We start from the raw sequence: 57,671 nt of genomic DNA, 5'->3' as shown, positions 1-57,671 counted from the left end.
TAAGGTCGCACAGAAGGAACACGCGCAGATTGTTTCCGTGCTGCAGAGCATCGAATTGTTGGCGCCGGGTCTTTACGGCATGGTGATCCATGAGCGGAAGTCCGGCGATGGCGTCGAGTACGAGGTCAAATTCCGCGAGCATTCTCTCGAAGAGATCGCGCAAAGGCTCAACCGCTTCGAGCGCGCCGACGAGAGGCCGTTCGAGGCCGTTGCTGCCGTCTCCGAATTCAACCAGCGCGCCTATGAACTGTTCGCCCAGCCGTACGTGCAAGCCATGTCGAACGAAACGACGGCACGCATGCTGCGAGAGTTCCATCCGCTAAGGATGCAGAACTGGGCGTTTTCCGATCTGAATCCCTGGATGGGCTGGCTAGGTGCGGCTGCCAATGCGATCAAGTCTAACCGGCAGGCGCTGGACGATGACCATCCGCTGCGCCAGCGAGAGCAGGCAGGCGCGGAAGTGCTCAGCGCCGGCCTCGACGCCTATCGTGCCGTGCGCGATGCGATGACGGAAGCCGCCTTCTTCAACGTGTACGCGAACATGTTGTCGGTCTTGCCGCAGGACAAGACGTCGCATGCCGGCCGGCCGGCGGTTACTGAGCCGCGCGAACTGCCGGAGGTCAAGGCGGCGTTAGCTTCGATCCGGGATGGCGGCTACGCGGAAGCCATCGCCCGGGTGGCCTGCCTGCTTAAGCGTCAGGGCGAGCCATTGCCGCTGTCCAGGCTCGAGCTACGCAAAGAGCTGGTGACGGACTACGCGGAACTGCTGCCGGAACTGCCCCCGGAGGCATGGCGCCAGGTTCGTGGCCAGCAGGAACTCATCACACTGTATGCGCCGGAACAGGCACTCGAGACGCTGCCGGTCCTGCTGCATGACCAGAACGATCGCTCCCACCTTCTAACACTGGCCGAGAAGCTCAGGGACGACGAGCGGCTGCTTGGCAGCACGCCGACGTCCGAGCAAGCCGCGATGCTGCTGCGTATCCGTGCAGCCCTGTCGGTCAAGCCTGATCGGCCGCGCCGTGGAGCGGTGCCACCGGTGGGACCCTCGTCCTAGCGCCACGTGCCGCCGTCGATGGAAATCCACAGCAACCTGCAGGAGAAAGTCCGTGAATGCCATGCATGAGAAGTATCAGCGCCTGATCGGCTACTGCAAGTCCCTTCCCCCCACGCCCACGGCAGTCGTCCATCCGTGCGACCAGAGTTCGCTGGAGGGCGCGGTGGAGGCCGCGCGACTGGGCCTGATTGCGCCGCTCCTGGTTGGGCCCCGCGGTCGTATCCAGGAGATCGCTCAGGCCAATGATATTGATATCAGCCAGTATCCCATCATCGATGCCGAGCACAGCCATGCCGCTGCCGCCGCCGCCGTGCGGCTGGTTCGCGAAGGCAAGGCTGAGGCCTTGATGAAGGGAAGCCTGCACACCGATGAACTGATGGGGGCGGTGGTCAGGGGGGAAAGCGGCTTGCGCACGGCGCGGCGGATCAGCCATTGCTTCGTCATGGATGTCCCCGGTCACGAGGACGCGCTCATCATTACCGACGCCGCGGTCAACATCGCGCCGACGCTGGAAGACAAGGCGGATATCCTCCAGAACGCCATTGATCTGGCGCATGCACTCCAGGTCAAGGAGGTGCGGGTCGCCATCCTCTCGGCCATGGAAACGGTCAATCCGAAGATACCGTCCACCGTGGAGGCTGCGGCGCTGTGCAAGATGGTTGACCGGCACCAGATTACTGGCGCGGTGGTCGATGGCCCGCTTGCGCTGGACAACGCTATCAACCTCGATGCCGCACGCATCAAGAAGATCGACTCTCCCGTCGCCGGTCGGGCGAACGTGCTGTTGGTACCAGACCTTGATGCCGGCAATATGCTGGCCAAGAGCCTGACGTTCCTGGCCGGTGCCGACGCTGCCGGGATCGTGCTGGGGGCACGGGTGCCCATTATCCTGACCAGTCGCGCGGATGCTGTCATGACGCGCCTGGCGTCATGTGCGGTGGCGGTGCTGGTGGCCAAGGCGCGCCGGGAATCCGGGCAGATACAGGGATGATGACATGGCAGACGTAATACTTGTCCTGAACGCCGGTTCTTCGAGCCTGAAGTACTGCGCCTACGATGCCAAGGGCGACGCACTCGAACTGATCCTGCGCGGGAGTATCGACGGGCTCTATACGTCGCCGAGCTTTCGGGCGGCGGATGCCTCGGGCACCAGCGTGGAAACCCGGCAGTGGGGCGATGGGACCAACCTTGGGCATGGCGGTGCCGTTGCCTTTCTGGCGGACTTTTTGAGGAGCCATGGAGAAGGCCATACGCTGGTGGGCGTTGGACATCGCGTGGTGCATGGCGGCCTACGCTTTTCCCGGCCGGAAAGGGTAAGCGAACCACTCCTGGCGGAGCTGGATGCGCTTTGCCCCCTGGCCCCACTGCATCAGCCGCACAACCTCAAGCCAATCCGGATTCTCGCCGAACGGCGGCCGGAGCTGCCGCAAGTGGCCTGCTTCGACACCGCCTTCCACCGGGCGCAGCCTGAAATCGCCCAAGCCTTTGCGCTACCGGCGTCGATGACGGAACGCGGCATCCGCCGCTATGGCTTCCACGGGCTTTCCTACGAGTACATTGCCAGCGTCATGCCTGGGACCGACGCAAGGGCAGCGGCCGGCCGCACCGTGGTGGCCCACCTTGGCAATGGCAGCAGCATGTGCGCACTGGTGGCCGGCCGCAGCGTTGCCAGCACCATGGGGTTCACCGCGGTCGACGGATTGCCGATGGGTACGCGCTGCGGCAGCCTCGATCCGGGAGTGATCCTGTACCTGATCAACCAGCTTGGCATGAGCGCGGCCGACATCGAGGACTTGATCTATCGGCAATCCGGCCTGCTCGGCGTCTCCGGCGTCTCGAGTGATATGCGGGTGCTGCTGGCCAGCGACGATCCCCGCGCGCGCCTTGCCGTTGAACTTTTCATCTATCGGATCGGGCGCGAGCTTGGCTCGCTAGCCGCAGCAGCGCAGGGTCTCGACGCGCTTGTCTTCACCGCGGGGATTGGCGAGCACGCTGCCTTGATCCGCGAGCGGGTGTGCCGCCAGGCAGCGTGGCTCGGGATCGATGTCGATGCGGCGGCGAATGGCAGCGGTGCGAGGCGCATCAGCGCAGAATCGAGCCGGGTGGCGGTATGGGTGATCCCGACGGATGAGGAACTGATGATTGCGCGGCACACCAAGGCATTCATCGGCACGGCGGCTGAATGAGCGCCGATGAGCCGCGGCTGAATTCAATTTCTGGGGAGAAGTCGGATGACCGTCCAGACCATGCAACCGATCCTGGCCAACGTCAAGGCGCTGGTATGCGGGATCGCGAATGAGCATTCCATCGCCTATGGTTGTGCCAAGGCGTTTCATGAGCTGGGCGCCGAGGTTGCGATCACCTATGCCAACGAAAAGACCCGGCAGTATGTAGAGCCGGTGGCGCAGGAACTTCAGGCACCCATCTTCCTGCCGCTCGATGTTTCCAACGAGGCCGAGATGGCGGCGCTGTTCAAGCAGATCGAGGACAAGTGGGGAAAGCTCGATATCCTGCTGCACTCGGTGGCCTGGGCGCCGAAGGACGACCTGCAGGGAGGGCTGCTGAACTGCTCCGCGGAAGGGTTTGCCAAGGCCATGGACGTCTCCTGCCATTCCTTCGTCCGGATGGCCCGCCTTGCTGCCCCGCTGATGCGGGACAGTGGAACCATGTTCACGATGAGCTATTACGGGGCCAACAAGGTCGTGCCAAACTATAACGTCATGGGACCGGTGAAAGCGGCACTGGAAGCGGTTTCGCGCTACCTGGCTTACGAACTGGGGTCTCAAGGAATTCGCGTTCATGCGATATCGCCGGGTCCGCTCAAGACGCGGGCTGCATCAGGCCTGAAGGACTTCGACCTGATGCTTGCCGACGCGGCGCAGCGCGCACCGCTCGGCGAGTTGGTCGACATCATGGATGTTGGGTATACCTGCGCCTTCCTTGCCACCCCCTATGCCCGCCGGTTGTCGGGCGAGACGCTTTACGTCGATGGTGGTGTGAACATAATGGGGTAGGCTCCCGCGGTGGATTTGCGCGGCACGGAACCTGTTCGTCGCACGCGCCATACAATGCGCCGCGTTCGTCAGGATAGCGCGATTGCTACGCTGCCTGCTCCTGCGTCCAGGGAGCGACGGCAACCATAGGCATCAATGTAGAAGCCAAGACTACGGGAGCCACCATGACCAACATTCGGGCAATTGTGTCGATAATGAGTGTATGCGGTACGCTGGGCCTGAACTGCATGGCACACGCGCAGCGCCAGGACGGTGCGGCTGCTGCAGCCGATGCTGTCAGCGAGGCTGTGCAGGAAGGACATAGTCCTTATCATCCCTCCCGCGTGCCGGTAGCTTCCGGCAATATCAATTCGGCGGAGTGCCAGGAGTTATTGGAGCAATTCAACGCGAGATCCAGCCGAGCGTACCAGCCCGCCTCCGGACGACCGATCACAACGAGCCAGGGGCGAGTCGTACCTGGTCTGGAAAAAGACCGTGCGCGCGACGATCTTATCGATACGTTCAGGGCAAAGTGCACACATTAGAGTACTGTGTGCCATAGACGGGTGCTCGGTAGCGTCCGCGGATCCCGGCGCCAGCAACGCTGGTTGATAGCCTGACGCGCTTGGGTAATGCCAACCATACCGGCGTGCCCGTGCACTGACTGCGTAGGCGCCGGATCCGCTTTGCCTACAGGCTATCTGCCAGCATGCCTTTCAGTCAAGCGCGGGGATCGGAGTTGGCGTTTGTGGCAGTGGGCGAGCGCTGCTACGGTCGTCCCGCCGGCGCATGTATTGGCGATGGATAAGTGGGGGCGAGGCCATGAACGCAGTCCAAACTGCAGGTCGGCTCAGCGCAGCGGAAGGCTGGTATCAACGCTTTACGACTCGCGCCACCAGGTCTCTCATTGCTTTTCTCTTCGCCGCGGCACCCGGATTGGCGCAAGCCGCCCTACCCGGTTCGCCCGGTCCATCCGATAGCGATGACTGGCGATTTGCTATTGCGCCGTACCTCTGGCTGCCTAACGTCAGCGGAGATTTTCGCTTTTCCGGATCGTCATCGACCGGCGGCGGCAATCTCGACATTGGCACGCGGCCGGATAGCTATCCACCAGCAGAACCACGACGCGTCCGTTTGGCCCCTTCAGGGTGACGGTTCTGGCGTCGGTGTCTGCCGTAGTTGGCGGAAAAGGAGGGTGCGTTCCCACTGACCGAGACCGGTGGGAAAGCCGGGGCAGCCCTACAGAGTGCGGATAAGGACATACTGATCCGATTATCCGAGAGATGACAAGGAGGGCTGGCTTCCCCCCATTCCGAAGCGCATCGAATTATCCATGCGGTTGCGCCGCCATTTGGCGTATGCCATGGCAGCCATACCGGCTTTCCGACTATTCTAATTAGCGGTAGAAGCCGATTTCCAGACAGCCAGGTTTTGCGACTCGCTCATGACAGCGAGGCATGCATGGGCGGATCCGGAGGATCCATGACACGATTGCCGACGCCTGCATTGCTCATATTTGCGTTGTTGCTGCTGGGCGGCTGCGCCAGCCGGCCGGTCAACCCGCCGATTGCCCACGCGGACCCCAATGCCGGCTATCGTTTTGTTACGCGCCCGCAGTACTCGACGGACAACGAGAACCTGGTGATCCTGGCTTTCTCGGGCGGTGGAACACGCGCTGCCGCATTCTCCTACGGCGTCCTTGAATTCTTGCGCAATACCGAAGTCGTCGGACCGACAGGCAAGAAGTCTCGCTTGCTGGACCATGTCGGGGTCATCACCGGCGTGTCGGGCGGAAGCTTTACGGCGCTCGCCTATGGCCTATACGGCGAAAAGCTGTTCGATGATTACGAACGACGCTTCCTCAAGCGCGACGTGCAGGGCACGATTACATGGCGCACGCTCAATCCGGCCTACTGGCCTGCCCTTTGGTCGAGCGGATGGGGCCGCTCGGAGCTGGCTGCAGACCTGTACGACGAGATCTTGTTCGATGGCGCGACGTTCGGCGACCTCCATCGTGGAAATGGTCCGTTGATCATCGCGTCGGCCACGGACATCTCCACTGGGGCCCGCCTGCCCTTTACGCAGGCCACCTTCGACGTGCTCTGCTCGGATTTGAATGCGATTCGGCTTTCCCGTGCCGCTGCCGCATCTTCGGCAGTACCGGTGGTGCTTACGCCCATCACACTCAACAACTACGGTGGCACCTGCGGCTACGAACCACCCGCCTGGATCAAGCCATTTGTCGATGCCAGGGACCCGCCCCGGCCGGCTGCACGTGCAACTCGTCATTTGCGAGAAGAGGCTGAGTTCGGCGACAGCATCAACCGGCCCTACCTCCATTTCGTGGATGGCGGTGTTTCAGACAACCTGGGCATGCGCAGCGTGCTGGATTCCTTGGAACTCATGGAAGCTCTGCATTTGGTCGGCCAGCCATCGCCGCTCGACCATATCCGTAGGATCGTGGTCTTTGTCGTCAATTCACTATCAACACCCAAGACGGCATGGGACAAATCGGAATCGCCACCGGGCACGCTGGCTATCCTGGTGAAAGCCTCTGGCGTTCCGATCGACCATTATTCCTACGAGGCGACAGAGCTGTTGAAGGACAGCCAGTCGCGGTGGCAAGCCATGCGCGAGGTCCGGAATTCCTCCGCGTTTGCAAAAAACAAGGATGCTGCGATAGCCACAGCGTTACGCACGCCAGACGCGACAATCTATGCCATCGATGTGTCGTTCGCCCAGTTGACGGACCAGACGGAGCTGGCGTACCTGAACGAACTGCCCACGTCGTTCTCCATCACGGCCGACGCTGTCGATCGGCTGCGCGCCGCCGCTGGGAAGATCATCCTCTCATCGCCCGATTTCCAACGGCTGCTGCAGGACGTCGGTGCCAGAATCGTAGCTGACCCGACGCCGGCGCAGAAGACGCCGGCAATTCCGCGAGGGAGGTAGCGCACTGGAAACATGCCCTCATTTGCTGTTTCGGCCGTGGCTCACGTTGCTGCCTCGATTGGCCAAATCGCGGGTGGAGGCACATCGCTTTATTCAAGCATTAAAGGAGGCATGAGAATGACGCGTCAATCGTTGTACATACTTGCATTGACTATTGGGCTACTCGCCGATGTCAACGCACAGCAAGCGGTGTACCCCGCAAAGGGGCAGTCACCGCAAAAGCAAAAGAGCGACGAGACCGCCTGCTATTCGTGGGCGGTCCAGCAAAGCGGATTCGATCCGGCCAAGGCGCCGCAGGCGGCCCCGCCACCGACTACGGCAACCGGAACGACCCCAGGCGCGGGGGCGCGGGGCGCGGCGCGAGGGGCGGTCGTGGGTGGAATCATGGGGGATGCTGGGGCCGGCGCAGCCGCTGGTGCGGTTGCCGGACGTGGGCAAAGCCGCAGGCAAAATGCCGCTACTGCGCAGCAAGGTCAGGCCGCGTCGCAGCAGCAGCAACAGGCCTTCGCCAATGCTCGCGCCGCCTGCCTTGAGGGACGCGGGTACACCGTCAAATGAAGTCGGAGGTGCAGGCACGCCATTCCCCTGCAGGCACTGTGGTGTCCCGGAGCTCATTATTGAGGTCATCCAGCGCAGTGCCTGCATCCGCGGACCGCCATTGCAGCGGGCCCCCGCCATCACTCGCATCCTTCTTGGCGTCGTCCGCCCCGTGCCTATACTGACATCGTCCTCGACCGTTCGCTGCATCGCCGAACATGATGGCGGTGGCGAAGGTTAATGCCAACGCGCCGCCCGCTCAGGCATGCACACTCGATTGGCCCGGCTGGGCATACGATGCCAACAGGGAACCTGCAATGGAGACGATGATGGATAAAGACGATCACCCGAAGCCGTTCTACAGATCCCTCTACTTCCAGGTCATCACCGCCATTGTCATCGGCGTCATTCTCGGCCATTTCTGGCCGCAGACCGGCGAGGCGATGAAGCCGTTGGGTGATGGCTTCATCAAGCTGATCAAGATGATCATCGCGCCGATCATCTTCTGCACGGTCGTGGTCGGCATTGCCGGCATGGAGGACATGAAAAAGGTCGGCAAGACCGGCGGGCTGGCGCTGCTGTACTTTGAGGTCGTGAGCAGCATTGCACTGTTGGTCGGCCTGTTTATCATCAACATCGTCAAGCCCGGCGCGGGCATGAACGTCGACGTATCCACCCTCGACACGAAGGGCATCGCCGCCTACACCGAGCCCGGCAAGATGCAAGGCACGGTCGATTTCCTGCTGCACGTGATCCCGAACACGGTGGTGGATGCCTTTGCCAAGGGTGAGATCCTCCAGGTGCTGCTGTTCGCGGTGATGTTCGGTTTCGCGCTGCACAGGTTCGGCGGTCGCGGCACGCTGGTGTTCGACTTTATCGAGAAGTTCTCGCATGTGCTGTTCACCATCGTCGGCTACATAATGAAAGTTGCGCCAATTGGCGCCTTCGGCGCGATGGCTTTCACCATCGGCAAGTACGGCGTGGCCTCGCTGCTGCAGCTTGGGCAGCTAATGGCGACCTTCTACGCCACCTGCCTGCTCTTCATCTTCGTCGTGCTGGGCACCATCGCGCGGCTGCATGGCTTCTCGATCTGGAAGTTCATCAAGTACATCAAGGAGGAACTGCTGATCGTGCTGGGCACGTCGTCGTCGGAATCGGTGTTGCCACGGATGATGGCCAAGCTGGAGAACCTGGGCGCGCGCAAGTCCGTCGTCGGACTGGTGATCCCGACTGGCTACTCCTTCAACCTGGATGGCACCTCCATCTACCTGACCATGGCGGCGGTGTTCATCGCCCAGGCCCGACATGAGCCTGACGCAGCAACTCACCCTGCTCGCCGTCCTCCTGCTGACCTCCAAGGGCGCCGCCGGCGTCACGGGGAGTGGCTTCATCGTGCTGGCGGCCACGCTTTCGGCGGTGGGGCATGTTCCGGTGGCGGGGTTGGCCCTGATCCTCGGCATTGACCGCTTCATGTCAGAGGCGCGCGCGCTGACCAACCTGATCGGCAACGGCGTGGCCACGGTGGTGGTGGCGAAATGGACCGGCGACCTTGATATCGAGCGGATGCGACGCAGGCTTGATGACGAGTCGGACATTGAGGCCGACGAGCCGGAAGTGGTGCTCGATCACGTCGCGACCCATATGCCGGTCGCCGACACCACGGCAAGCCGGTGAGAGCAGCGCGCAGCGACGGCCACAATGAAGCCGGGACGCTAATGGAACAGTTGGGCCGGAACAGGGTGTTTCTGGGCCGACTCCGGCCAGGGCCACTACCCTGCCATCCTGCGGCAGCGTAGCCGTATGGTTCCTGCATGACTACCCCGTCTAGAACGCGATGGCAAGCGAAGCAATGACCACCTGCTCTGGCGACGTCGGATTGAACCAGTACACGCCACCGGTGTACTTTTTGTATGTCAGTTGCACGAAACCGCCACGCTGGAACTCGCGGTCGCCGCCATAAATGCGCGTGTGCTGCGCGACAACACCCAGTCGCAACCATTCGACGGGGCGAAAGCCCAGTTCGCTCCAGGTGTAGGTATAGGCCGATGTGTCCCCCGTCCCGACCAGGTACTCCGCTTCGACGTAATAGTCGAACTTACCAATGGCGACGCTCACCTCCAGGCCGGGAATGGGCCCATGGGCGCCACCGGTGACAAAGCCGATGATCGGCGTGGCCTTGACCTTGATCGTCTCCCCGCCGGAGAACGACCACCCCACGAAGGCGGACTGCGAGTGGCGTGCTTCGTAGTTGATTCTCGCTTCAAGATGGAGCTTGCCATTGTGGTCGGCCGTGATGATGCCGGAGCCATAGTCCGAGTCCGAACGCGGCATGTTCCAGTATCCCGACAACAGGAAGCTCCAGGCGGGAGCCTCCTCGGCCGGCGGGGTCGGGGGCGCGGTGGCCGCAGTCACCTGCGCGTGGGCACAGGTGACTGCGCAGCAGAGCCCGGCGGCGGCCAGATGGGCGCGCATGTCAGCCACCCAGCGCGATTACGGCCATGGTCACGGCAACGCCGAGCGCCGTCATGCCGAGGCCAGCCAGCCACGGGCTGAAGCCCGCGTAGTGTCCCAGTGCCATGCCACCGCCGAACAGCATGATCAGCGTCAGCACGCGGGAGACCACCAGCGCCAGTTGGAGGTCGTCTAAGACGACGAAGGGCAGCGCGACGGGAAAGGTCGACAGGACAACGATGAAAAAGATGCGCACGGCGCCAAGGTAGTCCGCGAGATTGAGGCTCACGCGGTCGGACAGGGATGCCCCCGACGCCAGCCGGGTGCGGATCGGGCCCAGGTCGGCATCCGTTGCGATGGCATTCATTGTGGGCGGCAGTGCGTCGCGGATGGCGGCAATACCGGCGGCCCCGTCCGGGGCCTGCCGCACGGTCTGGGCGAGCTTGGCGCGCATGCCGCGGCCAGCAATCGTCCGCACCAGGAACATAATCGCGTCGACCAGCCCCCACGCGAGATTGCAGCCGAGCGCCGTGCGCAGCATGGTATGGCCGGCATCCGGGCCTGCGGTGGCGGAGTGCACGGCGCCGACGAACGTCAGCGCCATGAATAATCCGAACAGCATTTCGGAAACGCGGTCGATGACATCCAAAACCGAGCTTTGCCTGTCAGCGCTGTTGGCGCCCACCGGAGCCGCAATTGGCATGGTCGGTCCTCCCTCTTTCCATGGCTATCGAGATCCGCAAATTCGTTCCGAGCCCAGAGTCAAACACCAATATAGGCTGGGTGAGCCACAACGACCAAACATGCCGCAAACGGGGCAAGTGCTGTCAGGATGTACGCCACTTGAGTCGCGCCGGACATCGATATGTGATGAGCTTCTGGTGCTGGTCCAAAGGTACGATTACCCCTACAAACGCGCGTGCCCCCTCTTCGGCGCCCCCCGCCCAACCCCTCCTCGTTTTCCCCGACTGTCCCAAATTGCAAACAAGTTGTCCCCGCTAGTCAAACTGCTGGAAGCCAATCCTAGATACTTCGCCGGTCGCGACAGGACTGTGGCCAGCGTTTGAAAGGAGGGTTTTGTTCCCTGCATGCGTAGCCATGACGCAGTCAAGCGCATCCAGGAAAAGGCTTTTCATGCTCGGGCAAACCACCACGCATTCCCCCATCTCAGCCGGCGCGGCCGGTGCGAGTTCGTCGCGTTGTTACGCCTGGCTCGTTTTTGCGCTGAGCTTTGGCTTGTTGCTGTCGGACTACATGTCCCGGCAGGTGCTCAACGCCGTCTTTCCGCTGCTGAAGGTGGAATGGTCGCTGAGCGACACCGAGCTCGGTGCGCTGGGCGGGATCGTGGCCTTGATGGTTGGCCTGCTGACGTTTCCGCTGTCCATCCTGGCCGACCGCTGGGGCCGGGTCAGGAGCCTGATCCTGATGGCGGCGCTGTGGAGCCTGGCCACGCTGGGCTGCGCGCTGGCCAACAATTTCGGGCAGATGTTCGTGGCGCGGCTGTGCGTGGGGATTGGTGAGGCGGCCTATGGCAGCGTCGGCATTGCCGTGGTGCTTTCGGTGTTTCCGCGCCATCTGCGTGCCAGCCTGAGTTCGGCGTTCATCGCTGGCGGGGCGTTTGGCTCCGTGCTGGGGATGGCGGCGGGGGGCGCCCTGTCCGCTCACTTTGGCTGGCGTTGGGCCTTTGCCGGCATGGCGATCTTCGGGCTTGTGCTGGTCGGGTTCTACCGTCTCTTCATTACCGAGCCGCGCCTGCAGGCGCAACGCCGTGCGCTGGGCGAGAAACCGGACAGTGCCGCTCGGCGCGAGAGCGTCTCACTGCGCCCGCTGCTGTCCGCCCTCTTTTCGGCGCGTTCGATCCTGTGCGCGTATGTGGGCAGTGCGCTGCAGTTGCTGGTCATGGGCGCCCTGCTCACCTGGATGCCCAGCTTCCTGGCGCGTTACTACGGCATGGCGACGGACCGTGCCGGCGTGACCGCCGCGGCATTCGTGCTGGCGGGTGGCGCAGGGATGGTCCTGTGCGGCACGCTGACGGACTGGGCGGCTCGCCACGCCCCCGGGCGCAAGTGGCTGATGGCCGTGGCCTACAGCGTGACCTGCTGCGCGCTTCTGCTCACTGCGTTCCACCTGCCCGCCGGCACCGCGCAACTGGTGCTGATCGGTGCCGGCATGCTGTTTGTCGGTGGCACGGCCGGCCCGGCCAGTGCCGCGGTTGCAAACCTGACCCATCCGGCCATCCATGCCACCGCCTTTGCCACGCTCACGCTGGCAAACAACCTGTTGGGCCTGGCGCCCGGACCCTTTGTCACTGGCCTGATCGCCGACCGCATTGGCCTGCTCGGCGCCCTTCAACTGATCCCGTTGGCAGGCGTGCTTGCCGCGCTGTGCTTCCTGATGGGGCGCCGCACCTACATGGCCGACCTGCTTCGCCTGGAAAACCAGCGCGAGGCAGACCCGAACAAGGCCTGATCTTCTGACTGATTGCCTGGACGACTGATGAACCTTCCCACTGATACCACCTTCCTGATGGTTCCCGGCCTGCGCGATCACGTGGCGGAACACTGGCAGACCCTGCTCCAGGCCGAGCTGCCGAACGCCCGCTCGGTGGCGCCGCTGGAGCACGACAAGCTCAGCCGTGATGCCCACGTGACCGCGCTGGACGCTGCCCTGGCCGATATCGACGGCCCGGTGGTACTGGTGGCGCATAGCGCCGGCGTGATGATCACCGTGCATTGGGCCGCGCAGCACCACCGCAAGATCCGCGGCGCGCTGCTGGCCACGCCTGCTGATCTTGAAACGCCGATGCCGGCCGGCTATCCGGACCACGCCGCGCTGGCCGGGAACGGCTGGCTGCCCGTGCCCCGGGCACAACTGCCCTTCCCCAGCCTCCTCGCCGCCAGCCGCAACGATCCGCTGGCCAGCCATGAGCGCGCCGCGCAGATGGCCAGCGACTGGGGCAGCCGCCTGGTCGACCTCGGGGAAGTCGGCCACCTGAACCCGGCGGCCGGATATGGCCCGTGGCCGCGCGCGACCGAGTTGCTGGAAAAGCTGCTGCGCGCCATCTGAGCCGCGAGCCTTCGCGTAGCGCAAAGCCGCCACAGAGAATGCAGCACCTGTAGTACTCACAGAGACGGATTCATCCGCATCGCAACCAAAGGAAAAGAGGAGAAATACCAATGAAGCACAGGAGCATGGCCACGGCCGCGCTGCTCGCCTGTTCGGGGGGCGCCTTTGCCCAGTCGAACGTTACGCTGTACGGCGTGGCGGACATCAATGTCGAGTATGCCAATCACCTCGGCGCGGTCCCGACTGCAGCCAACCAGTTCAACCGCGGCCCGGCCAACGACGTCTACCGCATGAACTCCGGCGGCGTCTCCGGCTCGCGCTGGGGCCTTCGCGGCAGCGAGGACCTCGGTGGCGGCCTGCAGGCGCTGTTCGTGCTGGAAAGCGGCTTCAACGTCGACAGTGGCACCTCGCAGCAAAGCGGCAGGCTGTTCGGGCGCCAGGCGTACGTGGGCGTGCAGAAGCCCGGCATCGGCATGGTCAGCCTGGGCCGCCAGTACACGTCGATGTTCGAGGCACTGGCCAATTTCTCGCCCACGGCCTATGCCACGCAATATGAACCGGTGGTGCTGCAGTCTGGCCCGAACTTCCGTGAGGACAACACGGTCAAGTACACCGGCAAGTTTGGCCCGGTCACGGCGCTGGCGCACTGGTCATTTGGCACGGGCCTGGCCTTGCCGGCCACCGTGGGCATCGCCACGCCGATCGGTGGCAACGGCGAGGTCCCCGGCCAGTTCCGGCGCGATACCGCCTATGGCGCCGCGGTTGCGTACCAGGGCGGCCCGTTTGGCGTGACCGCCGGCTACGATCAGTGGAACCCGACCATCGGCACCAGCACTGGCACCGCCAAAAAGGCCGTGGTGGGCGCCAGCTACAGCATCGGGCCGGCCAAGATCATGGGCGGCTACCGCTGGGGCCAAAACAAAAACGCGGCGGATGTCGTGATCCAGCGTGATGACTTCTACTGGATCGGCGCCACCTACCAGGTCACGCCAGCCATTGGCCTGACGCTGGAATACAACTACGACGACGTCAAGAGCCTGTTCGGCAATACCAACGTCGCCAATCCCTGGCAGATCGCCTTCGTGGCGAACTATGCGTTCTCCAAGCGCACCGACGTCTACCTGACGACCGCCTACGCCAAGAACGCCGGCCTGATGATGGAATCGCTGGCAACGATCTACGCCAACAGCCTGTCGCTGGGCAACAGCTACGCGCTGGGCAATGGCCAGAGCAATATGTTCGGAGCCGCCGTCGGCATTCGCCACAAGTTCTGACCAGGCGATCCGGTCATTGTATCGACGGACAATATGCTCGTTTGCGGCCGCCCGGGGATTCCCCCGCGCGGCCGCTCTTTTTTCGTTTCGAGGATCAAGAAAGACCGCGGTCGTGTTGCGGCTTGAGCAAGGGTCTAGCGGCGCAGGAAGGCGCCGACGACGCGCGCGGTGTTCTCCGCGCCGGTCACAAGGAAGAGATGCCCGTCGTCGAGTACGTGCAGTTCCGCATTAGGGATGCGGGCGGCGAGGATCCTGGCATTGACCAGCGGCACGATGGGATCGTCGGCGCCGTGCATCACCAGCGTGGGCTGCCTGACCGCGCGCAGCCACGGCAGGCTGCTCCAGCCCCAAGCCGCCAGCAGCTGGTAGAGGTAGCCACGTCCCCGGGGCGGTTGCATGTGCCGTCCATGTTCGTCGAGCAGTGCAGGATCATCGCGGAAGGCGCCGCCGTAGAGGTCCGCGCCAACGCGTCGCAGGTACTCCGGATCGCTGTAGCGGCGCACGCCGATCATCTTCGACAGCACCGACAGCCTGCCCGGCACCATGAGCACGCCGGGCGACGTTGCCGCCAGCACCAGGCGGCGGCAACGCTGCGGATAGAGCCGCGCGAATTCCTGCGCGAGCGCACCACCCCACGACACGCCGAGCGTATCGACCTGGCCCGCATAGCCAAGGTGCGACAGCAGTCTGTCGGCAAGCACGCAAAGGTTGGAGAAGCGGTAAGGTAACAGCGGCGCGGGGGAGCCGCCGGCGCCGGGAACGTCGAAGATGATGACTTCCACGCCCACCAGCGCATCGACGAAGGGCTCGATCAGTTCGAGGTTGGCGCCGATGCCGTTGAAGATGAGCAGCGGCGGACCCCCGTCGCTGCCGGGCCGGATGCCGACCCGGAGTTGCTGCCCGTCCAGCGCTACAGTCTGGACCTGCATGTTGCCGGCCCTGATGCCAGCATTGCTTATTGTCATCAAGCTGTCCTGGAGTCGTTGGCGCGAAGGCACGGCCACGATCGCTGCGATCGCGGCCGTGCACCCCGGTGCTTACTGCCTGGGTCGCAGGATGCCCTTCACTTCCTCGACGTTCTCGGCGATGCGCCGGCCTACTGCGGTAATGCTGTCGGCCTGGGTCTTGTACACGGTGTCGGTCAGGCCGCGCAGGCCGTTCACGGCCTTGTGCAGCGAGCGCGGCAGCACTTCAGAGACCTTGGCCGCCTGGCCGTCGGCATCCTTGCCGCCACGGGCCAGCGCCTGCAGGTCGGCGGCGGTCTCGCAGAGGTATTCGCCCTGCTGCCGCACCAGCGACTGCAGGCCGGCCAGCAGCGCGATATTCACGCCGGCCAGGGCCTCGATGTCCTTGCGGCGCGATTCGAGGATAGCCGCCGGATCCAGGCGGTTCTGCTTGACGAAGTCAAACAGCTTCTTGTGCGAGGCGGTGTGTGCGGTCGATGTGCCCGCGGTATTGGTCGATTCCATCTTTATTTCTCCTGACAGGTTGGGTTGTAGAAAACGATGGCCTTGTGGGGCCGGTGGACTACGCTTCAGACACGTAAAGGCCCGGGGCCTCGCCGCAAGGCGCGTATTGCAGGCTACCGGGGCTGGCCGGTGCGTTGCACTTCGGCCCGGAGCGCTTCTTCAGCCACTGGCTCCAGTGCTGCCACCATGAGTCCTGGGTGGCCGTGGCGCCTTCAAGCCAGGTCTGCGGGTCCGCATCGGTGGCGTCGTTGCGGAAGAACTTCGCCTTGGGGTTGCCGGGCGGGTTGATCAGGCTCTGGACATGCCCGCTGGAGCTGAGCACGAACTCCGTGCGTCCGCCAAAGGCGCGCACCGAGCGGTACACGGCCTTCCACGGCGTGATGTGGTCGGTCATGCCGGCCAGCACGTATTTGTCGCACTGGACTTCGGACAGGTCGATGGCATGGCCCAGCACGCGCAGCGTGCGCGGCGTGGCCAGCTGGTTCAGTGTGAGCATGTCGAGGAACTGGCCGTGCAGGCCGGCCGGCAGCCGCGTGGTGTCATTGTTCCAGTAGAGGACATCGAAGGCCGGCGGCGCATTGCCCAGCAGGTAGTTGTTGACCCAGTAGTTCCACACCAGGTCATTGGGGCGCAGCCAGGCAAAGACCCGACCCAGCTCCTCGCCGTCGAGCACGCCGCGCGCCTGGCTGCCCTGCCGGGCGGCCGTGACGGCTTCGGGCGTGCTGAACAGGCCAAGCTGGGACTGGGCATCCAGCCCGAACACCGACACCATCAGCGTGGCCGCATGCACAAGCTTCTCGCCGCTCGCGGCGCAGTAGCCCATCAGCGCCGACATCGTCATCGCGCCCGAGCAGGCGCCGTGCAGGTTCACGTCAGGGCTGCCGGTGATGTCGCGGATGGCGTGGATGGCTTCGATCAGCGCGCGGACATAGGTATCCATGTCCCAGTCGCGATGCGCTGCCGTGGGGTTGCGCCAGCTCACGATGAATACCTGCAGTTCCTGGGCCAGCAGGTACTCCACCATGCTCTTGCCCTGCGCCAGGTCGAACACGTAGAACTTGTTGACCTGCGGCGGCACGATGAGCTGCGGCCGCGCGTGGACCTTCTCGGTAGACGGCGTGTACTGGATCAGTTCCAGCACATCGTTGCGGAACACCACCACGCCCGGCGTGGTGGCCAGGTTCTTGCCAACACTGAACGCCGCCTTGTCCACCTGGGCGGGCATGCCGCGGTTGGTCAGGGTGTCGGTGACCAGGTTGGTCAACCCGCTGATCAGGTTCATGCCGCCTGACTCCACAGTTTTCCTGAGCGCCGCCGGGTTGCCCAGCAGCGTGTTGGTCGGTGCCAGCGCATCGGCCACCAGCGAGGTGAAGTACTCCGCGCGGTGCTTGCTGCGCTCGTCCATGACCGAGCGCCGGACAAAGCCGCTGATGGAATTGCGCCAGGTCTCGTAGCCCTGCAGCGACATGCGGTACAGCGGGTTGTCCTGCCAGGCCGGGTCGCCAAAGCGCCGGTCGCGCGCCGACGGCAACGGGGCCGAGCCGTCCAGCACGCTGACCAGGTCCTGCGCCAGCTGCGCCTGCTGCTCCAGCACCAGCACCGGCTCCTGCAGGCACTGCGCGCCGAGCTGCTGCGCAGTGCTGACCAGGTCTTCCAGGCGCAGGCCCACGAAGGGGTTGGGGCCGGCCATCATGTCCGGCATGCGTTCGATGGAAGCCACCGCGGTGGCCGCGCTCACGGCTGCAGCCTGATCCGCGCTATCGTCCCTATCGACCTTGGCGCTATCGATCCTGGCCATAACGACCTTCGCCCTGCGGGCCCTGCCGCTCTTGCTGCCCTGCTCTCTCGTACTGCTGACCTTCGTCATCCTGCGTCTCCCGCCTTATTCCTTGCTACTACTGTCTTGCTCATTGCTTCAGGCGACCAGCAGCGCCAGGGCTTCCGCCACCAGCGCGGGCCTGACCTCGCCTTCGATCTCGATCATGTGTTCCGTGCGCAGCAGCACGCGGCCGCCGCCCTTGTTGTCTGCAGCCAGCAGGCTGACGCGATTGCGCACGCGCGAGCCCGCCTTCACCGGCGCCAGGAAGCGCGTCTTTTCCAGGCCGTAGTTGACTGCGGCGCTGGCATCGGCCGGGATCACGCCCATCTCTTGCATTTGCCCTGCCACCAGCGACAGCGTCAGGTAGCCGTGGGCGATGGTGCCGCCGAACGGACTTTCCTTGCCGGCACGCTCCACGTCAACGTGGATCCACTGCTTATCGTTGGTGCATTGCGCGAATGCGTCGATGCGCGCCTGGTCCACTTCCACCCAGTCGGACACGCCCAGTTCCTTGCCGACGAACGCGCTGAGCGTCGCCATGCGGTAGTTTTCGATTGCCATGCTGCCTCCTGCATTGATTGATCTTTTTGCCCGTGCCGCGCTGCGCCACGGTTTGGGTTTCAGAACCGGGATTCGTCCAGGTTCAGGAAGCCGTCCTCGCCCGATGCACCGGTAATGGCCGCTTCCAGCGCCGCGGCGCGCGGCAGGATCTGCTTGGCGAAGAACTCAGCGGTGGCGATCTTGGCGGCGTAGAACGCTTCGTCCTCGCTGCGCTTGTGCGTCGCCACGACCAGCGCGCGCGCCATCTGCCAGCCCGTCAGCACGATGCCGGCCAGCTTGAGGTAGGCCACGCTTGCGCCAAACACCGCGTTCGGCTCCCTGGCCGTGTTCTCCAGCACAAAGTCGACGGCCCGGCCCAGCGCCATGCGCGCGTAGCCGAGTTGCACGAACATGGCGCTGCACGCCGCATCCGCGCCGCTACCGGCGCAGTCCCTGAGCGCATCGATGGTCTGGTCGACTTCGGCCAGGATGGCGCGCGCGGCCAGGCCGCCATCGCGCACGGTCTTGCGGCCCACCAGGTCGTTGGCCTGGATGGCGGTAGTGCCCTCGTAGATCGGCAGGATGCGGGCGTCGCGGAAGTGCTGGGCGGCACCGGTCTCCTCGATAAAGCCCATGCCGCCGTGCACCTGCACGCCCAGGCTGGTCACGTCCAGCGACATCTCCGTGCTCCAGCCCTTGATGACGGGCACCAGGAACTCGTAGGCCGACTTGAACTGCGCCCGCGTACAGGCATCCAGTGCGTGGTGGGCAAGATCCGAGTACGCAGCCGCTACCAGCGACAGTGCTCGCGCGCCTTCGGTCAGCGCGCGCATCTCGGTCAGCATGCGGCGCACGTCGGGGTGATGAATGATGGCCACCGCCTCGCGCGACGAGCCATCGACCGGGCGGCTTTGCACGCGATCCTTCGCATAGGCCACCGCCTGCTGGTAGGCACGGTCTGAGATGGCAATGCCCTGCACGCCCACGCCGAAGCGCGCAGCGTTCATCATCACGAACATGTACTCCAGGCCGCGGTTCTCCTCGCCGACCAGGTAACCGACGGCACCGCCATGGTCGCCAAACTGCAGCACCGCGGTCGGACTGGCCTTGATGCCGAGCTTGTGTTCGATCGACACGCACTGCACGTCATTGCGCGCCCCCAGCGAGCCGTCGTCGTTGACCAGGAACTTCGGCACCACGAACAGCGAGATGCCCTTCACGCCCTCGGGCGCTCCCGGCGTGCGCGCCAGCACCAGGTGGACGATGTTGTCCGCCATGTCGTGCTCGCCGTAGGTGATGAAGATCTTGGTGCCAAAGACCTTGTAGTTGCCGTCAGCCTGCGGCTCGGCGCGCGTGCGCAGCAACGCCAGGTCGGAACCGGCCTGGGGCTCGGTCAGGTTCATGGTGCCGGTCCACTCGCCGGCGATCAGGCGCGGCAGGAAGCGCTGCTTCAGCTCGTCGGCGCCAGCGGTGAGCAGCGCTTCGATCGCGCCGTCGGTCAGCATGGCGCACAGCGCGAACGACAGGTTGGCCGCGTTCATTATTTCCATGCACGGCGTGCCTACCAGCTTGGGCAGGCCCTGGCCACCAAACTCGACCGGGTGCACGATGCCCTGCCAGCCACCCTCGCCGAACTGGCGGAACGCTTCCGCGAAGCCGGGGGTCGTCCTGACTTCGCCGTCGTGCCAGCTGCTGGGTTGCTTGTCGCCGGCAACGTTGAGGGGGGCGATCACCTCGCCGTGGAACTTTGCGGCTTCGCCGATCACGGCTTCGACGGTGTCGGGGGTAGCGTCTTCATAGCCAGGCAGGCTGGCAATCTTTGTCAGTCCGGCCAGTTCACGGATGACAAACAGGATGTCCTTGGTAGGTGCGGTGTAGCTCATTTTCGGCCTCTGTGCAAATGTCCACAGCACCGGCATCCGATTCATCAACCGGTGGCACTGTAACGTTATGTGCCGATCGTAGTGGCGGCACGCACAAAGGCGGATACCCAAACCTGCCCATTCACTGACAAATCCTGCCGCTTTGCGCGGCAGCCGCCCTGAACGGCCGCCGTGCGTCGCAAGAGCCCGCTAATGTGGCCAGATTTGTCAGTCGCCGGCCAGCTTTGCCAGCCGTGCAGGCGGGCCTATAGCGCGCGGCGGTAGGCGTTGGGGGTGCTGCCAGTCCAGTGGCGGAAGGCGCGATGGAATGCGGTGGGATTGTCGAAGCCCACATCGAAGGCAATGGCCGCGATGGGATCCTCGGAGCGTGTCAGGCGCTGGATGGCGATATCGCGCCGCACGTCGTCCTTGATCGCCTGGAAGGAAGTGCCTTCCGCCGACAGGCGCCGGCACAGGGTGCGCACCGAACAGTGCAACGCATGGGCCACCGCCTCGATGGTGGGCGACACCGGCAGGCACTCGGCAACGTATTGCCTGACCCGGTGGGAGCTCATCTGCTCGGCAAAGGAAACGAAGATCCAGTCCTCGGGCGCGCGCGACAGGAACTTCTCCAGATCCGGCTTGCGCTGGCGCACCGGCATGTCAAGGTAAGCCGCATCGAAGCCGATGCGGTTTTGGTCGCAACCGAAATGCACCGGGCCGGGAAAAAGGTAGAGATGGTCGCCGGCCAGCGGCGAGTGATGAAACTGGAACTCCACTGCCTGCAGCGGGATCTTTTGGCGGATCAGCCACGACGCCACGCCATGCACGAGCTTCAGCATCAGTTCCCGCCCCAGCACGCTGACGGCTGGGCCGGCCGGGTTGTCTACCAGCTCCACATAGCCAGACCCACCATCGCGCCGCGACTCGATACGGAAGTCATCGAGGATCAGGTGGAAGAACTGGCCGAAGCGATGCAGCGCCACCTCCAGCCTTGGCGCATCCAGCAAGCTCAGGCACAGGTACTTGAGCGTGCCATTGCGCAGCGGCCGGCTGAAAATGCCGGGCATTTCATCGTCGGCCTCCTTGGCGAGCAGGCGGTACAGCGTAGAAAACTGTTCCTGCGTGACGCGTGCGGCCGGCTCGGCCAGCAACTCACCGGCAATGCCTGAGCACTCGGCCAGCCGCGCGATCGCCAAGGGATCGGCGCCGGCCAGGAAGCCATTGACGACAGAGATGGGGACGGTAGCGGACAGGCCGTTCACGCGGGGCGCAGGCAGTGCATGCCGACAGAGAAGGTGACGGCGCATTCTGTCACAGCGTGTGCGCGATGGAAATGCGGATCGATGCCTAGAGCAGTCCTTGCGCCGGCTCCGCTCGTTTTCCCTGACTGTCCCGAAATGTAAATCGTTCGTCCCGGATCATCAAATCGCGGCGTGTCGATACACGATACTTCAGCCACTGAACTTGATACCGCAAACGCGACCGTCAGGTGCCGCCAGCCAGGCGGAAATCCAGGCGGTCCGGCCCACAACATACCAGGAGCCAACTGTGCAATTCCTCGACGATTCCCTGCATCCCGAAAACCAGGACAAGGTGGTCATCACTGTGGCGCCGTACGGCCCCGAGTGGATGCCCGCGGATTTTCCGGAAGATATTCCGGTGACCATGGAAGAGCAGGTGCAGAAGGCGGTCGACTGCTACAACGCCGGCGCCACCGTGCTGCACCTGCACGTGCGCGAACTCGACGGCAAGGGCTCCAAGCGCCTGTCCAAGTTCAACGAACTGATCGCCGGCGTGCGCGCAGCGGTGCCGGACATGATCATCCAGGTGGGCGGCTCGATCTCCTTCGCGCCGGAAGACGACGGCCAGGCCGCCAAGTGGCTGTCCGACGATACCCGCCACATGCTGGCTGAACTGGACCCGAAGCCGGATCAGGTGACCGTGGCGATCAACACCACGCAGATGAACATCATGGAGCTGCTGTACCCCGAATACCTGCAGGGTACCTCGCTGGAGCATCCCGCCTACCAGGCTGCCTACCGCGAAATGACGGTGCCGGCCGGCCCGGGCTGGGTGGAAGAGCACCTGCGCCGCCTGAGCAACGCAGGCATCCAGCCGCACTTCCAGCTCACCGGCATCCACGCCATGGAAACGCTGGAGCGCATGGTGCGCGCAGGCCACTACAAGGGCCCGCTGAACCTGACCTGGATTGGCATCGGCGGCGGCTTTGACGGTCCCAACCCGTTCAACTTCTTCAACTTCGTGCACCGCGCGCCGGACGGTTGCACGCTGACCGCCGAGTCGCTGCTGAAGAACGTGCTGCCGTTCAACATGATGGCGATGGCGATGGGCCTGCATCCGCGTTGCGGCATCGAGGACACCATCATCGACCAGCATGGCCACCGCATGACGTCGGTCCAGCAGATCGAGCAGTGCGTGCGCGTGGCCAGGGAACTCGGCCGCGAGATCGCCTCGGGCAAGGAAGCGCGCGAGATCTACCGCATCGGCACCTGGTACGACAGCGCCGACGAAACCCTGGCCGCGCACGGCATGGCGCCGAATCGCAAGGCCGGCCAGAAGAACCTGCCCCTGCGCGCGGCCTGACGCGCGCACCGGTGCGGCAGAGGGCGCAAGCGCCTGCCGCCGCACCGTCATCCGACTTACCTTGCAAGCATGAACCCGCCCCTCTCCATCATCAATCCGTGCCTGAACATCTGCCGCATGGACCTCGCTGGCAAGTATTGCCAGGGCTGCGGCAGGACTGCGGTCGAGATCGGCCGCTGGGCGCAGATGACCGACGCAGAGCGCGCCGAGGTCATGGCTTCGCTGCCGGCGCGCCAGTCGTGGCGCAGCCGCGCCCCGGGGCCCACCCCCTGATATTCCACAGCCTGCTGCGGCCTGCGCCGGGCTCGCCGGCTGGCGTCTTGAAGCTGCCATGAATCATCTGTCCACACTCTCGGTCGAGGCCTATTTCGACCTGATCTGCCCCTGGTGCCTGATCGGCAAGAAACACCTGGAAAGCGCCATCGCCTTGCTCGGGCGAGAGCGTCCGGACATCGCCGTGCAGGTGGAATGGCGTTCTTATCCGCTGATTCCGGCCATGCCGCCGGCCGGCCTGCCCTACCGCGACTTCTATGTGGCGCGCCTGGGCAGCCCCCAGGCAGTGGCGGCACGCCAGGCACAGGTTTGTGCCGCGGCACAAGATGCCGGCCTCACCCTGGCACTGGATCGCATTGAGACCTTCCCGAACACCCTGCTGGCCCATCGCCTGGTACGCCTTGCCCGGCAACAGGCAGGGGCAGACGCGGCCGCTGCGCTGATCGACGAGCTGTTCACGCGCTACTTCCTGCGCGCCGAGAACATCGGTGATCCGCGCGTGCTGCGTCAGGCCGCCGCGACCTGCGGCGTCCCGATTCCGGATCAGGTCCCGGCTCAACCCGATGCGGATGCACACCGTGACCTGGACTGGCTGCCGTCACTCGGCGCCCCGCAAGAACCGGTCTTGCGTGCCGGACTAGGCGTGCCGCACTTTATCTTCGACGGCACCCGCAGCGTGTCTGGCGCGCGGCCTCCCGCCGCGCTGCTGGAAGCCATGCTGCACACGCTGGCGCGCGCGAAGCAGCGCGCCACCCGGGCCACCGCCTGAACACCGTGGTGACGGCGGCATTGCGCCCAGGCCTCGATTTTTCTGCAATATCCCGTGTAACTGCCCCCGACAAGAAGGCTGGCACGGGCGTATCCATACCTAGCCGTTCAACGGAGACACAGATGCCTCAACGCCCTGCCCTTTTTCGCCTGCGCCACGCTGCCTTGGCCGCCGTCAGCGCCGTCATGGCCCTGTCCATGCCCTCGGCCATGGCGTGGACCAACAAGCCCGTACGCATGCTGGTGCCGGCCCCTGCCGGCGGCACCATGGACGTGATTGCCCGCCTTCTGGCCGACCAGCTGTCGCAGGACCTCGGCCAGCCGGTCGTGGTCGACAACAAGCCGGGCGCCGGCGGCGGCATCGCCATCAGCGCCATGCTGCAGGCACCGCCTGACGGCCAGACCATCATGGTGACGGCCACCAATGTGCTGACTGAAGTCCCCCACGTGCTCAAGACGCCGTACCACACGATGACGGATATCCGGCCCGTGGCCGCGGTGGCACGCTCGCGCCTGCTGCTGGTGGGCGCGCCGTCCCTGCCTGCCAAGGACCTCAAGAGCCTGGTGAACTACGTGCATGCCAACCCTGGCAAGCTGAGCTTTGCCTCCTACAGCGCCGGCACCGCATCCCACTATGCCGGCGTGATCATGAACCAGAAGGCCGGCCTCGACCTTGCGCATGTTCCCTTTGCCGGCTCCTCGCCGGCGCTGGCCCAGGTGATGGGCGGCCAGATCGCGCTGATGTACGACGGCATGGTGACCTCGCTGCCGATGATCAGGGCCGGCAAGCTGCAAGCCTACGCGGTGGCATCAAAGAGCCGTTCGCCGCTGCTGCCCCAGGTGCCGACCTTCGCCGAGCTGGGTTACCGGATGTGGAGTTCAGCAACTGGGTCGGCGTGATTGCCTCGGCGCGCGTGCCCGCAGAGCTGGCGCAGAAGATCCAGGCCGCCACTTACAAGGCGGCCGCAACGCCCAAGGTGCAGGCACGGATGCAGGCATTGAGCTATGAGCCGCTGCGCGAGCAGACGCTGTCGGAACTGAGCCAGTCCCTGAATGCCGAGTTTGAGCGCAATGCGACGATCGTAAAGACCTTCAATATCCAGCCCTGACCCCGGCCACACGCCGGCACCCTGTGCGCCTCCTTCGGGAGGCGCCTTGCTTTTGCCCGTGACGCGCGCAAAAGATGATTCGCTCATCATTGGCCCGGACGGGCACAACATGCCACCAACCCGCGGCCTAGCCCCTCATGTCAAATACTGGTCGGCGATAAAGCAAAAAAAAGCGGCAGTCCCCGCCCGAGGACTGCCGCGAATTCCCTTTACTACCCTTCAGGCTGCGTCTTCGCGCAACTGCTTCTTATTGATCTTGCCGACACTGGTCTTCGGGATCGCTTCAATGAAGGTGATGCGCTCGGCCTCCGGCACGGCATACCTGCTGATCCGGCGCGAATCCGCGTGCGCCATCAGCTGGTCGCGGATCTGCTCGGCCCTGACTTCGGCGCCCGCCTTGCGCACCACGAAGGCCATCGGCCGCTCGCCCCACTTCGCATCCGGCACGCCGATCACGGCGCATTCCAGCACCCCCGCCACCTCCGCGATCAGGTTCTCCACTTCAATGGAAGACACCCATTCGCCGCCGGTCTTGATGACGTCCTTGATACGGTCGACGATCTGCACGAACCCGTCCTCGCCCATCACCGCGACATCCTGGGTATGCAGGAAGCCGCCCGACCACAGGTCTTCCGACGCTTGCGGCTTGCGGAAATAGCCCTTCGTCAGGAACGGCGCGCGCAGCACGATCTCGCCGCGGCTCTTGCCGTCGCGCGGCAGGTCCTGCATGTCTTCGCTGACAATGCGGTAGTCCACCAGCGTCACCGGGCGGCCGGTCGAGCAGCGCATGCGGACTTCCTCGGCGCGGTTCCTGGGCGTACAACCCGGCGGAATCTGGGCCAGCGACACGATCGGGCCGGTCTCGGACATGCCGTAGCCGGCAAAGATGTCGATGCCCCGCGCCAGCGCCGCCTCGCACAGCGCGGGCGGCAGCGCCGAGCCGCCGATGATGATCTTCCAGCCCGACAAGTCCTGCGCGCTGCCCTGCGCGGACTGCAGCAGCATCTGCAGGATGGTCGGCACGCAGTGCGAGAAGGTGACTTTCTCGGTCTCGCGCAGCTTCAGCAGCGCGTCCGGGGCGTAGCGGCCCGGCAGTACGGTACGCAGCCCCAGCATCATGGCAATGTACGGGATGCCCCATGCCAGCACGTGGAACATCGGCGTGATCGGCATATAGACGTCTTCACGATGCATGCGCTGGCCCTCGCGCGGCGAACACAGGCTGGTTGCCGATGCCAGCGTGTGCAGCACGATCTCGCGGTGGCTGTAGCAGACGCCCTTGGGGTCGCCGGTGGTGCCGGTGGTGTAGAAGGTCGCGGCCTTGGTGTTCTCGTCGAAGTCGCTGAACTCGAAGTCGGGCGACGCGTCGTCGAGCAGCGCCTCATACTCCCCCGCGAGCGGCAGGGTTAGCGCCGGTGCGTGCTCGCCGTCGGCCATCAGCACGAAGCGCGGGTTGCAGGTCAGCTCGCCGCGGATCTGCTCGAGCACCGGCGCGAAGTCCGGATGGAACAGCACGACGTCCGCGCCGGCGTCGTTCAGCGTGTACAGGATCTGCTGGGGCGACAGCCGCACGTTCACCGTGAACAGCGTCGCGCCCATCATGGGTACGCCGAAGTAGCATTCCAGGTAGCGATGGCTGTCCCAGTCCATCACCGCCACGGTGGTCCCGTGGCCGGCACCGAGCGCGGTGAGCGCCGAGGCCAGCTGGCCGATGCGGCAGCGGAAATCGCGGAAGGTGTAGCGCATCTGGCCGCGGTAGCTGATCTCCTGGTCGCCGTAGAGACTGACCGAGTTGATCAGGAGCTGCTTGACCAGCAGCGGGTAAGCGTAGGCCGACTGTGCGGTCGTAATCAGGTTGTCTTGCATTGCTTGTCCTGCCTTGTCCATCAGTATGGCTTGCTGCCGATAATGCCCGCGCGCTCCATCTTGCGGTGGCAAGGCGGATAGTCCATCACGGCGTAGTGCTGGGTGGCGGTGTTGTCCCAGATCGCCACGCAGTCGGGTTCCCAGCGCCAGCGCACCTGGTATTCGGGGATATACGCCTGGCTGACCAGGTAGCGCAGCAGGTCGCCCGCGCCCGGATTGGCGTCCTGCCCAAAGCGCACCCGCCCAGGCGTGTGGTAGTTGGTGAAATGCGTGGTGAAGGCGTTCACATAGAGGATCTTCTCGCCGGTATCCGGGTGCGTGCGCACCACCGGGTGTTCCGCGTCGGGATACTGGGCCTTCAGCGCCAGGCGCTTCTCGATCGGCATCGCCGCGCCAAAAGAGGCCTCGATGCTGTGGCGCGCGCGCAGCTCGGCGATCTGCTCCTTGATGTACGCAGGCAGGCGCTGATAGGCAAGTGCCATATTGGCCCACATAGTGTCGCCGCCAACTGGCGGGCATTCCACGCAGCGCAGCACGGCGCCGAACTGCGGGGCTTCGCGCCAGGTGGCATCGGAGTGCCAGGCATTCTCGTAGCGGTCGTTGGGCTGGTCCGGGGTCTTGTAGATGCGGACCAGGCCCGGGTGCTCGGGATCGCTGCCGGCGACGGGATGGTCTTCCAGTTCGCCAAAGCGCCGGGCAAAGGCGACATGTTCGGCGCGGCTGAACTGCTGGTTGCGCAGGAACAGGACGCGATGCTCCAGCAGCAAGACGCGGATCTCGGCAAACAGGCCGTCGTCGCGAATCGCATCGGCCAGGTCGACACCTCTCAGTTCGGCGCCAAGCGCGCAGGTAGTTTGTTGGACTTGCATGGCGTTGCCTCAGATGACGAAGATCGAGGAGCCTGTGGTCTTGCGCGACTCCAGGTCCTGGTGTGCCTGCACCGCATCTTCCAGCGCATAGCGCTGGTGGATCTCGATGCGGATGCGGCCCGCGCCGACGTGATCGAACAGTTCGCCGGCCAGTTCGGCCTTTTCGGCCGGGTCGGCGATGTAGTCCGCCAGCGCAGGACGCGTCAGGAACAACGAGCCCTTCACTGCCAGCAGCACGGGGTCGAACGGAGGAATCGGGCCCGAGGCGGTGCCTACGCACACCATGGTGCCGCGCCGCCTGAGCGAATCCAGCGATGCCATGAAGGTCGACTTGCCCACGCTGTCGAACACCACCGACACGCCAACGCCATCGGTCAGCGCGCGCACCCGCTCCGCCACGTCTTCATGGCTGTAGTTGATGACATGATCGCAGCCATGCGCCCGCGCCACCTCGGCCTTGGCTTCGGAGGAAACCGTGCCGATCACGGTCAGGCCCAGCAGCTTGGCCCACTGCGAAACGATCAGACCCACGCCACCGGCCGCGGCGTGCAGCAGGATGCTGTCGCCCGCCTTGAAGGCGTGGATGCGGCGCATCAGGTAAGCCGAGGTCAGCCCGCGCATGGTCATGGCCGCCGCGGTCTCGAAGCTGATCGTCTCAGGCAGGCGGATCAGCGCTGCGGCGGGCACCAGGCGCGAGGTGCTGTACGCGCCCAGGGTATTGATGAAGCCGGTATAGGTCACGCGATCGCCGACGGCAAAACTGGTGACGTCCGGGCCGATTGCCTGCACAACGCCAGCTGCTTCCACGCCCATGCCCGAGGGCAGCGGCACGCGGTAAGTCCCGTTGCGGAAATACGTATCGGCATAGTTCAAGCCAACCGCCACGTGGCGGACGCGCACCTGGCCGGGGCCGGGGTCGCCCACTTCAGTGCTTTCATAGCGCAGCACTTCCGGCCCGCCGATCTCGTACATCCGAACAATTTTTTCCACAGCTTTGGTCTCCTGGGTCAAAGGCGGCGCGAGGTGCGCCGCGTATGGAGACCAATGTAGAACCGGGCCTGTCCCGGCGCTTTGCAACAGATTCCATCGACTTTGCATTTCATGCCAAGCGCCAGAGAAGCCGTGGCCAGCGGCCGGGTCTTACGCTGCCGCGGAGCGCCCGATGCGCTTTCCCAGGATCTGCGCAGTCGGCCCACCGTGGAACTGGCCGCTGCTTTCGTACACATGGCCTTTCACCATGCTGCGCAATTCTGCCGTTCCCCCGTCGACCAGCGAGTCGCCGGCAATCATTCCGGAGATAACTGCCCTGCCGCGCACAATGACATTGCCGACGCACATGCCAGTCATTTCGAGGCTGCCGGTTCCCCCGGCAACTGGCGTCTTGAGTGCGCGCGATCGTGGATTGGGCGGCGGGCTTTCCGGGGCGGTTTTGGGCCATTAGCGGGGCGCGACATGTGGCCAACACGTGTTCAACTGGCGCCGACTTCGTTCGTGAGCGACTTGCCGCTTTCGAACTCCGTCACGTTGCGCAAGGTTGTTTCGCATATGGTCGTCACGGCCTCGCGCGTGAGGAAGGCTTGGTGCCCGGTCACGATCACGTTAGGAAAGGTGATTAGCTGCTGCAGCACGGAGTCGTCGACGATGGTGCCGGACAGGTCGCGGAAGAACAGGTCCGCCTCCTGCTCGTACACGTCGATCGCCAGCCCGCCGAGTTGCCCGCTCCTGAGCGCTTCGATGACTGCTTCCGTGTCGATCAGCCCGCCGCGGCTAGTGTTGATGAGCAAGGCTCCCGGCTTGGCGCGCGACAGCGTTTCGGCGTTGATGATGTGATGGGTCTCGGGCGTGAGCGGGCAGTGCAGCGAGATGCAGTCCGCGCTTGCGCCGATTTCCTCCTCGTCCGCGTAGCGTCCGCCAAGGACCTCGAATTCCGGGGACGGGTACTTGTCGTAGCCGATCACGTTACAACCGAACCCGACCATGATTTTCGCAAACACGCGCCCGACCTTGCCGGTTCCGATCACGGCCACGGTCTTGCCGCACAGGTCGAAGCCCATCAGGCCTTCGAGCGAGAAATTGAAGTCCCGCGTGCGGTTGTAGGCCCGGTGGATCTTGCGGTTGACCGCCATCAGCAGGGCCGCCGCGTGCTCTGCGACCGCGTTGGGCGAGTAGTCGACAACGCGCACTACCTTGATGCCGAGCGCCTGCGCGGCTTTCAGGTCGACGTTGTTGAACCCCGTGCAGCGCAGCGCGACCAGCTTGGTGCCGCCGCGTCCGAGCGCTTCCAGCACGGTCGCATCGGCCCGGTCATTGACGAAGATGCACACTGCGCCGTGGCCCGCGGCGAGGCCCACCGTCTCACTGTCCAAGGGAACTTCGAAGTACTTGAGCTGATGGCCTTCGGCCGCATTCGCGGCATCGAGATGTTGACGATCGTAGGACTTTGCGCTGAAAACGGCGATTTCCATGATGTGTCTCCGCGGCGAATCGCATGGCGCGCTTCGCCCAGGTTGCCCTGCACTATCCGCCAGCCAGTGTGGCGGCGACCTGTACGAACAGGATTTTCACGATGGTCATTGACGGGAAGATCATCGAGTAGCCGAGGTCGGGCCGGTCGGTCGGCGCGACGCGGTTGGCAAAGGCAAGGATGGCGGGATTGCCGGTCGCGCCGCAGATCACGCCCACCGCCAGGTCGAACGGCAGCCTGAAGACCCAGAGGCAGAAAATCGCAGTAATCAGCAGCAGGGCAAGCAGGATCACCACGCCGTAGATCAGGAAGGACACCCCGGTCACGCCGATGGTGGCGAAGAACTTCGGCCCGGATGCAATGCCCACCTGTGCGAGGAAGATGGTCAGCCCGAAGTTGCGCAGGACCAGGTTGGCCGACAGCGGCATGGTCCACACGAACGGCCCGAGACGGCGCACCCGGCCGAGCACGAGGGCGACCAGCAGCAGCGCGGCGAGCCCCAGCGCCAGCGTGCCGACGCCGGGAATCGGCACCGGGATCAGCCCAACCAGCAGCCCGAGGGCCGCGCCGATGCCGATCGAGATAAAGCTCAGTTCGGCGGTGCCCTTGATGGAGTCGCCGAACAGCGCGCGAATCGGCTTCATGTGGGCGCGATTGACCAGCAGGCCGACGCGGTCACCGAACTCGAGGGTGAGGTCATCGCGGGGCATCAGGTCCGCATCGCCACGCCGCACATGGGCGATCGAGCAGACCATGCCTTCCGGAAAACGGATATCGCGCAGCGTGTGCCCGACCACGAGCCGGCTTGAGGCGAACACGCGCATATAGTCAAGGTCTTCGCGATGGCTCGTCATGCGGCCCGGCTGCAGTTCCCCGCACAGCGAGGTGGCTTCACGCAGCACGGCCGGGTCGGTGGCGGTCGCGAGCAGCACGTCGTTGGCCTGCAGGACCAGGTCGTCCGCGGACGGGTGGTTGTGGTGGGCGCGACGCACGGCGGCAATCGCCACCCCGTCCGGTAGGCGCGCTACCACCTCCGACAGCCGCACGCCGATAAACGCCGGGTTTGTCAGCGCAATCTCGGCGGTCTCGATCAGCTTTGGTGGCGGCCGCACGATATTCGGCTTGAGCAGCGCGGTGAGGGCATACAGAAACAGGATCGGTCCTGCCACCCCGACCGGGTACGCGACGCTGTAGCCCACCGCGGCGCCGTCGCTCTTCATCGCCGCCATCGCGGCCTGCAGGCTTGCCGTACTGGTGCCCGCGCCGGCGAACATGCCTAGCGACTCGTCCAGGTTCACGCCGACCAGCGGCACCAACGCAACCGCGACCAGTCCGGAGCCAATCACGCCAAGGACCGCAGCGGCGTTGGCCTTGATGCCCTCGGGGCTGGTCAGACCCTTAAAAAACTGCTCCCCGTACTGGATCCCAATGCCATAGAGAAAGAGCAGCAGCCCTAGGGTGCCAAGGATGGCAGGCGGCGCGGACTTCGGCGCGAACCCGCCGATCGCCAGCCCCACGAACAGCACCGCGCCCGAACCGAGCGACACGCCCTTGATATTGATCTCGCCGATGACATAGCCCAGTGCAACCGTGAGGAACAGCGTGAGCAGCGGCTGGGTTTCGAGCAATGTCCGGACTGCATCCATGGCAGCTCCTTTCTGATGGGCAGGAGCAAGGGAGCAGCGATAAGCAACTGCGCAGGGTCACGTGCGCACTGCGCGGACGGGGTTGACAGCCCTTGTTCCGGGCATGCGTTATCGAGTGCGGCTTGTATGAACCCGATCATCGTGACAGGCGCCGGCCGGCACGGCGGCAACTGCCGGAATGCCCCTCGAAAATATACGATGCGCCGCACGAATTCAAGAATTGAAGCGGCGTGGCAGCGGGGCTACTAAACCTCCCAACCCTCAGACCGTCCACCGCGGTAAAGCCCATGGTGCTGGCCACGCTGCGTCCCGCCAGCAGCGCGCACATGCTGCTGCCGTTACCGAGGTGGGCCACAACAGCGCGGCCCGCCGCCGCGCATGCCCTTGGCAGGACACTGGCGATGTACTGGTAGGACAGTCCATGGAAGCCGTAGCGCCTGATGCCTCGCGCGGTTACCTCCGCGGGCAATGCGAAGGCTTCTGCCTTAACTAGCTTTAAGTCACGTTGGGCGTGTCTCCTGTGCGCGGCTTTACTGAGGCAGGTCACTTGAACCGCAACCTGAGTACTTCAATTGCACGGAGTACCTGGGAGAGAGGTTCCATCAATGGTTTTCCCATGACAGAAATCGCTCGGGGTAGCGGCAACGCCCTCCCCGTTCAGCTCTCGGTCGAGGGGAAGTTTGCCGATTTTAGTGCAGCAAGAGCGAAACTCAGTCGAAAGTGCTGGAGTATTCGTCATAGCGGGAGAAGCCACGGCGGGTTGCTCAGGTGTCGGGCTGCTTTTGGCCACGGAGGGCTGGTCGAGTTGTTCGGATGCCGGGCCAATCTGTCTCGCTGGAGCAGTCGTCGCTGGCTGTCCGGTTGCTGGGACATTCCCCATCGCCGGACGAGCCCTTGCAGGTGGCTCGGGCTTCGGAACGATTTTTGTCGCGGAAGATGGCTGGATAGGTCGGTCTGCGTTCGGGACTGTCGACGCAGGAGAGACGCATTGGCCCATCTGGCAAATGCGCTCGCCTTTGCACTGCATGTCATATTCGCATCCAACTGCACCGGCGTGCGGCGCAGTCCCGAGGGCGATTGGCAGGGCGAGGAGCAAGCCTGGCGCTTTCATTTCCAGCTTCGCCTCCTTCTCTACGTTCGGTGATTGGCAGGCTGCTCGGCCCTGGCGCAAGCCAGACTTGGCTTTTTCGTAGTCTTAGGGGGCCATGTAAGGCGATGGCGTCCTATATCGCACGACGATGCGACCCACGAATGCTCATTCCGACGGAGGGCGACACCCCTAGTATGGAATGTTCAAACAGTGAGCGCCACCCAAGCTGCTCGACTCCATTGCCGGAACGAGAGCAAGCATGCCACTGAGTGCGGTTACGCCGGGGTTCCGGCCGGACCAGGGCGGCGCCATACCGCATCCGATGTCGTCTCGCAGCAAGGGCTTCAGAGCCAGGCGATCTGCGGCGACACGCCGGAACGGGTCTTTTGTCGAGGATGGCAACGAATAGCGCGCCAAGGGATGGCTGGATATTATCGAGAATGCCGTCCAGGCGACATCAAAGGGAGCGTGAGCGGCATCCGCCGGCGCAGGCACGGTGTCGCTAACGGCACACAGGCCACGGGGAGTGTACGGGGCGCTACCAGCGGGCAACGCTGACGCAGCGCACGCGCGTGTCAGAAAACGGCCGGAATCTGCAGCGGGGCGCGTCTGCTTTCCCGTAAGTTTTAGTCCGGCTTAATCCCGGCGCGCGAGGACGCACGCACCTGGCACCTACTCTCGCCGCGTTAAAGCGCAAGCGTCACCACGCGCAGCGTGGCATCGTCTGGACACGCTGAATCGGAAAATCCAAACCGTTTAGCCAGTCGCCGCATCGCGGTATTCGACGACAAAACATACCCTTCCATGCATTGATAGCCGCGGCTCCGAGCGATGTCGATCAGTGTACCCAGCAGTCGGCTGGCCAGGCCGAGCCGATGCCAGTTATCGGCGACAGTCACCGCAAACTCGCAGGTATCGCTGCCCGGCGCCGCGGCGTAGCGTGCTCCCCCCACAATAGACGACACCTTGTTTTCCGTGGCAAGCGCTACCAGCGCAAACTCGCGCTCAATCGACGGATGCGTCGCTTGTTCGAGCATCGCTTCCGGCAGTTGTTGCATGGCAGCCATAAATCTGGCGTAGCGCGCATCGGCAGAAAGCCTGTTGAATGCCGCCAACAGGCCGACCTTGTCGTCTTCGGTAATTTCCCGCACCAGTACTTCCCGTCCATCGCACAGGGGCACGTTGAACGGCACGAAGTTTGTCGCGTCAGACTTGTCTTGCATGGCAACGGTTTCGAGAGGAATGAAAGCGAGTTCGTTGAATGGACCCTCGCAGCATTTGATAGTAGCTGATCCGGCGCGGCAGCAGCTGGCGCGTTATCCCACGATCAGGCTGGTCGGTGCCCGGGCCGACAGCCTCTCCGGCGCCATCGACCATTTCTCCGTCGTCACTGGCGATAGCGAAAGCCTTGGGGCGCGCCGCCTGATCCTGAGCTATGGCGTCGCCGACCAGATGCCTGATGTTCCGGGCTTTGCCGAAAGACTCTCTCCGACTCCCCCCTCACAGCGGTTGGCATTGGCCACTTTGCTGCATACGCCTTCCGGGATCTCCGGTCTAGAATTGCTGATGAGATCAGCACACGCCTGTCCGATCAGCCATGCATGAAGGGTCGTCGGCAGGTGGCCAAACGTAGCAGCCAGGGGGAGCGATGGGGTCGGCAGGGAGATCCGGCATGCGTCTTGGACGCTATGCAATCGCGGCCGTAGCCGTCTTCGTCGGCCTGGTCATCTTCGGGCTCTTGGCAGACATCCTTGTCGAATGGCTGTGGTTTTCCTCGATCGGCTACGGCAGCGTCTTCCGGGTCGTCCTTTCCGCTCAGGCGCTGCTGTTTATTGCCGTGTTTGCGATCTCGGCAGGCACCATATGGTTGGCAGGGTGGCTGGCGCATCAGTATGCAGGTAGCTCCCACGCCCTGGCATCGCACGGCTTTCTTTCCGGAAGGCCACAATTCATTGGCGAGCCCGGCGACCTCATGGCGCGCATTCCCTGGGGAGCCAGCATTGCCGGGGCCGCTCTGCTCCTCGGACTGGTCATCGCAGGGAGCAAAATCCCGCAATGGGACATGGCCCTTCGCTTTCTGCATCAAGTGCCTTTCGGCGAGCCGGACCCGATCTTCGGCAAGGACCTCGGCTTCTATCTCTTCTCTTTGCCCGTCTATATTGCGCTGAAGAATGGGCTGCAACTACTGTTGCTCTGCAGCACGGCCATTTCAGGTGTGATCTATTGGGTGCGCGGCGACATCGCGGTCGCGCCGCCAACCCCGCGGCTCTCTCCCGCCGCTGCGGTTCATGGCTCTGTACTTCTTGGCCTGTTCTTCGTGCTGAAGGCCTGGTCCTATTGGCTCGATCGCTATCTGCTGCTTTACGGCGATAACGGCGTCGTGGTTGGCGCAAGCTATACCGACATACACGTCGAACTGCCGGTCCTTTGGCTGCTTATTGGACTTGCCATCGCCGCAGCCATCGGATCGTTCGCCAATGTACGCCTGCGCGACTATCGAGTCCCCGCCGTCGCGGCCCTCCTGGTGTTTGGCGGCTCATTTCTGCTTGCCACGATCTACCCGGCGCTGTTCCAGCGATTCTATGTCAAGCCAAACGAACTGGAACTGGAAGCCCCTTATATCGCGCAAAATATCGCACTCACCCGCAGGGCCTATGGCCTTGAGCAAATCACGGTCAAGCCATTCCCGGTCGAGCAGGGGCTGAATCTCGGCTCGATCCAGTCCAACCGCGCGACCATCGACAATGTCCGCCTGTGGGATGTGGGGCCGCTGCTGGATACCTATGCACAGTTGCAGGAGATCAGGACCTACTACAAATTCCTCTCGTTGGATATCGACCGCTACCGGCTTGATATCGGCTACCGACAGGTGATGCTGTCCGCCCGTGAACTGGAGCAAGCGAAGCTTCCGGCGAATGCCAGGACCTGGGTGAACCTGCACCTGCTGTTCACCCATGGCAGCGGCATCGTGATGTCGCCGGTCAACGAAAAATCGACGGAAGGGCTGCCTTCCCTCTATCTGCGCGATATTCCACCGGTCGCCAGTGGCGGCCCGCTCATCCAGGAACCGCGCATCTACTTCGGTGAAGGCCGTCACGACTATGTCGTCGTGAACGGCAGTGTGCCGGAATTCGACTACCCAACCGGAAAAAACAATACCTACACGGTCTACAAGGGGCGCGACGGCATTGCCATCGGCAGCATTGCGGAGCGCGCCCTCTTCGCCTGGCAGTTCGGCGATCCCAACATCCTGCTTACCGGATACGTCACGGACAAAAGCCGGATCCTGATCCACCGCAACATCCAGGACCGGGTGCACACAATCGCCCCATTTCTGAGTCTGGACCAGGATCCATATATCGTCGCGAGCGGCGGGCGACTTTACTGGATGCAGGATGCCTATACCACCAGTCGCTGGTTCCCCTACGCCCAGCCAGGTTTCGGCGCCGATTCGAACTACATCCGCAATGCAGTCAAGGCGGTGATCGATGCGTATGACGGCACCGTCGATCTCTATGTCAGTGAGCCAGCCGACCCAATCCTGCGAACGTACCAGCGCATCTTTCCCGGTATGTTCAAGCCTCTGGCAGCCATGCCGGCGGACCTGCAGCAGCATATCCGCTATCCCGAGGACCTGTTCCGGATCCAGGCAAAACTCTACGGCGCCTACCATATGGACGCGCCCGAAGTGTTCTACAACCGCGAAGATCTTTGGCAGTTCCCGCGGGCGCTGGCCGGTATCGACAGCGGAAACGCCCCCGGCGCGCCAATGTCGCTCATGGCGCCTTACTACATGATCATGCAGCTCCCCGGTGAACCACAGGCCGAGTTCATCCTTATGTTGCCAATGGTGCCAAGTCAACGCGACAACATGATCGCCTGGCTAGCGGCACGTTGCGATCCGCCTGAGTATGGCAAGCTTGTCGTCTACGCTTTCCCCAAGGAAAAACTGGTCTACGGTCCCTTCCAGATCGAGGCGCGCATCCAGCAGAATACCGAGATCTCGCAACAGATCTCGCTGTGGAACCAAATGGGTTCCCGCGTCATCCGCGGCCATCTTATGGTGGTGCCGATCGGGAATTCGATCCTGTATTTGTCCCCGCTCTACCTGCGCGCTGCGTCCGGCCAGTTGCCCGAACTGAAACGGGTCATCGGTGCCTATGGTGATCGTGTGGTGATGGAGAATACGTTGGACGAAACCATCGCGGCGCTCTTCAAGGAGGCCGGTCCCACGGCTTCACCTGCCGGTGGTTCAACGGACGCGCGCGCCCTAGACGCTCTCGCACATTATGGCCGCGCCATTGAGCACCTGAAGGCAGGAGACTGGAGCGGCTTCGGCTCAGAACTCGATGCACTCAAATCGCTGCTCGAAGAGCTTGGTGCCGCCCGCCCCGAGGATCGAAGGTGACCTTCTTCTGGCAGGCCAAAGTCCCGTAGCGGCCAGTTTCGGACCTCCAGTTTGGGCTACCGTTGCCTGTTGATTCCGTTTTCCGCTCTGGCTCCGGTTCACCCAACGACAAACTCTTCTGCCGACGATCCAATCCAGTATCCGCTCATGTTCGATATAGAGCTGGCATTGTTGAGTCCAGGCAGCCAGGGGAAAGACTTGCAGAGACGGCTTGGTGATACCTGCGTGTTTGAGGATCGATTTGGACCGAGTCTGCATGCTGGGAGCCAGGGTTGAGAATAAGTGCAAATACACTACGCACCAGACACTGGCTCTTACATAGTTGCTTACTTATCATCCACGAGCCCGTCGCGACTGGTGATCCTCGCGCCATCGGTGAACACGTCTCGGCTGTCCACGACTCTCGCGCCATCTGAGTAGACGTCAAACTTTGCGCCTCCATCGGAGAATGGATCTCGGGGCCCCATGATGCTCGCGCCATCCGTATATACATCTCGCGCCCCGATGCCGGCATAGGCCAGGCTGGAACCAAGCGCCGCACTCGCGCCAGCTAGCAGAATAAGCGTCTTTACCATTTCTTCACCTCCTACTTAAGCGGTTGCAAGGGCACCGCAGCGAATTCTTTTCGCTCCAGTGTGAAGGCATTGCTCGTACGACTGCAATGTATGCCCGGACGGTTCGTGAATGAATAGGGCTTGCTTCCGAAAAAGGGCTAGGGGAATGCCCTATTAGGAGGGTTCACGGAAACTTCTCGAAGTTGTTGAAGAACACATGCCCCAGCAGCAGCGTTCTGACATAGATTGATAGGACTCTTTGCATAGCGATGGATCTGTCCGGCTACACGTTGCACGAATTCGGTGCAGTATCGTGACTCTCCATAACTGCGGGCGGCGCGGCTTGCTCAAAAGTCTCGTCATTTCAGCTGACGATGGACATTGAGTTGGGCTGCCAGGGGTCTGTCTCGATCGCTTGAATCGAACAATGGCTATCACTCTTCACAAATCGAGGCTCAACCTCTTTATTCAAACCGGATTTGTCGCATTGGCGTATTTCGCCGGTGCAAAGCTCGGGTTTGCTTATGCGGTGGTGGGCGGTGCAGTGTCCCTGGTCTGGCCCTCCAGCGGCATCGCCCTTGTGGCGCTGCTCACGATGGGCTTCGACGTTGCGCCAGGCGTTGCCCTTGGCTCAGTGCTGGCCAACATGTCGGTGGGCATCCCCGCGCATGTCGCCGCAGTGATCGGCCTCGGTGCAACCGGAGCCGCTTTAACGGCCACATGGTTGTTGAAGCGAGTCGCCCGCTTCCAGGTGTCGCTGGGTCGCATCAGGGACGTCCTCGCCTTCATCATCCTGGCCGCGACACTTGGCTCGGCACTGAGCGCGTTGATCGGCGCAACCGCCCTCTGGGCTGGAGGCCTGCTGTCAGTCAACGAGTACAGCGCCGCCTTTCTGAAATGGTGGCTCGGCGACATGATGGGGGTGCTCGTAGTGGCTCCGCCGCTGCTCAACGTGCTCACATATCCCAGCCCTGTCCGTTCGGCGAGGCAAGCCGTGGAAGCGTGCGGACTGGCCGTGGTGATCCTCTGGGTGAGTTACCTGATCTTCGGCGCCCCTCAGCTTGCAGGTCTCGGCTACTATCCGGCTGCCATGGCGATCTTTCCGTTCATTATCTGGGCCGCTTTGCGTTTCGATCACCTTGGCGCCAGCCTCGCGACCTTGCTTGTCTCGATCATCGCCATCCGGGGCACCACGCACGGCACCGGTCCATTTTCCGCTGAATCACCGGTGGATAGCCTTGTGAGATGGTGTGTGTTCGCGAATGTGGTGGCGATCGCCGGGCTGTTGCTGGCGGCGGCACATGGCCAGCAGAAGCGCTTCCATCGTCTCGTGATGGCATCTCACAAGGAACTCGAACGGCGCGTACAAGAGCGAACTCAGGACTTGGAGCGGGCCAACAACGAACTGAAGGACGAGATGGGAAGGCGCCGCCGGCTGGAGTCAGAACTGATCGGAGTCGGCGATCACCACCAGAGGCTCATTGGGCGGGAACTGCATGATGGCCTCGGGCAGCACCTCACCAGCCTGGGCTTCTACTGCGCCACCTTGAGCCGGGAACTGCAGAGACAGGGAAATCCGGCAGCGGCGGATGCGGCTACCATTGTCGAGCTGGTGAAACAGGCCTCGCTGATGACTCGCAGGATTTCCCATGGGCTGGACCCCGTCACCATGCAGTCCGGTGATCTCTCGGTCGCCCTGCAACGTCTTGCAGAAACGACGCGGTCTCTGAACGGCATGGGCTGTACGCTTCGCATCGCGTCAGATGTGGACGTGCCGGATCCGCCGACGCAGATCAACCTTTACCGTGCGGCACAGGAAGCAGTCAATAACGCTCTGAAGTACAGCCAGGGCAGCCATATCTGGATCGAACTGGAGCGCCAAGGCGAAGTCCAGAGGCTTTCGATCAGTGACGATGGTGTGGGGATCGACACGGACCAGATGGAACAGACTTCGGGACTGGGCCTGCAAAACCTGCGGCACCGGGCAAGTCTGCTGGACGGTTCCTGCACCGTCACCCGCAATGCCATGGGTGGCACCACGGTCGCCATCAGCTATCCAATACCGGAGGGCCCGGGCCATGCAAGAGAATGCCTCTAGCCATGGCCCTGCAACAAAGGTCCTGATCGTCGACGACCACCCCATCATCCGGGAGGGATTAAGCCATTTGCTGCTGCAAGAGCAGCTTGACGTCTGCTGCGCGGCAGCGAGTGCTGAAGAAGCCTTGGCGGCGATGGCCTGCGGTCCTGACATGGCCATCGTGGATCTCAGCCTTCAGTCAGATTCCGGCCTGGATCTTATCAAGACGCTCCGACAACACCACCCGAACCTGGCAATACTAGTCCTCAGCATGCATGACGAGACCTTGTTTGCCGAACGAGCATTGCGAGCAGGCGCCAACGGGTACTTGATGAAGCTCGAGGCAACAGAGCATATTATGAGTGCCATCCGCGAGGTGTTGGCGGGCAATATCTACCTCAGCGTCGAGATGCATGCCAGACTTGCTCGAGCACTGACGGTTCCAAGAAGCATCCCTGCCGGCTCGGTTGCAAGTCTATCCGAACGGGAATTCGAAGTCCTGCACCTGATCGGGCTCGGCTTCAGCACTCGCGAGATCGCTATGAAACTGAATCGGAGCATCAAGACCATCGAGGCGCATCAGGCCAACATCAAGGAAAAGCTTGATATTTCTAGTGGCAAGGAGTTGATGCGCTTTGCGATCCAGTGCCTCGAGCAGTAGCCAACGTCGCGTCGAAAGTGCCCCCTCGCTCGCGGGCTATTGCGGCCAGACAGGACACCGCCGTGGTGGGCATGGCCGCATACGTCCCCGTGTGGGAGGTGCGAGGACTTGGCCGCCCTTGAGGCCAAATTCATAAAGGCGAAATTTCGACGCGGAATCCATGTTTCATCTCTGAAACCATGCTTCCAAAAAATATTGTCCAGGACCCCCACCGTTTGGACGATTGCTGCGGGCGCATTCCCGACCGAAAATCAAGAATAAGGGGGGAGCCACCATGAGGCGACTGCATCTCATTGACATATCCTTGTTCTGCGCAGTAATAGGTTGTTGTGCAAACGCACACGCCCAGTCCAGCGTGACGCTGTTCGGTATCGCGGACGCCGGCATCGAGTTCAACAACAATGCGGGGCGCAACGGCGACAGTCTGGTGCGTCTTGTTTCCGGGAACCAGTCCGGCTCGCGTTGGGGGCTGCGAGGCGTGGAGGATCTGGGGAGGGGGTTGAAGGCTGTCTTTCTTCTGGAAAGCGGCTTCGACATCGATACCGGCAATTCGGCCCAGAGCGGGCGTCTGTTCGGCCGTAATGCCTATGTCGGACTCGATAGCCAATATGGGTCACTATTGTTGGGGCGGCAGCAAACCGCCATACGCGAATTCGGCAATATCTATGATCCCAATGCAATCGCGGACCGTTACAGTATCCTCTCGATTGCGCCGGAGTTTGGTACGCGGGCGGACAATGCCGTCAAGTATGTCGCAAAGTATGGAAAGCTAACGGGACAGGCCTTCTACTCTTTCCAGGCTAATGGCAGCGAAGTGGCTGGCAGCAACGTATTCGGACGAAATTTCGGGGCGTTCGTCAACTATGCCTCTGGCCCCTTTGCGCTGGGTCTCGCCTATGACGATGCGCACGTTGGCACGCCGCCAAACCAGGCGCCGGTTCTGCGGCGCATCTCCGTGGCTGGTACATACGCGGTGGGTAACGCTAAGGTCTATGCGGGCTACCGCCTCGCGAAAGCCTATGATGGTGCCGTGTTGCCGGGTGCCCAGGCGGCTGATGTCGGCTCGAATCTCTACTGGCTGGGTCTAGCATACAAAGTGACGCCAGCTTTCTCCCTGACTGGCGCGGCTTACTACCAAGACTTCCGGCAGACCGGTTCCGACCCGTGGCAATTCGTGCTGACCGGCGACTATGCATTCAGTAAGCGCACCGACCTCTACACATCGGTTTCCTACGCCCTGAACAGGGAGAACTCGACATTAGGCGTCAACGGCTACAACAGTGGCAGCGGGACGTCGGCTGTCTTCAACGTTCAGCCTGGCAAGGACCAGGTGGGTGCGGTGATGGGCGTTCGTCACCGGTTCTGATACGCGTTGGATGGCCATAGATGCTTTTGTTCTCTTGGTTTTAGTTCTTCGCCCAAACCATAGTTTCGCTATCGTGAAAGTAATGGATTGGCCACGCCCACGGCTCCTGCCATGCTCTGCAAGATTTCTTGTTGGGGTTTATAGTCACCCTCGTCTCCTCCCTTTCACCGAAGGGAATCCAGCCCGCGCTTGCAGCGGGCTTTTCTTCTTTATGCGCCAGGTATAACGTGCAGCGCCGTAACTACTGGCGCTGTCTGACCGGCTGTGTGGCCGGTTGGACGACTTGGGGGTGAAAGTCCCCAACACACCCGGCATGCATCGACATTCGCCCAGCTCAGGACTCCCAACAACGCGCCCGCGGTCGCGTGTCGGCCTCCACAGACGAACTGTGCGCACTCCGAAGAAGACTTCGGTGGATTCTTCAAGGATGCACGGTGTTCGGCCACTGCCGCCAGGCCCTTCTCTGCATTCAGATCAAAGAGGTCCACTACGAAATCGTCCGGGTGGATCGCCTCGACGTTGAACCCCTTGAGTGCGGCTTCTGGGAAGTTCTTCATATGCGGTCGGGAGACCGGTGGTGGGCCTATGCCTTCTACTGGGCCAGGCGCGATGGCACACGGCTCGCGGTGACAGTGACCTCGACCAGCCATCCGGGCGGTACGAGCCGCAAGACTTCCGCTCGCGTGCGCACAGGCACGTTCGGCTGCTTGTCGGTCCCGAAGTACTGGTTATAGACGTTCGAGAAGCCGGTGAAGTCCGGCTTGCCCGTAGCCGGGTCCGCCACGATCAAAGCCTGCATGGAGACGATGTCACCCATGCTGTAGCCGCGGTCCTTGAGGATCCGTTCGATCTGGCCCAGCACGTTCCGGGTCTGCGTCGCGGTGTCGCCATAGGAGGCCGCGGTATCGGGCGGCGCCGAGGCATTCGCCACTGTGGGCCCCACCCCACTGAGAACAAGCTGCTGCGCATTGGCGGGAATCTCGATCACCTCGGCGAACTCACGCGCCCACGGTTCGGTCATGTGCGCCGGGTTGCGATACCTGACGATCTGATCGGCGGCGTTGACATTGGCGATGCAGAGCGCCGGTGCTGCGACGGTGGCCAGGGAAAGACATGATAGCAAGCGTGCTGTACGCATGGGGAACCTGTGGAGGGAAGCAAGGATGGGATCCGGGCAACGCGCCATTCGCCTTGCCGGACGGTGCAAACAAGAAACTCAAGAACACGGAACGCACTCGCGTCTGTCACAACCACTTGTTAGTGGTCGCCCATGCGCGGACGAATGACTCCCGCGTCTCCAAAGGGCAGCGGTTTTCATTTCGTCTCGGCAGCAAGGCCCCGCTCGGTACTCTCACTCTAAAGAACACTCAAAACTTCATAATCTCGTCAGCCGCATTGAGAATCCGGCTGGAGGACTGCTGAGCACCGCGAACAATGTCGTTTACGTTATAGGCTAGCAAGCGTCCGCTTCTCTTTATCATCCGACCATCGACTAACACCGTGTCAACGTTGCTGGCGTTGCCACTCTGCACAATCGCCGTTTCGATATTGCCTATCGGCCAGATGTTCAGATCCTTAGCTCGCACCAGAATGATGTCCGCGCGCTTGCCTTCCGTGATCGATCCAGTGATGTCACCGATCCCCATGGCGATGGCCCCATTGATCGTCGCCATCTCGATCACCTCTTGCACGCTGACCGCCGTTGCCCGCTCGCTCGGGGTGCCAACCCATGGCACCCCGAGGTTCCAGGTGAAACGCATCATTTCGAACATGTCCGGCGGGGCAATGGACGTCGCGTCGCTTGACAATGAGATCGTCAGCCCCGCGGCACGCATAGCGAACAGGGCGGCCCGGGCATCGCCCGTACTGCTGAGCCGGAGCTCGGAGTGCGTCGCAAACGAGAGCGGTGTCTTCGTGCGTGCCATCGCCGCCAAATCCTCGATCCTCGCCGGGACGTAGTGCGCGATCATGAAATCCGGGCCGAGGTAGCCGCGCCGCTCGTAGTCGACTGCATCAACATTATTGGGCGACTCCTGCGGCGCATGGATCGCAACCGGAAGCCCGCAAGCCTTGACGAACTTCATTTCCTCATGAAAGACAGCATCAGTGCTTTGTTGCGGGCCGCGCAAATTCAATCCCAGGTGGACCAGGCCATCAAATGGCGAGTCTGCACCGAACCATTCGCGCTGAACGCGCGCAAGGTCGCTGAACCTGTTCACCTCGTCTACCGGCAGCTTGTCAATGTGGCCGTACGAGTAACGGGTCCGCAGCAGCGAGTGCTGGTGCGCGCGAAGTTCGGCATCCGCATGGGCCGCAGAGCGGGTGTTATGCGACCAGTTGTGCACGGTAGTGGTCCCGCCGTTCGCTAGTTCAGCGCATGCAAGCAGTACGCTGTTGTAGAAATCATCGGGCGTGTATAGGGCAGATGTGGCGCTCTTGGCCGGGTAGTAGGAGAAGCCGCCGTTCCGCGCAGTGAAGCTGCGTCCGATCGCGCTCCACATATGGTAGTGAGAGTTGACGAAGCCGGGCATGACGATCATGTCCGTCGCATCGATCGTCTGCGCGCCGGACGCGCTCAAGCCCCGACCGATTTTCTCGATCACGCCGTTTCGAATCAATATATCGGCGCGTGGCAAGACGCCGTTTCTTCGGTCGACCGTGATGACCATGCCATTCTTGATCAGGTAGGTGCCTCGACGGGCTCCGGGCGCCGTGGATGGTGTGCCGGCCCGTGCCGATGCCGATGCCGGAGCGACAAGCGCTGGGATCCCGGTTGCCGCGGCCATCATTACGCCGGCGACCTTGGTGAATTCTCTTCTGGTTGTTTTCATGTTTCTTTCCGATGCGATCTGGATTGCAGGAAGATAGGTGCGGTCAACTCGTCTTGAGAAAGAATGCAGCGGTCATTGCCAGCCCTGTCAGGACGACGAAGCCACGCACTGTGGCCGCCTTCAGCTGCCTGGCCAGGGCGCCGCCGAAATACGCGCCGGCAGTAGCGCCGATCGTCATCCATCGTGCATGCGCCCAGGCAATGGCATTGCTGGCCGCATAGATGACGACAGCCATCAGCGTCAGGATCACGGAGACGAAGTTCTTGATGCCTTCATCCGCCTCATGTCGGTACACCCGAGCGCGCCGAGAACCGCCAGCAGCAAGATGCCGGGACCGCCGTTGAAATGCCCGCCGTAGACCGCGACCGCGGCGATGCTGATATCCGCGATCCATCGCTGCGGGCCTGCGGTGCAGCGACCCCTCTTCGCAGCAGCGTTGGCCACAGGCAAAGAGAAGGGTCGCGCCCAGCAGCAACCATGGCACGATGCGCCCGAAGGCGGTGTCGGAGGTCGACAGCAGCATCGCAGCGCCTGCCGCGCCGCCCAGCACCGACAGCACGCCCAGTCGAACGAGCGATGGCGCCATCGCCCCCGACAGGTCCTTGCGCTGGGCCCAGGCACCCGCCATATAGCCCGGCAGGAGCGCGGCAGTGCCGGTGGCGTTAGCGGAAACCAGCGGCACGCCCACCATCGCCAAGGCCGGCAGCGTCAGGAAACTACCGCCGCCTGCCACGGCATTCAGCGTGCCGGCGAAGGCCGCAGCGACACCGAGCCGCACCCTGTCGACCGCCGTCATGACTTACGCATCGGCAGAGACATGCGGTCGGTCTGCAGTAGCACCGTGAGTGCTATGCCAATGGCCGATAGCAACGTGATCTGCGCGAGGCCGGCGGCGCTCCAGCCAAAGCGCGCCGCGATGCCTCCGATGATGTAGCCCGCGATAGCGCCGGCGCCGTAGAGCGTCGTGACAAAGATACCGGTCGCCCGGTTCGTAAGGGAAGCGCGCACGGACTTGATATGGTAGCCGGCCAAGTTAACGTACAGCACGCCACTCACCACCAGCCCCCACACGAATGACAGCACCGATTGGACCAGAATGCCGGTCGGCCCCGAGAACAGAAGGAAGCCGAGCAGCCCGGTGCCGGCAAAGCTCAGCGACAACACGAGCTTGGGATGAAAGCGGTCGCCGAGCCAGCCGCCAAAGATGGAGGCGAACACGCCGCACCCGAAGATGCTCATGACGCGACCGGTGTCCGACGGCGTGTAGTGCAGATGCTCTCGCAGGAACGTGGGGTACATGCCGAGGTAGCCATAGATGCACAGCCCGCCAATGACGCTCATCGCGGTCAAGAGAACCGTGTTGCGATTCCACATCGTGGTTGCACCGCGCGTGTCGATGTGCGTGGCGATGGCCCCGGCCTTCTCGGTCATGCGCTTGTTCACGGCAACCGCGATCAGCACCATGGCGGCAAATCCGGCCAGGCCGAACACCACCAGCGGCAAGCGCCAGTGGCGCTCAATGCCGATGAGGTGCCCACCGAGCAGCGGCCCCACGATGGCGCCGATACCGAAGGAGAAATTGATGGCCCCGACGGCGGTCGCGCGGGAGCGAGCAAAATAACTGGCCGCGATGGCGATCACCACAGTCAGCTGCATCGCTTCGCCGATGCCAGTGGCAGCACGGTAGACGATCATGTCGGCGAAGCCCGTCGAGTAGGCGGTCAACAGCGTGCCGAGCGAGAAGATCGCAATGCCGATCTGGAGCACCGCCTTGCGCGACCAGCGCGCTAGCAGATAGCCTGTCGGCACACCGGCTAGTGCCATGCCGAGCGTAAATATGGTCGAAAGCAGGCCGGTGTCGGCGAGGTCGAACTCAAATTCCCTTCGCACATCTGCGGCGATCAGCGGGAAGATCTGCCGGTCCATCGCGTTGAGCGCGTAGGAGGCGAGCAGCACAAGAAACATGCCGATCTCCAGTGCGGTGACGGGCGTATCGCTGCGCGCGTCACCGGTCAGCGGGGTGGCCGATGTCAAAGAGTCCACGTGTTGTCTCCTTCTCGTCGAGCGAGAAATTTGTTCGAGTTTCAGGCGATGCGCGATCCGGCTATGAGGCCGCGCGCGCTGCCTGATACCAATCGAGAATCTGCTCTCCCGTCAGGAAGGCGACGTCGTCGTATTCCCGGATGTGCGCAAGCGCCTCCCGGAAGTAACGCAGCCGGTGTGGCGCGCCCATGATGTACGGATGCACGACCAGCGCCATCACGCGGGCCGAGTTCTTCGCATCGGCGTAGAGCTGCTCGAACTGGTCGATGGCGCGGTCGCGATACTCGCTGGCCTTGTGATGCTGAATTAGCATCATTGCGACATCGTTGCACTCCTGCGTGTAGGGCACGTTCACGATGCGGCCGCCATCTCGCGTCCTCAGTTCCACGGGCTGATCGTCCAGCACCCAGTCGCACACATACTCGTAGCCGTGATCCGCGAGGATGTCGGGCGTGTTCCAGGTCTCGGTGAGCCCCGGTCCAAGCCAGCCGCGCGGGCGCTTTCCCGTGTAGGCGCGAATGGCCTCGGTGGTCTTTGCGATGTCGACCGCTTCGTCGGGCACCTTCTGCATGTTGCGCTGCCCATAACCATGGCCGATGAACTCCCAGTTACGCGCCATCGCCGCCTTGGCAATAGGCTCGTAGGCATTGATGGCGGAGCCGTTGATGGCGAGCGTTGCACTGATCCCGAGCTCGTCGATGACGTTCAGCATGCGCCAAAAGCCGACGCGGTTACCGTACTCGTGCCAGGCCCAGTTCGGGATGTCTGGCATCGGCGAACCGCCCGCCGGAGGCGTAAGGACCGTGCGCGGCATGGTCTCGTTGATATCCCATTCCTCAACATTGACGATAACCCAGACAGCCAAACGCTTGCCGGCCGGCAGCGTCAGCGCGGGACGTTCGGAAATGGCCGAATATGAGATGCGTTCGAGTGGTTTCACGGTATGTTTCCTTTGACTCGGGACTCAGACGATTTCGACCTGCAAGGGGGCGAGTCCTTCAATCTGGCCGGTCAGCCTGTCACCACGCTGCACCGGACCAACGCCTTCTGGCGTGCCGGTAAAAATCAGGTCGCCAGGAAGCAGGCGGTACTGCGTGGACAACTCACTCACGATTTCATGGACATTCCAGATCATCTTCTCCAGCACCGAGTTTTGCCGTACGTCACCGTTTACCGCAAGGCTCAGTGTGCCCGAACGGAGATGGCCGACGCTCGCTACCGGATGGATGGGACCGCATGGCGCCGAATGGTCGAATGACTTCCCCAGTTCCCACGGCAGGCCGCGCTTGTTGCACTCGCGCTGGCGGTCCCGGCGCGTCATGTCAAGCCCTGCGGCATAGCCGAAAACATGGTCCAGTGCCGTATCCGGTGGCACGTCCGCCGCTTCGCGGCCGATGGCGACGACGAGTTCAAACTCGAACTGGAAGTCGGCTGTAAACGTCGGATAGGGTACGCGCCCATCGGTCACAATGGCATCGGTCGGCTTCTGGAAGAAGAATGGCGGGTCGCGTTCGTCGCCCTCGCCCATTTCGCGAATATGAGCGAGATAGTTGCGCCCTACGCAATAGACGCGACGCACCGGGAAGCGTTGGTCACTGCCAACGACTTCAATGTAGGCGGGGGTAACACTCGGGACGTTCGTCGATTGCACGACGACGCTGTCCGCGCTGGCTCTAGGCATAAGGATGGTCTCTGTGTAAGATTATCGAAGGGGGTGGCTAAAGTTTAGAGATGAGGCCGTTCGGCCTCAACGCACAGGCTTGCGAAAAGATGCGCAATCCTTACGATCCTTTTGCCCCGACGTTTCCATGCACCGAGCGAATCCCTCGAACGACCCGCTGCGCCCCTTCCATCACGACGGCGAAAACGGATCTGCCATCCGGAACTACACCATGGCGGCCCGGGCGCAGAGCGCCTACTTTGGCATTCACGATCAGAGCAACTGCCTGCCGAACCCGGTACCGCACCGTCACGAGTACTTCCAGATTTACGTCAACACGCTAGGCGAGACCACTCACTACATTGGAGGCCAGCAGCGGCCCATTCGTCCCGGCACCGTCAGCTTCGTCCTGCCGTTTCTGGTTCACTACATTCCGAACGCAGCGGATGGAAAGTTCCACGTCATCAATATCAGCAAGGAGTATCTGCTGCCGTCGCTTAACATGGATGTCTTCGAGTTGTCGGAAGTGCCGCTCGCGCGTGCGCCGGAACTTGCTCCCTTCCGCTTTCAGCATTGCCTGGACTTTCAGTTCGACGAGTTGGAGACGCAGTACCTTCACGAGCTTTGCGAGCGCATGGCGCAAGAATCCCAGCAATCGCCAAGTAACGACACGGCCAGTAACTTGCTGATCCGCAGCCACTTGCTGAATCTAATCGGCATGGTGTGGCGATGCCACGGTGACAAGATCCGTCTTTGCGAGGCCAACGGGATGTTGCTGCAGTCTTACAAGCAGTCCGTGCTGCGGTGCATTCGCTATATCACCCAAAACCTTTCGCAGGAATTGACCCTAGGCGATGCTGCGCAGGCCAGCCATGTTTCGGCAACCCACCTGGCCCACCTTCTGAAGAGCGAAACCGGAAAGACCTTTCTGGAGATCGTGACTGAAAGGCGGATTGAGCGGGCAAAGACCTTGCTGGTTTTCACATCCGCCTCGGCTGCGGAGATCGGGCAAAGCACGGGATTCGGCGAACCCAATAACTTTGCCAGGCGGTTTCGGCAGATCGTAGGTACGACACCTTTGGCCTATCGACGTCAATTCCAGGGTGCGGGCGCGCGAACTTGGGTTGAGTAAGACCACCTCAATGTTGGTTTGCAGAAAATTGTTCCCGGCTTTTACAGAAATTTGTTCTTGCCCCTTGGTCCGGCTGACGCGGGCGTCTCGGCAAGGCAGCCAGAGCCGTACGGTCGCCTGTCCAACCCCATCCGTGAGCGGGCGGAGCTGGCGGACGTGGTGCCCCCTGACGCGACCGTCCTAGGTGCCGCATCACCGAAGGTTGTTCCCGGGGTCTATCCGGACGGCAGGATCGAGCACGCGTGAACGGCGCTGCCCTGCCCTATATCATTTACGACCGGCTATCGGAGATCGATCAGGCTGCGGCGAGTAAGGCCTTCGTCCCCTTAGCGCCGCGTTGATCTTCATCAAACGCAAATCCTCCAGGAAAACTATGGTTTCAAGGAGGGCCTGCGAGTTCCACGATCGGATTGGATTCTAGGTCTGCTTGCCCAGCTTCCCAGGAGGGCGCCATGGCCACCCCACTCATCACTTCGCTTTCGACTTCTCCGTCCGACGCGCTTCCCACATTGCGCCCGACGCCGCTTGCTGACTGGCATACCGACCATATCCATTTTGCCTCTCTGCTCGACCTGCTGGAAAGGCAGGTCAGCACCTTCCATCAGGGCGAGCAGCCGGACTACGGCCTGATGACGATGCTTATCCAATACATGCGCAACTATGGCGATTGCGTGCACCACCCACGTGAGGATGTCGCCTATGCCCTGCTCGTGGAACGGGATCCCGGCGCGCGCATCATCATTAGCCGACTCCTGCAGGAACATCGGGTGATTGCCACAGTTGGCGCCGATTTGCTCGACCGCCTGCGTGAAGTCCAGAGCGAAGTGGTCACCTCGCGAGCGGCACTTGAGGCGGCTGCCGCCATGTACCTGGTGTACTACCGCAACCATCTGTCCACCGAGGAAAAACACGCCATGCCGCGCGCCGCCCTCTGCCTCACTGACGCGGACTGGGCGGAGATCGCCGCAACCGATGCGGCCAGTGCCGATCCGCTATTCGGCGTCAATGTAGAGAAGCGCTTCGCGACCTTGCGCGAGCAGATCGACAGCGAAGCGAAGGCGTCCATGCACTGAACATCGACCGCTAGGCTGGGCTGTCGGCCAACGGCCCGACTCAGAACTTTTGCCGCGTCCCGATCCCGCAACTGTGCGGGCTCATGGCTTTGATCAGTTCCGCCGTGTCGCAGCGCGACTCGACTGCGAGCTTCCTCCATCCGACAAGTCATCCGAACACGCCGGGCGAGGAGCCCGGCATCGTAGCGATCTCGATCGATGGATGCACACGGCCAACACTTCATTATGTTAAGTGCCAAGCGGGTCTGGCTGAAGCCAGCGCTTCGACATCGATGCGTGGTGGTATAGTCACCGCGCCGTGCTGAAGCTGTATGCGGCGCGCGAGACAACGCTCGCGAAAGCAATCGGGAAAGATTGCCGCCCTGTCCAATAACTCAAACAAACCAGAGCCACGCAAGCTACCAGCGACAGTCCACCCTCGGGTCTGGCTGGCACATCGGCGCGCGGGTGAAAGCATCGATGAACCGCTGTTACCGGCTCGTCTGGAATCACGTCCTGCAAACCATGCAAGTGGCGTCCGAAAACGCTTCATCCACAGCGATGGCCCCAGGCCGCCGCGCCGGCCGCGGTAAGCGACGGCATGCGCGTCGCCCGTGGGCTCGGCAAGCCGGGCAGCTCGCGTTGATGCTGAGCCTGAGCAGCGTTGCCTCGTCCGTCTGGGCCGCAACCTGCTCGACCAGCGACACCAGTGCCTGTAGCGCGGACGGTGGCAACGGCGTGCCAGGACGCAGCGGCAACGGCGGCGCCGGCAACGGCCAGGGAGGCGGATCGAGCCATATAGACGGCAACGGCGTTACGGTGCCGGACGTGGGTGCGCCGGGCGTGAAAGGCGACGGCGGTAACGGCGCCACCGGCGACTCCGGTATCACCGCGGCAGGCGGACTGGTCGGCATGAATATCAGTGTCAGCAACGTCACCATCAATGCGCCCATCGCGGGAGCCGTTGGCAACACTGGCGCGGTCGGCGTGAACTTCGGCTCGGGCGGCGGCGGTGGCGGCGCGGGCGTGTATTACACAGGCGACTCAGTCTTCGTCGGCACCGGCGTGAACGTCAGTGGCGGCGCTGGCGGTGCCGGCGGTAATACGGGCAACATTGTCACAGGCAACACCGGCGCCGGAGGCGGTGGCGGCAGCGGCATGATCTCGGCGGGCAATGACGCAACGATCAACGTGTACGGGTCATTGACGGGCGGAAACGGTGGCGCGGGGGGGAAGGGCGGCTTCGGCGGTGGTGGCGGAGGCGGCGGCGACGGCCTGCTTGTGCTCGGCAGCCGCACCATCATCACCAACACGGGGTCGATTACCGCTGGCCCCGGCGGCGCCGGTGGCGTCGGCAACGGCGGTGATGGAGGCAGCGGTACCGGCGGCGCGGGTGTCAACCTGGTGGGCGGCAACAACGTGCTGCTCAACGTGGGCTCGATCACCGGCGGCACCAGTAACGGGGGGGCGGCCGGCGCCGGCGTGGTGACGAACGGATCGGCGATTATTGCGAATGAAGGCACCATCAGCGGCGGCATCGCCAACGGCACGCGCGCAGCCGCCATCTGGTTCGGTGGCACGGGCAACGTGCTCACCCTGCTCTCCGGCTCCACGCTTATCGGCGACCTCGTCGTCGATGCCGGCGCCTCTGCCACGATCGGCCAGGCCTCGGGAGTTTCGCTCGGCAATGGCGTCGTGCTGATCGACGCCGCTTCCGCGGTCACCTTTGATAACAGCACGGCGGGCTCCAACAACACGGGCGTTATCTCCGGACTCGGCAGCGTGACCACACAGGGTGGCACGCTGGTGACGTCGGCCATCCACACTTACACGGGCACCACGACAATTGCGAGCGGCACGCTGGCGCTGACCGGCGACGGCAGCATCGCGGCCTCGTCTGGCCTGGTCAATAACGGCCGGTTAGATATTTCGGCCACCACGTCGGGCACGTCGATCAGCGCGCTGACCGGCACCGGCGTGGTCGCGCTCGGCACCGGCACGCTTACGGTGAACGACGCCGCTGGCACCTTCAGCGGCGTGATTGCTGGTACTGGTGACTTCACGATAGCCGGCGGCACGCAGACGCTTGCAGGTTCCAGTACCTATACCGGCGCCACCACCATCGGTAGCGGCGCCACCCTGGCCCTGGCCGGCTCGGGCAGCATCGCGGCCTCGAATGGCGTCACGAACAACGGTACGCTCGACATTTCCGGCACCACGGCCGGCGCCTCCATCACGACGCTCGCTGGCACCGGGACCACGGCGCTCGGCGCGCGTACCCTCACACTGACGAACGCCGCGGGTACCTATGGCGGTTTGATCGGCGGCACCGGCGGGCTGACGCTGAACTCGGGCACGCAAACCTTGACGGGTGCCAACACCTACAGCGGCGTCACCCTTCTCAACGGCGGCGGCACACTGCGACTGACCGGCGGCGGTAGCATTGCGGCGTCGTCTGGCCTGCTCAATAACGGCCTGTTCGATATTTCCGCCACCACGGCGGGCACATCTGTCAACGGCCTCACGGGTGCCGGCGCGGTGGCACTGGGCAGCCGCACGCTGACGGTAAGCAATGGAACCGGAACCTTCGGCGGCGCCATCGGCGGCACAGGCGGCTTCACGGTAGCCGGCGGCACGCAAACGCTGGCCGGCGCGAATACCTATACCGGCGCCACCACCATCGGCAGCGGCGCCACCCTCGCCCTCGCCGGCTCGGGCAGCATCGCGGCCTCGCATGCCATCGAGAACCATGGCACGCTCGATATCTCCGGCACCACGGGCGGTGCATCGATCGCGAGTCTGCACGGCACCGGCACCGTCGCGCTCGGTGCGCGCACGCTCACGCTGACCAACGCGGCCGGCACCTACGCCGGGTCGATCGGCGGCACCGGCGGGCTGACGCTCGAGGGCGGTACGCAGACCTTGGCCGGCACTAACACTTACAGCGGCTCCACCACCATCAAGGGTGGCACGCTTGCGGTGACCGGCAGCCTGTCTTCCGCGTCGAACGTCGTGCTCGCGGGCAGCGGCGCCACGCTGGACGTGTCGGGCGCCGGGGCCCAATCGGTCGGCGCCCTCTCCGGCGTGGCGGGTTCGCGCCTGCAACTCGGCGCGAATACCCTGATCGTTGCCTCGCCGAGCGACAGCACGTTCGACGGCACGTTGTCCGGCACGGGCGTCTTCGCCAAGCAGGGAGCCGGCATGCTGACGCTCAACGGCACCAGCAGCGGTTTTACCGGCACCCTGCGCGTGGACGGCGGCACGCTCGCGGTTGGCGATGAAAACCATGCCACTGCCCTGCTCGGCAGCAACGTCGCCGTGGATGCGCAAGGCACACTGAAGGGACACGGCACCATCGCGGGCAACATCATCAATCAAGGTATCGTCATGCCGGGCGGTTCAGTTGGCACCCTGACCGTGGGCGGCAACTACAGCCAGGCAAGCAATGCGACGCTGGCCATCGAGGTCAACCCGACAGCGAGTTCCCTGCTCAGCGTCGGCGGCTCGGCCGCCCTGGGCGGTGGGCTGTCGATCATGTACGCGCCGGGTACCTATACGGCGCGCCGTTATACCCTGCTCACTGCCGCCAACGGCGTAAGCGGCGCCTTTGCCAGCGTGACCAGCAGCACGTCCGCCGGCGCCGATCTTGCCACGCTCAAGCCGTCAGTGACCTACAGCGCCAACGAAGTCGGGCTGCAACTGTTCGCCACCGACGCCACTGGCGCCGTGATCGTGGCCCCGACCAACACGAGCATCTACACGGCGCTCGGTACCGCGGCAGTCATGCGCGCGCAGTCGGTCAACGCCTCGTTGCTCGGGCGCTTCGTGCAATCGCCCGATGCGCAGCCGGTCGCGCACGGCGCCTGGATCGAGGCCACGGGGTCGGGCACGCGCCTGCACGCCCGCGGCGGCCAGCCAGGTTTCATGGCGCACCAGTATGGCTTTCTCGCGGGTGCCGACCGACGCGTCGGCGACTACACGGTGGGCGTGGCCGGTGGCTATGCGCATACGTCCATCGACGAGGATACGACGGGCAGTTCGGGCGCTACCGACACTGTGCGCGTGGCCCTCTACGGCGGCCGCGACTTCGGTCCGGTCATCGCGTCCGCAACGATCGGCTATGGTCTGGACTTCCTGTCACAAAAGCGTGCGTTTGGCGCCCTCGGTACGGCGGAAGGCGACCACGTAGGCCACGAGCTGTTGGCTGCCGGTCAAGCCGCCGTGCCGATGCGCCTCGGCAGTTTTACCGCAACGCCGAGCGCCGGGCTACGCTATGCATTCTTCCGCGGCAACAACTTCAGCGAAAGCGGCGCGGCGGCGCAGAACCTTGCCGTCGACGCCGACACGGCGCGCAGTCTCCAGCCTTATGTATCGCTCAAGCTCGACAAGGCATTCGGCGATGTGGTGCACCCCTTCAACGTGCAACTGCGCGTGGGCTACGCGCGTGAGCTGATGGGAACCGGCCGGCAGGTCACGGTCCTCTCGCAGGACGGGACGCTGTTTGCCGCGCCAGGCATCGCGTTGTTGCGCGACTATGTCACAGGCGGCGCGAGTATTAGCTTTCGGCCGTCGAAGGCGACGCTCGTCTCGCTCGGTTACGATGCGCTGATCAACACCGGGCACGCCTCGGCGCAATCGGGCTATGCACGGTTCTATTACCAGTTCTGACGGCAAGGCCAAACCGACGCGGCGGCGTCTGGACCGCCGCAGCAGGCCCTAGCCGACCGCTGCGAAACTCCGTGGTCGGCCCGCGTTGCCGCACTCACGCCAGCATCTCGCCGGTCCCAGCTCCGGCCCACCGCGTTATCGTAGGGCCGGAAACATGGAAGATCTAGATCTGGATCTGTGTTCCGATTTCGATGACCCGATTTGGCGGTATGTTGAAGTACTCGCCCGCATTGCCGGCATTCCTGCTCATTGTGGCAAAGAGGCGCTCTCGCCAAAATGCCATCCCACTGGCGATCCCCGCCACCGGAATGACAGTCTCGCGGCTCAGAAAGAACGACGTCTCCATCATGTTGAATCCCAGATCTGATACTCGGGGCAGCATGTCCAATGCTTGCGCGACGTCCGGCCGGTTCATGAAGCCGAAGCTCAACGTGACCCGATAGCAATCGTGCCCGAGCGGTTCAATGGCCAGACTCTCGCCCAATGGTACCCACGGCACATTCTTCATCTTCGCGGTAAGAAACAGGATGCGCTCGTGCAGCACCTTGTTGTGGTTAAGGTTATGCATCAGCGCGTGGGGCACGACATCCGAGGTCGCTGTGAGGAATACCGCTGTCCCGGATACGCGCGACGGCGGTGCACGGAACAGCGAGTCCAGGAATGACTTGAGCGGCATGTCGTTACTTTGAAGGCGTCCGAGCAGAACCTGGCGGCCGCGTAGCCATGTCAGCATCACGACGAACATCCCGGTGCCGACAAGCAGCGGGAACCAGCCGCCCTCAGCCACTTTCAATAGGCTCGAGGAGAGGAACGCTACGTCTACGGCGGCGAAGAAGCTAGTAGCGAAGAGGCTTAGCGACAGGGTGTAGCCCCAGCCGTAGTGGACCACAAAGAAGGTGAGCAGGGTCGTTGCCAACATGGTCCCAGTTACCGCCACGCCATACGCCGAGGCCAGTTTCGAAGACGAGCCGAAGCCGACCACGGCAGCCAGGACCGCCACCAGCAGTATGGCGTTGAGGACCGGGATGTAAATCTGCCCCATGGCCTTTTCAGATGTTTGCACGACCTGCATGCGCGGCAGGTAACCCAGCTGGATTGCCTGCTTGGTCAGCGAGTAGGCGCCCGATATGGTCGCCTGCGAAGCGATCACGGTTGCCGCGGTGGCGAGTGCCACCATTGAATACAGTGCCCAGGAGGGATAAAGGAGATAGAAGGGGTTTTCGACCGCTTTCGTATTGACGGCGAGCAGCGCGCCCTGTCCCAGGTAATTGAGCGCAAGCGCTGGAAACACCAACCCGAACCACGCCAGCCGTATCGGGCCACTGCCAAAATGCCCCATGTCGGCATAGAGCGCTTCGGCACCCGTGAACGCAAGCAGCACCGCTCCCAGTACCGCGAACGAGGCGAAGCCGTGCTGGGTGACGAAGCCGAATGCATGCAGTGGATTGAGTGCGCCGAGGATGGCAGGATGCTGGACGATGCCGTGGACGCCTGCGGCGGCCAGGGCGAGGAACCACACGACCGTGACAGGTCCGAACAGCGCACCGATCTTGGCGGTACCTTGCCGCTGGGCCAGGAATAGCACGATCAACACGCCCATGGATACCGGCAGGACGTAAGGCTTCAGCGCCGTTGTGCCCACCTCGAGTCCTTCGACGGCGGAGAGGACCGAGATGGCTGGCGTCAGCACGGCATCGCCGTAGAACAGCGCGGCGCCGAACAGGCCAATGAGCACGACCGGCGCGGGGGAGCGCCCCACCTTTTTCACCGATGACAAGGCAAGCGCAAGCAATGCCATGATGCCACCCTCGCCCCGATTGTTGGCCCGCATAATCAGTATTACGTACTTGAGCGAAACGACAATCATCAGCGCCCAGAGGATCGCGGAAATGCCGCCTAGTACGTTTTCGGGGGACAGTGGGATGCCGTGCACAGGATTGAACGTTTCCTTGACCGCATACAGCGGGCTGGTACCGATGTCACCATAGACCACTCCCAGCGCCGCAAGCGTGAGCGCTGCGCGGGAATGCTCCAGGCGCGCGCCGCTTGGTGATTCGCGGCTATCTGCAAGAGAATCCACGATTCCTCCTCCTGACCGTTGATATTTTCCCGAAACTGGACAGCCCGTTCGAACTCGAAGACGAACCGCAGGGACCCATCCCTGAACCCTGTCACCGGTGTCCTATTGGCTTGGATCCATGACTTCAGTCCAGGCCAATCCGGATCGGCCACAGATTGGGGATTAACCGGCTCGGGGTTGAGGCTGCAGGGCACAGGGCGCCTTGCCGCCTCATCTGCGCCAAGCCATCCTCAGCGGTGGCTTTCCAGATCTCGTATTTGTCGACACTCATGGCCCCACCTGAGCATTTTGTTAGCATTGACAGCCGTGCGGAAACGGTAGTCAGCCATAGCCATTGTCATTCGCGGATCGCGGACCTGTCAGAAATTTTGTGTTTAGGGCATAACATGTCGCCAAGGAGCATGTATGCCACGCAAAACCAAGACGA

42 protein-coding genes and 4 pseudogenes (1 of these 46 running past the window's edge) are annotated in these 57,671 nt (G+C 63.1%); 23 read left to right on the top strand and 23 right to left on the bottom strand.

Annotated features, from left to right (window positions below; all coding sequences use genetic code 11):
- From E5S69_RS29450 to E5S69_RS29420, 7 genes and pseudogenes are all read left to right on the top strand, one after another.
- Nucleotides 1-1,057, top strand: partial view of a DUF3141 domain-containing protein gene (locus E5S69_RS29450; protein ID WP_171517958.1) — the end only. It extends 1,265 nt beyond the left edge of the window; 1,057 of the gene's 2,322 nt are visible here — the last part of the coding sequence; its start codon lies off the left edge, out of view; the stop codon is at nucleotides 1,055-1,057.
- Between the two features lie 52 nt (nucleotides 1,058-1,109).
- Nucleotides 1,110-2,048 (top strand): phosphate acetyltransferase, encoded by a 939-nt coding sequence (locus E5S69_RS29445; protein ID WP_171517957.1) that lies wholly within the window; start codon nucleotides 1,110-1,112, stop codon nucleotides 2,046-2,048.
- Between the two features lie 4 nt (nucleotides 2,049-2,052).
- Entirely contained in the window at nucleotides 2,053-3,243 is a 1,191-nt protein-coding gene (locus E5S69_RS29440; protein WP_171517956.1) for an acetate/propionate family kinase, read from the top strand.
- Between the two features lie 45 nt (nucleotides 3,244-3,288).
- Nucleotides 3,289-4,071 carry an enoyl-ACP reductase FabI gene (gene fabI / locus E5S69_RS29435; RefSeq protein WP_171517955.1) on the top strand — a complete coding sequence of 261 codons (783 nt, stop codon included), beginning with the start codon at nucleotides 3,289-3,291 and terminating at the stop codon, nucleotides 4,069-4,071.
- Between the two features lie 164 nt (nucleotides 4,072-4,235).
- Nucleotides 4,236-4,595, top strand: a complete 360-nt coding sequence (locus E5S69_RS29430) for a hypothetical protein (RefSeq protein ID WP_171517954.1) — start codon at nucleotides 4,236-4,238, stop codon at nucleotides 4,593-4,595.
- Nucleotides 4,596-5,532: 937 nt separating this feature from the next.
- The gene (locus E5S69_RS29425) at nucleotides 5,533-7,002 is read left to right on the top strand and encodes a patatin-like phospholipase family protein (RefSeq protein WP_171517953.1); all 1,470 of its coding nucleotides are present in this window, start codon (nucleotides 5,533-5,535) and stop codon (nucleotides 7,000-7,002) included.
- A gap of 866 nt (nucleotides 7,003-7,868) precedes the next feature.
- Nucleotides 7,869-9,213: pseudogene (locus E5S69_RS29420) on the top strand (dicarboxylate/amino acid:cation symporter).
- A gap of 150 nt (nucleotides 9,214-9,363) precedes the next feature.
- On the opposite strand, the gene E5S69_RS29415 reads toward E5S69_RS29420, so the two are convergent.
- Both E5S69_RS29415 and E5S69_RS29410 read right to left on the bottom strand, forming a co-directional pair.
- Entirely contained in the window at nucleotides 9,364-10,011 is a 648-nt protein-coding gene (locus tag E5S69_RS29415) for a hypothetical protein (protein WP_171517952.1), read from the bottom strand.
- Between the two features lies 1 nt (nucleotide 10,012).
- On the bottom strand, nucleotides 10,013-10,693 hold the full coding sequence (locus E5S69_RS29410; RefSeq protein ID WP_171517951.1) for a hypothetical protein: 681 nt from the start codon (nucleotides 10,691-10,693) through the stop codon (nucleotides 10,013-10,015).
- Nucleotides 10,694-11,124: 431 nt separating this feature from the next.
- Here E5S69_RS29410 and E5S69_RS29405 point away from each other — a divergent pair, with 431 nt between their 5' ends.
- From E5S69_RS29405 to E5S69_RS29395, 3 genes are all read left to right on the top strand, one after another.
- A complete protein-coding gene (locus E5S69_RS29405) occupies nucleotides 11,125-12,459 on the top strand; it encodes an MFS transporter (RefSeq protein ID WP_171517950.1) in 1,335 nt (444 codons plus the stop codon).
- 27 nt (nucleotides 12,460-12,486) lie between these two features.
- The gene (locus E5S69_RS29400; RefSeq protein ID WP_171517949.1) at nucleotides 12,487-13,056 is read left to right on the top strand and encodes an RBBP9/YdeN family alpha/beta hydrolase; all 570 of its coding nucleotides are present in this window, start codon (nucleotides 12,487-12,489) and stop codon (nucleotides 13,054-13,056) included.
- 110 nt (nucleotides 13,057-13,166) lie between these two features.
- Nucleotides 13,167-14,330 (top strand): porin, encoded by a 1,164-nt coding sequence (locus tag E5S69_RS29395; protein WP_171517948.1) that lies wholly within the window; start codon nucleotides 13,167-13,169, stop codon nucleotides 14,328-14,330.
- A gap of 134 nt (nucleotides 14,331-14,464) precedes the next feature.
- Here the strand turns inward: E5S69_RS29395 and phaZ are convergent, their stop codons facing one another.
- The 6 genes from phaZ to E5S69_RS29365 form a co-directional block, all read right to left on the bottom strand.
- Nucleotides 14,465-15,295, bottom strand: a complete 831-nt coding sequence (phaZ, locus tag E5S69_RS29390) for a poly(3-hydroxyalkanoate) depolymerase (RefSeq protein WP_171517947.1) — start codon at nucleotides 15,293-15,295, stop codon at nucleotides 14,465-14,467.
- A gap of 72 nt (nucleotides 15,296-15,367) precedes the next feature.
- Nucleotides 15,368-15,799 (bottom strand): phasin family protein, encoded by a 432-nt coding sequence (locus E5S69_RS29385; protein ID WP_171517946.1) that lies wholly within the window; start codon nucleotides 15,797-15,799, stop codon nucleotides 15,368-15,370.
- Nucleotides 15,800-15,857: 58 nt separating this feature from the next.
- On the bottom strand, nucleotides 15,858-17,489 hold the full coding sequence (locus tag E5S69_RS29380) for an alpha/beta fold hydrolase (RefSeq protein ID WP_171517986.1): 1,632 nt from the start codon (nucleotides 17,487-17,489) through the stop codon (nucleotides 15,858-15,860).
- Nucleotides 17,490-17,714: 225 nt separating this feature from the next.
- Nucleotides 17,715-18,179, bottom strand: a complete 465-nt coding sequence (locus E5S69_RS29375) for a MaoC family dehydratase (RefSeq protein ID WP_171517945.1) — start codon at nucleotides 18,177-18,179, stop codon at nucleotides 17,715-17,717.
- A 59-nt stretch (nucleotides 18,180-18,238) separates the two neighbouring features.
- Nucleotides 18,239-20,041 carry an acyl-CoA dehydrogenase gene (locus E5S69_RS29370; RefSeq protein WP_171517944.1) on the bottom strand — a complete coding sequence of 601 codons (1,803 nt, stop codon included), beginning with the start codon at nucleotides 20,039-20,041 and terminating at the stop codon, nucleotides 18,239-18,241.
- 245 nt (nucleotides 20,042-20,286) lie between these two features.
- Nucleotides 20,287-21,285, bottom strand: coding sequence for an AraC family transcriptional regulator ligand-binding domain-containing protein (locus E5S69_RS29365; RefSeq protein ID WP_171517943.1), 999 nt, complete (start codon nucleotides 21,283-21,285; stop codon nucleotides 20,287-20,289).
- 286 nt (nucleotides 21,286-21,571) lie between these two features.
- Here E5S69_RS29365 and E5S69_RS29360 point away from each other — a divergent pair, with 286 nt between their 5' ends.
- The 4 genes and pseudogenes from E5S69_RS29360 to E5S69_RS29345 all read left to right on the top strand — a co-directional run bounded on the left by E5S69_RS29360 (nucleotide 21,572) and on the right by E5S69_RS29345 (nucleotide 24,777).
- On the top strand, nucleotides 21,572-22,627 hold the full coding sequence (locus E5S69_RS29360; RefSeq protein ID WP_171517942.1) for a 3-keto-5-aminohexanoate cleavage protein: 1,056 nt from the start codon (nucleotides 21,572-21,574) through the stop codon (nucleotides 22,625-22,627).
- A 69-nt stretch (nucleotides 22,628-22,696) separates the two neighbouring features.
- The gene (locus tag E5S69_RS29355; RefSeq protein ID WP_171517941.1) at nucleotides 22,697-22,900 is read left to right on the top strand and encodes a DUF1289 domain-containing protein; all 204 of its coding nucleotides are present in this window, start codon (nucleotides 22,697-22,699) and stop codon (nucleotides 22,898-22,900) included.
- A 58-nt stretch (nucleotides 22,901-22,958) separates the two neighbouring features.
- Nucleotides 22,959-23,669, top strand: coding sequence for a DsbA family oxidoreductase (locus E5S69_RS29350; RefSeq protein ID WP_171517940.1), 711 nt, complete (start codon nucleotides 22,959-22,961; stop codon nucleotides 23,667-23,669).
- Between the two features lie 122 nt (nucleotides 23,670-23,791).
- A pseudogene (locus E5S69_RS29345) lies at nucleotides 23,792-24,777 on the top strand (Bug family tripartite tricarboxylate transporter substrate binding protein).
- A gap of 219 nt (nucleotides 24,778-24,996) precedes the next feature.
- Here E5S69_RS29345 and E5S69_RS29340 read toward each other — a convergent pair.
- The 7 genes and pseudogenes from E5S69_RS29340 to E5S69_RS32530 all read right to left on the bottom strand — a co-directional run.
- Nucleotides 24,997-26,643: a fatty acid--CoA ligase gene (locus E5S69_RS29340; protein ID WP_171517939.1), complete on the bottom strand. Its 1,647-nt coding sequence runs from the start codon at nucleotides 26,641-26,643 to the stop codon at nucleotides 24,997-24,999.
- A gap of 20 nt (nucleotides 26,644-26,663) precedes the next feature.
- On the bottom strand, nucleotides 26,664-27,512 hold the full coding sequence (locus tag E5S69_RS29335; protein WP_171517938.1) for a TauD/TfdA dioxygenase family protein: 849 nt from the start codon (nucleotides 27,510-27,512) through the stop codon (nucleotides 26,664-26,666).
- 9 nt (nucleotides 27,513-27,521) lie between these two features.
- Nucleotides 27,522-28,502, bottom strand: coding sequence for an NADPH:quinone reductase (locus E5S69_RS29330; protein WP_171517937.1), 981 nt, complete (start codon nucleotides 28,500-28,502; stop codon nucleotides 27,522-27,524).
- Between the two features lie 150 nt (nucleotides 28,503-28,652).
- Nucleotides 28,653-28,850, bottom strand: a complete 198-nt coding sequence (locus E5S69_RS29325) for a hypothetical protein (RefSeq protein ID WP_171517936.1) — start codon at nucleotides 28,848-28,850, stop codon at nucleotides 28,653-28,655.
- Between the two features lie 131 nt (nucleotides 28,851-28,981).
- Complete coding sequence (locus E5S69_RS29320; protein ID WP_171517935.1) at nucleotides 28,982-29,977, bottom strand: 2-hydroxyacid dehydrogenase; 996 nt, start codon at nucleotides 29,975-29,977, stop codon at nucleotides 28,982-28,984.
- 52 nt (nucleotides 29,978-30,029) lie between these two features.
- Complete coding sequence (locus E5S69_RS29315) at nucleotides 30,030-31,622, bottom strand: aspartate:alanine exchanger family transporter (protein WP_171517934.1); 1,593 nt, start codon at nucleotides 31,620-31,622, stop codon at nucleotides 30,030-30,032.
- A gap of 253 nt (nucleotides 31,623-31,875) precedes the next feature.
- Nucleotides 31,876-32,172 (bottom strand): annotated as a pseudogene (locus E5S69_RS32530) (acetate/propionate family kinase); the annotation flags it as partial.
- Between the two features lie 438 nt (nucleotides 32,173-32,610).
- Here E5S69_RS32530 and E5S69_RS29305 point away from each other — a divergent pair.
- Nucleotides 32,611-32,766 (top strand): hypothetical protein, encoded by a 156-nt coding sequence (locus E5S69_RS29305; RefSeq protein WP_171517932.1) that lies wholly within the window; start codon nucleotides 32,611-32,613, stop codon nucleotides 32,764-32,766.
- A 632-nt stretch (nucleotides 32,767-33,398) separates the two neighbouring features.
- Here the strand turns inward: E5S69_RS29305 and E5S69_RS29300 are convergent.
- Entirely contained in the window at nucleotides 33,399-33,935 is a 537-nt protein-coding gene (locus tag E5S69_RS29300; protein WP_171517931.1) for a GNAT family N-acetyltransferase, read from the bottom strand.
- A 73-nt stretch (nucleotides 33,936-34,008) separates the two neighbouring features.
- Between E5S69_RS29300 and E5S69_RS29295 the strand changes: the two are divergent.
- The 5 genes and pseudogenes from E5S69_RS29295 to E5S69_RS29275 form a co-directional block, all read left to right on the top strand.
- Nucleotides 34,009-34,191 (top strand): annotated as a pseudogene (locus tag E5S69_RS29295) (NAD(P)/FAD-dependent oxidoreductase); the annotation flags it as partial.
- A 193-nt stretch (nucleotides 34,192-34,384) separates the two neighbouring features.
- Nucleotides 34,385-37,120: a UPF0182 family protein gene (locus E5S69_RS29290; protein WP_236901473.1), complete on the top strand. Its 2,736-nt coding sequence runs from the start codon at nucleotides 34,385-34,387 to the stop codon at nucleotides 37,118-37,120.
- Nucleotides 37,121-38,101: 981 nt separating this feature from the next.
- Nucleotides 38,102-39,772, top strand: a complete 1,671-nt coding sequence (locus E5S69_RS29285) for an MASE1 domain-containing protein (protein ID WP_171517929.1) — start codon at nucleotides 38,102-38,104, stop codon at nucleotides 39,770-39,772.
- A complete protein-coding gene (locus tag E5S69_RS29280) occupies nucleotides 39,753-40,412 on the top strand; it encodes a response regulator (protein ID WP_171517928.1) in 660 nt (219 codons plus the stop codon). Before E5S69_RS29285 ends, E5S69_RS29280 begins: the two co-directional genes overlap by 20 nt.
- A 274-nt stretch (nucleotides 40,413-40,686) precedes the next feature.
- The gene (locus E5S69_RS29275; protein WP_236901471.1) at nucleotides 40,687-41,778 is read left to right on the top strand and encodes a porin; all 1,092 of its coding nucleotides are present in this window, start codon (nucleotides 40,687-40,689) and stop codon (nucleotides 41,776-41,778) included.
- Between the two features lie 592 nt (nucleotides 41,779-42,370).
- On the opposite strand, the gene E5S69_RS29270 is transcribed toward E5S69_RS29275, so the two are convergent.
- The 6 genes from E5S69_RS29270 to E5S69_RS29245 form a co-directional block, all read right to left on the bottom strand.
- Nucleotides 42,371-42,916: a RidA family protein gene (locus tag E5S69_RS29270; RefSeq protein ID WP_236901470.1), complete on the bottom strand. Its 546-nt coding sequence runs from the start codon at nucleotides 42,914-42,916 to the stop codon at nucleotides 42,371-42,373.
- 229 nt (nucleotides 42,917-43,145) lie between these two features.
- A complete protein-coding gene (locus E5S69_RS29265) occupies nucleotides 43,146-44,609 on the bottom strand; it encodes an amidohydrolase family protein (protein ID WP_171517927.1) in 1,464 nt (487 codons plus the stop codon).
- Nucleotides 44,610-44,652: 43 nt separating this feature from the next.
- A complete protein-coding gene (locus tag E5S69_RS29260) occupies nucleotides 44,653-45,405 on the bottom strand; it encodes a sulfite exporter TauE/SafE family protein (RefSeq protein WP_272871747.1) in 753 nt (250 codons plus the stop codon).
- Nucleotides 45,402-46,652 (bottom strand): MFS transporter, encoded by a 1,251-nt coding sequence (locus E5S69_RS29255; RefSeq protein WP_171517926.1) that lies wholly within the window; start codon nucleotides 46,650-46,652, stop codon nucleotides 45,402-45,404. The genes E5S69_RS29260 and E5S69_RS29255 overlap by 4 nt, the downstream gene beginning before the upstream one ends.
- Nucleotides 46,653-46,713: 61 nt before the next feature.
- Complete coding sequence (locus E5S69_RS29250) at nucleotides 46,714-47,592, bottom strand: polysaccharide deacetylase family protein (RefSeq protein ID WP_171517925.1); 879 nt, start codon at nucleotides 47,590-47,592, stop codon at nucleotides 46,714-46,716.
- 24 nt (nucleotides 47,593-47,616) lie between these two features.
- Nucleotides 47,617-48,303: a fumarylacetoacetate hydrolase family protein gene (locus E5S69_RS29245; protein ID WP_336510622.1), complete on the bottom strand. Its 687-nt coding sequence runs from the start codon at nucleotides 48,301-48,303 to the stop codon at nucleotides 47,617-47,619.
- 157 nt (nucleotides 48,304-48,460) lie between these two features.
- On the opposite strand from E5S69_RS29245, the gene E5S69_RS29240 reads away from it, so the two are divergent.
- The 3 genes from E5S69_RS29240 to E5S69_RS29230 all read left to right on the top strand — a co-directional run bounded on the left by E5S69_RS29240 (nucleotide 48,461) and on the right by E5S69_RS29230 (nucleotide 55,164).
- Entirely contained in the window at nucleotides 48,461-49,444 is a 984-nt protein-coding gene (locus tag E5S69_RS29240) for a helix-turn-helix domain-containing protein (RefSeq protein WP_236901469.1), read from the top strand.
- A gap of 452 nt (nucleotides 49,445-49,896) precedes the next feature.
- Entirely contained in the window at nucleotides 49,897-50,517 is a 621-nt protein-coding gene (locus E5S69_RS29235; protein ID WP_171517923.1) for a hemerythrin domain-containing protein, read from the top strand.
- Between the two features lie 459 nt (nucleotides 50,518-50,976).
- Nucleotides 50,977-55,164: an autotransporter domain-containing protein gene (locus E5S69_RS29230; RefSeq protein WP_171517922.1), complete on the top strand. Its 4,188-nt coding sequence runs from the start codon at nucleotides 50,977-50,979 to the stop codon at nucleotides 55,162-55,164.
- Nucleotides 55,165-55,327: 163 nt separating this feature from the next.
- On the opposite strand, the gene E5S69_RS29225 is transcribed toward E5S69_RS29230, so the two are convergent.
- Nucleotides 55,328-57,244 carry a KUP/HAK/KT family potassium transporter gene (locus tag E5S69_RS29225; protein WP_171517921.1) on the bottom strand — a complete coding sequence of 639 codons (1,917 nt, stop codon included), beginning with the start codon at nucleotides 57,242-57,244 and terminating at the stop codon, nucleotides 55,328-55,330.
- Nucleotides 57,245-57,671 lie beyond the last annotated feature (427 nt).

This window comes from Cupriavidus necator (assembly GCF_013141915.1).
Taxonomy (GTDB): domain Bacteria; phylum Pseudomonadota; class Gammaproteobacteria; order Burkholderiales; family Burkholderiaceae; genus Cupriavidus; species Cupriavidus necator_B.
This window is presented reverse-complemented; position numbering and strand designations above follow the sequence as displayed.

Coding starts and splice junctions, on each gene's coding strand:
- E5S69_RS29440 (WP_171517956.1), top strand. CDS start 2,053: ATGGCAGACGTAATACTTGTCCTGAACGCCGGTTCTTCGAGCCTGAAG.
- fabI (WP_171517955.1), top strand. CDS start 3,289: ATGACCGTCCAGACCATGCAACCGATCCTGGCCAACGTCAAGGCGCTG.
- E5S69_RS29430 (WP_171517954.1), top strand. CDS start 4,236: ATGACCAACATTCGGGCAATTGTGTCGATAATGAGTGTATGCGGTACG.
- E5S69_RS29425 (WP_171517953.1), top strand. CDS start 5,533: ATGACACGATTGCCGACGCCTGCATTGCTCATATTTGCGTTGTTGCTG.
- E5S69_RS29415 (WP_171517952.1), bottom strand. CDS start 10,011: ATGCGCGCCCATCTGGCCGCCGCCGGGCTCTGCTGCGCAGTCACCTGT.
- E5S69_RS29410 (WP_171517951.1), bottom strand. CDS start 10,693: ATGCCAATTGCGGCTCCGGTGGGCGCCAACAGCGCTGACAGGCAAAGC.
- E5S69_RS29405 (WP_171517950.1), top strand. CDS start 11,125: ATGCTCGGGCAAACCACCACGCATTCCCCCATCTCAGCCGGCGCGGCC.
- E5S69_RS29400 (WP_171517949.1), top strand. CDS start 12,487: ATGAACCTTCCCACTGATACCACCTTCCTGATGGTTCCCGGCCTGCGC.
- E5S69_RS29395 (WP_171517948.1), top strand. CDS start 13,167: ATGAAGCACAGGAGCATGGCCACGGCCGCGCTGCTCGCCTGTTCGGGG.
- phaZ (WP_171517947.1), bottom strand. CDS start 15,295: ATGACAATAAGCAATGCTGGCATCAGGGCCGGCAACATGCAGGTCCAG.
- E5S69_RS29385 (WP_171517946.1), bottom strand. CDS start 15,799: ATGGAATCGACCAATACCGCGGGCACATCGACCGCACACACCGCCTCG.
- E5S69_RS29380 (WP_171517986.1), bottom strand. CDS start 17,489: ATGGCCGGCCCCAACCCCTTCGTGGGCCTGCGCCTGGAAGACCTGGTC.
- E5S69_RS29375 (WP_171517945.1), bottom strand. CDS start 18,179: ATGGCAATCGAAAACTACCGCATGGCGACGCTCAGCGCGTTCGTCGGC.
- E5S69_RS29370 (WP_171517944.1), bottom strand. CDS start 20,041: ATGAGCTACACCGCACCTACCAAGGACATCCTGTTTGTCATCCGTGAA.
- E5S69_RS29355 (WP_171517941.1), top strand. CDS start 22,697: ATGAACCCGCCCCTCTCCATCATCAATCCGTGCCTGAACATCTGCCGC.
- E5S69_RS29350 (WP_171517940.1), top strand. CDS start 22,959: ATGAATCATCTGTCCACACTCTCGGTCGAGGCCTATTTCGACCTGATC.
- E5S69_RS29340 (WP_171517939.1), bottom strand. CDS start 26,643: ATGCAAGACAACCTGATTACGACCGCACAGTCGGCCTACGCTTACCCG.
- E5S69_RS29335 (WP_171517938.1), bottom strand. CDS start 27,512: ATGCAAGTCCAACAAACTACCTGCGCGCTTGGCGCCGAACTGAGAGGT.
- E5S69_RS29325 (WP_171517936.1), bottom strand. CDS start 28,850: ATGTGCGTCGGCAATGTCATTGTGCGCGGCAGGGCAGTTATCTCCGGA.
- E5S69_RS29320 (WP_171517935.1), bottom strand. CDS start 29,977: ATGGAAATCGCCGTTTTCAGCGCAAAGTCCTACGATCGTCAACATCTC.
- E5S69_RS29315 (WP_171517934.1), bottom strand. CDS start 31,622: ATGGATGCAGTCCGGACATTGCTCGAAACCCAGCCGCTGCTCACGCTG.
- E5S69_RS29300 (WP_171517931.1), bottom strand. CDS start 33,935: ATGCAAGACAAGTCTGACGCGACAAACTTCGTGCCGTTCAACGTGCCC.
- E5S69_RS29290 (WP_236901473.1), top strand. CDS start 34,385: ATGCGTCTTGGACGCTATGCAATCGCGGCCGTAGCCGTCTTCGTCGGC.
- E5S69_RS29285 (WP_171517929.1), top strand. CDS start 38,102: ATGGCTATCACTCTTCACAAATCGAGGCTCAACCTCTTTATTCAAACC.
- E5S69_RS29280 (WP_171517928.1), top strand. CDS start 39,753: ATGCAAGAGAATGCCTCTAGCCATGGCCCTGCAACAAAGGTCCTGATC.
- E5S69_RS29275 (WP_236901471.1), top strand. CDS start 40,687: ATGAGGCGACTGCATCTCATTGACATATCCTTGTTCTGCGCAGTAATA.
- E5S69_RS29270 (WP_236901470.1), bottom strand. CDS start 42,916: ATGCGTACAGCACGCTTGCTATCATGTCTTTCCCTGGCCACCGTCGCA.
- E5S69_RS29265 (WP_171517927.1), bottom strand. CDS start 44,609: ATGAAAACAACCAGAAGAGAATTCACCAAGGTCGCCGGCGTAATGATG.
- E5S69_RS29260 (WP_272871747.1), bottom strand. CDS start 45,405: ATGACGGCGGTCGACAGGGTGCGGCTCGGTGTCGCTGCGGCCTTCGCC.
- E5S69_RS29240 (WP_236901469.1), top strand. CDS start 48,461: ATGCACCGAGCGAATCCCTCGAACGACCCGCTGCGCCCCTTCCATCAC.
- E5S69_RS29235 (WP_171517923.1), top strand. CDS start 49,897: ATGGCCACCCCACTCATCACTTCGCTTTCGACTTCTCCGTCCGACGCG.
- E5S69_RS29230 (WP_171517922.1), top strand. CDS start 50,977: ATGAACCGCTGTTACCGGCTCGTCTGGAATCACGTCCTGCAAACCATG.